Annotated in this window: 53 protein-coding genes and 1 pseudogene; 25 read left to right on the top strand and 29 right to left on the bottom strand. The window is 69.4% G+C overall.

Annotated elements, in window-relative coordinates:
- On the top strand, positions 1-258 hold a 258-nt coding region (locus tag LZ604_RS31030; protein ID WP_234519216.1), incomplete at its 5' end, for a zinc ribbon domain-containing protein.
- A 139-nt stretch (positions 259-397) separates the two neighbouring features.
- Here the strand turns inward: LZ604_RS31030 and LZ604_RS31025 are convergent.
- Both LZ604_RS31025 and LZ604_RS31020 read right to left on the bottom strand, forming a co-directional pair.
- Positions 398-697, bottom strand: coding sequence for a hypothetical protein (locus LZ604_RS31025; RefSeq protein ID WP_234519215.1), 300 nt, complete (start codon positions 695-697; stop codon positions 398-400).
- A 114-nt stretch (positions 698-811) separates the two neighbouring features.
- Positions 812-1,624 (bottom strand): TetR/AcrR family transcriptional regulator, encoded by an 813-nt coding sequence (locus tag LZ604_RS31020; protein WP_234519214.1) that lies wholly within the window; start codon positions 1,622-1,624, stop codon positions 812-814.
- Positions 1,625-1,713: 89 nt separating this feature from the next.
- Between LZ604_RS31020 and LZ604_RS31015 the strand changes: the two genes are divergently transcribed.
- Positions 1,714-2,103, top strand: a complete 390-nt coding sequence (locus LZ604_RS31015; protein WP_234519213.1) for a VOC family protein — start codon at positions 1,714-1,716, stop codon at positions 2,101-2,103.
- Positions 2,104-2,152: 49 nt separating this feature from the next.
- On the opposite strand, the gene LZ604_RS31010 is transcribed toward LZ604_RS31015, so the two are convergent.
- From LZ604_RS31010 to LZ604_RS31000, 3 genes are all read right to left on the bottom strand, one after another.
- Positions 2,153-3,643: a protein kinase domain-containing protein gene (locus tag LZ604_RS31010; protein WP_234519212.1), complete on the bottom strand. Its 1,491-nt coding sequence runs from the start codon at positions 3,641-3,643 to the stop codon at positions 2,153-2,155.
- 122 nt (positions 3,644-3,765) lie between these two features.
- Positions 3,766-4,599 carry a cytochrome c oxidase assembly protein gene (locus tag LZ604_RS31005; protein WP_234519211.1) on the bottom strand — a complete coding sequence of 278 codons (834 nt, stop codon included), beginning with the start codon at positions 4,597-4,599 and terminating at the stop codon, positions 3,766-3,768.
- Positions 4,596-5,168 (bottom strand): DUF2243 domain-containing protein, encoded by a 573-nt coding sequence (locus tag LZ604_RS31000; protein ID WP_234519209.1) that lies wholly within the window; start codon positions 5,166-5,168, stop codon positions 4,596-4,598. The genes LZ604_RS31005 and LZ604_RS31000 overlap by 4 nt, the downstream gene beginning before the upstream one ends.
- Before the next feature lie 341 nt (positions 5,169-5,509).
- On the opposite strand from LZ604_RS31000, the gene LZ604_RS30995 reads away from it, so the two are divergent.
- Positions 5,510-6,229: a DUF998 domain-containing protein gene (locus LZ604_RS30995; RefSeq protein ID WP_234519208.1), complete on the top strand. Its 720-nt coding sequence runs from the start codon at positions 5,510-5,512 to the stop codon at positions 6,227-6,229.
- A 97-nt stretch (positions 6,230-6,326) separates the two neighbouring features.
- Here the strand turns inward: LZ604_RS30995 and LZ604_RS30990 are convergent, their stop codons facing one another.
- Together LZ604_RS30990 and LZ604_RS30985 are read right to left on the bottom strand one after the other, a co-directional pair.
- Entirely contained in the window at positions 6,327-6,578 is a 252-nt protein-coding gene (locus LZ604_RS30990; RefSeq protein ID WP_234519207.1) for a WhiB family transcriptional regulator, read from the bottom strand.
- A gap of 154 nt (positions 6,579-6,732) precedes the next feature.
- Positions 6,733-7,131, bottom strand: coding sequence for a winged helix-turn-helix transcriptional regulator (locus LZ604_RS30985; RefSeq protein WP_234519205.1), 399 nt, complete (start codon positions 7,129-7,131; stop codon positions 6,733-6,735).
- A 140-nt stretch (positions 7,132-7,271) separates the two neighbouring features.
- On the opposite strand from LZ604_RS30985, the gene LZ604_RS30980 reads away from it, so the two are divergent.
- Entirely contained in the window at positions 7,272-8,117 is an 846-nt protein-coding gene (locus LZ604_RS30980; protein WP_234519203.1) for an SDR family oxidoreductase, read from the top strand.
- Positions 8,118-8,188: 71 nt separating this feature from the next.
- Here the strand turns inward: LZ604_RS30980 and LZ604_RS30975 are convergent.
- Positions 8,189-8,500, bottom strand: a pseudogene (locus tag LZ604_RS30975) (hypothetical protein); the annotation flags it as partial.
- A gap of 737 nt (positions 8,501-9,237) precedes the next feature.
- Here LZ604_RS30975 and LZ604_RS30965 point away from each other — a divergent pair.
- Together LZ604_RS30965 and LZ604_RS30960 are read left to right on the top strand one after the other, a co-directional pair.
- Positions 9,238-10,488, top strand: a complete 1,251-nt coding sequence (locus tag LZ604_RS30965) for a hypothetical protein (RefSeq protein WP_234377037.1) — start codon at positions 9,238-9,240, stop codon at positions 10,486-10,488.
- 155 nt (positions 10,489-10,643) lie between these two features.
- Positions 10,644-11,057 carry an NUDIX hydrolase gene (locus tag LZ604_RS30960; protein WP_234519201.1) on the top strand — a complete coding sequence of 138 codons (414 nt, stop codon included), beginning with the start codon at positions 10,644-10,646 and terminating at the stop codon, positions 11,055-11,057.
- Between the two features lie 241 nt (positions 11,058-11,298).
- On the opposite strand, the gene LZ604_RS30955 is transcribed toward LZ604_RS30960, so the two are convergent.
- Entirely contained in the window at positions 11,299-11,868 is a 570-nt protein-coding gene (locus LZ604_RS30955) for a nucleotidyltransferase domain-containing protein (protein WP_234519199.1), read from the bottom strand.
- Positions 11,869-11,996: 128 nt separating this feature from the next.
- Entirely contained in the window at positions 11,997-13,319 is a 1,323-nt protein-coding gene (gene aspS, locus LZ604_RS30950) for an aspartate--tRNA(Asn) ligase (RefSeq protein ID WP_234519196.1), read from the bottom strand.
- A gap of 521 nt (positions 13,320-13,840) precedes the next feature.
- On the opposite strand from aspS, the gene LZ604_RS30945 reads away from it, so the two are divergent.
- Positions 13,841-14,824: a phosphotransferase family protein gene (locus LZ604_RS30945; RefSeq protein ID WP_234519195.1), complete on the top strand. Its 984-nt coding sequence runs from the start codon at positions 13,841-13,843 to the stop codon at positions 14,822-14,824.
- Positions 14,825-14,868: 44 nt separating this feature from the next.
- On the opposite strand, the gene serS is transcribed toward LZ604_RS30945, so the two are convergent.
- Positions 14,869-16,155, bottom strand: coding sequence for a serine--tRNA ligase (gene serS / locus LZ604_RS30940; RefSeq protein WP_234519194.1), 1,287 nt, complete (start codon positions 16,153-16,155; stop codon positions 14,869-14,871).
- Positions 16,156-16,574: 419 nt separating this feature from the next.
- Here serS and LZ604_RS30935 point away from each other — a divergent pair, with 419 nt between their 5' ends.
- Entirely contained in the window at positions 16,575-17,144 is a 570-nt protein-coding gene (locus LZ604_RS30935) for an HD domain-containing protein (RefSeq protein ID WP_234519193.1), read from the top strand.
- A 10-nt stretch (positions 17,145-17,154) separates the two neighbouring features.
- Here LZ604_RS30935 and LZ604_RS30930 read toward each other — a convergent pair whose 3' ends face one another.
- Both LZ604_RS30930 and LZ604_RS30925 read right to left on the bottom strand, forming a co-directional pair.
- Positions 17,155-17,622: an NUDIX hydrolase gene (locus LZ604_RS30930; RefSeq protein WP_234519192.1), complete on the bottom strand. Its 468-nt coding sequence runs from the start codon at positions 17,620-17,622 to the stop codon at positions 17,155-17,157.
- A 7-nt stretch (positions 17,623-17,629) separates the two neighbouring features.
- On the bottom strand, positions 17,630-18,379 hold the full coding sequence (locus LZ604_RS30925) for a DUF5919 domain-containing protein (RefSeq protein ID WP_234519191.1): 750 nt from the start codon (positions 18,377-18,379) through the stop codon (positions 17,630-17,632).
- A 98-nt stretch (positions 18,380-18,477) separates the two neighbouring features.
- Here LZ604_RS30925 and LZ604_RS30920 point away from each other — a divergent pair, with 98 nt between their 5' ends.
- From LZ604_RS30920 to LZ604_RS30865, 12 genes are all read left to right on the top strand, one after another.
- Positions 18,478-19,176, top strand: coding sequence for an HAD family hydrolase (locus LZ604_RS30920; protein ID WP_234519190.1), 699 nt, complete (start codon positions 18,478-18,480; stop codon positions 19,174-19,176).
- Positions 19,177-19,375: 199 nt separating this feature from the next.
- Positions 19,376-20,419 carry a hypothetical protein gene (locus LZ604_RS30915; protein ID WP_234519189.1) on the top strand — a complete coding sequence of 348 codons (1,044 nt, stop codon included), beginning with the start codon at positions 19,376-19,378 and terminating at the stop codon, positions 20,417-20,419.
- Positions 20,416-22,464 (top strand): phosphoketolase family protein, encoded by a 2,049-nt coding sequence (locus tag LZ604_RS30910; RefSeq protein ID WP_234519188.1) that lies wholly within the window; start codon positions 20,416-20,418, stop codon positions 22,462-22,464. The genes LZ604_RS30915 and LZ604_RS30910 overlap by 4 nt, the downstream gene beginning before the upstream one ends.
- Positions 22,461-23,531, top strand: coding sequence for an enolase C-terminal domain-like protein (locus LZ604_RS30905; protein WP_234519187.1), 1,071 nt, complete (start codon positions 22,461-22,463; stop codon positions 23,529-23,531). Before LZ604_RS30910 ends, LZ604_RS30905 begins: the two co-directional genes overlap by 4 nt.
- On the top strand, positions 23,513-23,959 hold the full coding sequence (locus LZ604_RS30900) for a chalcone isomerase family protein (RefSeq protein ID WP_234519184.1): 447 nt from the start codon (positions 23,513-23,515) through the stop codon (positions 23,957-23,959). Before LZ604_RS30905 ends, LZ604_RS30900 begins: the two co-directional genes overlap by 19 nt.
- The gene (locus LZ604_RS36135; RefSeq protein WP_234519182.1) at positions 23,956-24,621 is read left to right on the top strand and encodes an HAD family hydrolase; all 666 of its coding nucleotides are present in this window, start codon (positions 23,956-23,958) and stop codon (positions 24,619-24,621) included. The genes LZ604_RS30900 and LZ604_RS36135 overlap by 4 nt, the downstream gene beginning before the upstream one ends.
- Positions 24,618-25,415 carry a class I SAM-dependent methyltransferase gene (locus tag LZ604_RS30890; protein ID WP_234519180.1) on the top strand — a complete coding sequence of 266 codons (798 nt, stop codon included), beginning with the start codon at positions 24,618-24,620 and terminating at the stop codon, positions 25,413-25,415. Before LZ604_RS36135 ends, LZ604_RS30890 begins: the two co-directional genes overlap by 4 nt.
- Complete coding sequence (locus tag LZ604_RS30885; RefSeq protein WP_234519178.1) at positions 25,412-26,251, top strand: creatininase family protein; 840 nt, start codon at positions 25,412-25,414, stop codon at positions 26,249-26,251. The genes LZ604_RS30890 and LZ604_RS30885 overlap by 4 nt, the downstream gene beginning before the upstream one ends.
- Positions 26,235-27,002, top strand: a complete 768-nt coding sequence (locus tag LZ604_RS30880) for a phytanoyl-CoA dioxygenase family protein (RefSeq protein WP_234519177.1) — start codon at positions 26,235-26,237, stop codon at positions 27,000-27,002. The genes LZ604_RS30885 and LZ604_RS30880 overlap by 17 nt, the downstream gene beginning before the upstream one ends.
- A 2-nt stretch (positions 27,003-27,004) precedes the next feature.
- Positions 27,005-27,655 (top strand): L-threonylcarbamoyladenylate synthase, encoded by a 651-nt coding sequence (locus LZ604_RS30875; protein WP_234519175.1) that lies wholly within the window; start codon positions 27,005-27,007, stop codon positions 27,653-27,655.
- 168 nt (positions 27,656-27,823) lie between these two features.
- A complete protein-coding gene (locus LZ604_RS30870) occupies positions 27,824-28,648 on the top strand; it encodes a hypothetical protein (protein ID WP_234519171.1) in 825 nt (274 codons plus the stop codon).
- Between the two features lie 41 nt (positions 28,649-28,689).
- Positions 28,690-30,216: an amino acid permease gene (locus LZ604_RS30865; protein ID WP_234519170.1), complete on the top strand. Its 1,527-nt coding sequence runs from the start codon at positions 28,690-28,692 to the stop codon at positions 30,214-30,216.
- Positions 30,217-30,621: 405 nt separating this feature from the next.
- Here LZ604_RS30865 and LZ604_RS30860 read toward each other — a convergent pair whose 3' ends face one another.
- Positions 30,622-31,401 (bottom strand): PIG-L deacetylase family protein, encoded by a 780-nt coding sequence (locus LZ604_RS30860; RefSeq protein WP_308283697.1) that lies wholly within the window; start codon positions 31,399-31,401, stop codon positions 30,622-30,624.
- Positions 31,402-31,935: 534 nt separating this feature from the next.
- Here LZ604_RS30860 and LZ604_RS30855 point away from each other — a divergent pair.
- Positions 31,936-33,522 carry an alpha/beta hydrolase gene (locus LZ604_RS30855; RefSeq protein WP_234519169.1) on the top strand — a complete coding sequence of 529 codons (1,587 nt, stop codon included), beginning with the start codon at positions 31,936-31,938 and terminating at the stop codon, positions 33,520-33,522.
- A gap of 150 nt (positions 33,523-33,672) precedes the next feature.
- On the opposite strand, the gene LZ604_RS30850 is transcribed toward LZ604_RS30855, so the two are convergent.
- From LZ604_RS30850 to LZ604_RS30825, 6 genes are all read right to left on the bottom strand, one after another.
- Entirely contained in the window at positions 33,673-34,197 is a 525-nt protein-coding gene (locus LZ604_RS30850; RefSeq protein ID WP_267972045.1) for a S26 family signal peptidase, read from the bottom strand.
- Between the two features lie 8 nt (positions 34,198-34,205).
- Positions 34,206-36,110, bottom strand: coding sequence for an ABC transporter ATP-binding protein (locus LZ604_RS30845; RefSeq protein ID WP_234519168.1), 1,905 nt, complete (start codon positions 36,108-36,110; stop codon positions 34,206-34,208).
- Complete coding sequence (locus LZ604_RS30840) at positions 36,107-36,658, bottom strand: TlpA family protein disulfide reductase (RefSeq protein ID WP_234519167.1); 552 nt, start codon at positions 36,656-36,658, stop codon at positions 36,107-36,109. The genes LZ604_RS30845 and LZ604_RS30840 overlap by 4 nt, the downstream gene beginning before the upstream one ends.
- Before the next feature lie 2 nt (positions 36,659-36,660).
- Positions 36,661-37,236, bottom strand: coding sequence for a MauE/DoxX family redox-associated membrane protein (locus LZ604_RS30835; RefSeq protein WP_234519166.1), 576 nt, complete (start codon positions 37,234-37,236; stop codon positions 36,661-36,663).
- A gap of 130 nt (positions 37,237-37,366) precedes the next feature.
- Positions 37,367-37,567, bottom strand: a complete 201-nt coding sequence (locus tag LZ604_RS30830; RefSeq protein WP_234519165.1) for a hypothetical protein — start codon at positions 37,565-37,567, stop codon at positions 37,367-37,369.
- A gap of 367 nt (positions 37,568-37,934) precedes the next feature.
- The gene (locus tag LZ604_RS30825; protein WP_234519164.1) at positions 37,935-38,900 is read right to left on the bottom strand and encodes a helix-turn-helix domain-containing protein; all 966 of its coding nucleotides are present in this window, start codon (positions 38,898-38,900) and stop codon (positions 37,935-37,937) included.
- A 263-nt stretch (positions 38,901-39,163) separates the two neighbouring features.
- On the opposite strand from LZ604_RS30825, the gene LZ604_RS30820 reads away from it, so the two are divergent.
- The 3 genes from LZ604_RS30820 to LZ604_RS30810 all read left to right on the top strand — a co-directional run bounded on the left by LZ604_RS30820 (position 39,164) and on the right by LZ604_RS30810 (position 42,209).
- Positions 39,164-39,892 carry a FadR/GntR family transcriptional regulator gene (locus LZ604_RS30820; RefSeq protein WP_234519163.1) on the top strand — a complete coding sequence of 243 codons (729 nt, stop codon included), beginning with the start codon at positions 39,164-39,166 and terminating at the stop codon, positions 39,890-39,892.
- Positions 39,893-40,227: 335 nt separating this feature from the next.
- Complete coding sequence (locus tag LZ604_RS30815; RefSeq protein WP_234519162.1) at positions 40,228-41,373, top strand: DUF3103 family protein; 1,146 nt, start codon at positions 40,228-40,230, stop codon at positions 41,371-41,373.
- A 272-nt stretch (positions 41,374-41,645) separates the two neighbouring features.
- Complete coding sequence (locus LZ604_RS30810; RefSeq protein WP_234519161.1) at positions 41,646-42,209, top strand: hypothetical protein; 564 nt, start codon at positions 41,646-41,648, stop codon at positions 42,207-42,209.
- On the opposite strand, the gene LZ604_RS30805 is transcribed toward LZ604_RS30810, so the two are convergent.
- The 8 genes from LZ604_RS30805 to LZ604_RS30770 form a co-directional block, all read right to left on the bottom strand.
- On the bottom strand, positions 42,185-47,083 hold the full coding sequence (locus tag LZ604_RS30805; RefSeq protein WP_234519159.1) for a trypsin-like peptidase domain-containing protein: 4,899 nt from the start codon (positions 47,081-47,083) through the stop codon (positions 42,185-42,187). The genes LZ604_RS30810 and LZ604_RS30805 overlap by 25 nt on opposite strands.
- 7 nt (positions 47,084-47,090) lie before the next feature.
- The gene (locus tag LZ604_RS30800) at positions 47,091-47,402 is read right to left on the bottom strand and encodes a trypco2 family protein (RefSeq protein ID WP_234519157.1); all 312 of its coding nucleotides are present in this window, start codon (positions 47,400-47,402) and stop codon (positions 47,091-47,093) included.
- 40 nt (positions 47,403-47,442) lie between these two features.
- Complete coding sequence (locus LZ604_RS30795; protein ID WP_234519156.1) at positions 47,443-48,597, bottom strand: NACHT domain-containing protein; 1,155 nt, start codon at positions 48,595-48,597, stop codon at positions 47,443-47,445.
- Positions 48,598-48,704: 107 nt separating this feature from the next.
- Positions 48,705-48,902, bottom strand: a complete 198-nt coding sequence (locus tag LZ604_RS30790) for a hypothetical protein (RefSeq protein ID WP_234519154.1) — start codon at positions 48,900-48,902, stop codon at positions 48,705-48,707.
- Positions 48,887-49,171 carry a hypothetical protein gene (locus LZ604_RS30785; protein WP_234519152.1) on the bottom strand — a complete coding sequence of 95 codons (285 nt, stop codon included), beginning with the start codon at positions 49,169-49,171 and terminating at the stop codon, positions 48,887-48,889. Before LZ604_RS30785 ends, LZ604_RS30790 begins: the two co-directional genes overlap by 16 nt.
- 256 nt (positions 49,172-49,427) lie before the next feature.
- Entirely contained in the window at positions 49,428-50,231 is an 804-nt protein-coding gene (locus tag LZ604_RS30780; protein ID WP_234519151.1) for a maleylpyruvate isomerase N-terminal domain-containing protein, read from the bottom strand.
- 290 nt (positions 50,232-50,521) lie between these two features.
- A complete protein-coding gene (locus tag LZ604_RS30775; protein WP_234519149.1) occupies positions 50,522-50,659 on the bottom strand; it encodes a hypothetical protein in 138 nt (45 codons plus the stop codon).
- A gap of 76 nt (positions 50,660-50,735) precedes the next feature.
- Positions 50,736-51,731 (bottom strand): ArsR/SmtB family transcription factor, encoded by a 996-nt coding sequence (locus LZ604_RS30770; protein ID WP_234519147.1) that lies wholly within the window; start codon positions 51,729-51,731, stop codon positions 50,736-50,738.
- Between the two features lie 67 nt (positions 51,732-51,798).
- On the opposite strand from LZ604_RS30770, the gene LZ604_RS30765 reads away from it, so the two are divergent.
- Entirely contained in the window at positions 51,799-52,707 is a 909-nt protein-coding gene (locus LZ604_RS30765; RefSeq protein ID WP_234519146.1) for an oxidoreductase, read from the top strand.
- 117 nt (positions 52,708-52,824) lie between these two features.
- On the opposite strand, the gene LZ604_RS30760 is transcribed toward LZ604_RS30765, so the two are convergent.
- A partial coding sequence (locus LZ604_RS30760) for a transposase (RefSeq protein WP_234515494.1) occupies positions 52,825-52,917 on the bottom strand: 93 nt, incomplete at its 5' end.

Here is a 52,917-nt window from a genome sequence, read left to right as displayed (position 1 = left end):
ATCTCTGATGCCGGATGGGGGGTGTTCCTGACGATCCTGCACGCCAAGGCTGAAAGCGCCGGACGGAAAGTGATCGCCGTGGACCCCCGCAACACCTCCCGGACCTGCCCTGAATGCGGGCATGTCTCAGCGGAGAACCGGCCCACCCAGGAGAAGTTCCACTGCGTTTCGTGCGGCCACCAGGCGCACGCGGACACGGTGGGCGCCCTGAACGTTCTACGGGCCGGGCTGGTCCGTCGCCACGCCGCACCGGCATAACGAGAAGCCCCCTCCTTCACGAGGGGGAGGAGTCACGTGCACATCGTGCTGGCACGGGTGCTCCCTGCCGCTGCGGTTTACAGCTGCGACGCTGCCGGCTCACCCCGGCCCGGACTCGGACGCCAAGCCGTTGCCCCGGCTACCGGGTGGCCGGTGCGAACTGGGCCAGATGATCGGCGATCCAGGGGTCCGGGGCCGGCCGCTGCGCAGCGGGGCCGAACAGCGCCAGTTGGTCCGCGATCCAGGGATCGATGGGCCGGTGCGCGGTGCGGTGCCCGGAGCAGTGGTGGCTGGCGTCGCCCATGGTGGCCCGGGCGGAGGTGTGTCCGGCCGTCTGAGGGGAGGCCGCCGTGGCGGATCCGCCGGCGGCGAGGAGGGCGCTTCCGGCGACTATGCAGGAAATGCCGGTGGTGGCGATGCGCAGCGTCAGCTTCTTCATGATCTCCTCCTTGCACTGGTTCACGGACGACAGATGTCCGGCCACCCGTTCCGTCGAACGGTTGGACGGTGCGCCTACCCCACGCGTCACGGCCCACACACGGGGCACCGCCCCTTACCGGGGACCGGCGCCGTCCCGGTGCGAAGGCCCGGATGTGTTCGTGTTTGGGCTTCGGCCGATGAGGGCGGCGAAGGCGTCGAGGACGCGTTGCAGGCCGAAGGCGTAGGCGTGGTCGGGGTCGTAGGCACTGCCGTGTGCGGCGCCTGCGGCCGCGCCGACGCGTACGGCCAGCGGGTAGGCGTTCTCGTCGAGGACCCGGGCGAGGAGCGGGGCGTTCACCGCCCACCACTGTTGGTCGTTCATGGCGCTGTCGTGCCGGGTGGCGCGGGCATCGGCGGTTGCGCGGGCGCATGCCTGTACGAAGGTGAGCAGATACGTCAGGCAGTCGTCCATTTCGACGTCGCTGAGGCCGAGGCCGTCGAGTGCGGACAGTTCGTGCTCGTACTTGGCCATCAGCCCCGGTCCGAGCGGAGGCCTGGCGGTGGAGACGGCCGCGGCCCAGGGGTGCCGTTCGAAGAGCGCCTTGTTCTCCTCGGCAACGGCGGAGACCCGTCGGTGCCACGGCTGTCCGGTGGTGTCCGTACGGGGCATACGGGCGTAGGCGGCGTCCAGCATGAGGTCGAGCAGCTCGGCCTTGCCCGGGACGTAGGTGTACAGCGTCATGGGCACGACACCAAGCTCCTGGGCCACTCGGCGCATGGTCAGCGAGTCCAGGCCTTCTGTGTCGGCGATGGCGGTGGCCGCCTCGATCACCGCGTCCACGCTCAGCCCTCGTCGCGGTCCTCTGCGGCGGTCAGCGCTGGAGTGGCGCCACAGCAGTTGCAGGGTACGGGCCGGGTCGCCCGCGCTCGTTCGTTCCGTCGGCACAGGGCAATCCTCTCGTACCAAATCTCTGTACGTTGTACTCTGTACGGCGTACAGAGAATCTGTGATGCCTCAGCCCTGAAGGAGTCTCCGTGAAGGTCACTTCCAGTGCCGTCTCGATCAACGTCGACGATGTCCCCGCCTCCACTGCCTTCCTCGTCGAGCACTTCGGCTTCCGCGAGGAGATGAGCGCCGAGGGGTTCGCGTCCCTGACCCGCGACGACGTCGGCATGAACGTCATCTTTCTGTGGCGAGGGCTGGGGACGCTCCCGGCGGACCAGCGTGAGGAGCACGCCGCCGGACTGATCCTCGCCTTCGTCGTCGACGACCTCGAAGGGGAGCTGGCACGCCTGCGCGCCGAGGGCGTGACGATCACCATGCCGTTGACCGAGGAGGAGTGGGGCGAACGCGCCTTCCAGGTCCGCGATCCCAACGGCGTCATCGTGCAACTGGTCGACTGGAACGCGAACCCCGCCCACTGAACCGGAACCGGGGCCGGGCACCGGCTACTTCGGATCCTGAGTGTGCCGGTCAGGCTGGTCGTGAGTTGCCGCCGGGCGGTGCCACGTCGACGGACGGCCCTTCCAGTGCCGCCCGACCGGCGTCGGTCCGGCGCCGCACGCGTGCGACGGCCTCCCACGCGATCGCGGCACCGGTCACCAGTGACAGGAGCAGGTAGAAGACGAACAGCTTGTGCAGGTCGTCGAGGAAGTACCAGATCGATGCGGTGGCGCTGAACCAGAAGGCGACCACCGAGCCGCCGCCGCGCTCCTGGCTGAGCGCCGCACCGACGAGGCAGCCGACGGCGGCCAGCGCGAGCAGGGCGGCGAAGCCCGCGTACGAGCTGTCCCAACCGTCGTAGGCGCGCCGCAGCTCGGAGTTGACCGCCACGGCTTCGGCAACGGGCCCCCAGCTCACCGCGCACGACAGGCGCGTCGACCACGGCAGCGTCACCGCGCCCAACAGGGCGGCCGCGACGGCCACGCGGCCGAAGTGATCGGTCTCCACCAGTTGGCCACGCGCGCACAGCAACGCCAGCAGGCAGCCGAGCAGGGCCAAGGCGCTGTCGACGGAGGGGCGCAACGATATCCGGAACCTGTCCCGGAGCGCGGTCCGACCACCGGAGCCTGCTGCCGGAGCGACGGCGACGGGGGCGGGGACCTGTGCCTCGGCCGTCGGCATGGCCGACTGCGCAAGGGCGTCGGCGAGGGCCGCACGCATCTGACCGGCATCGGCGAACCGTTCCGCCGGGTCCTTGCGCAGGGCGCGCTGAATCACCGCCTCCACCGCCGGCGGTACCTGTGGCCGGAGCCGGGAGACCGGCTCCGGTTCGGCGAACAAGTGCTGGTGCATGACTGCGAACGGCGATGCGCCACGGAACGGCGGCTGCCCGGTCAGCAGTTCGTGCAGCAGGCACCCCATCGCGTACAGATCGGCCCGGTGGTCGATCTCCGCCCCGCTGATCTGCTCGGGCGAAAGGTAGGCGGGAGTGCCTATGGCCGCACCGCTGCCGGTGATGCGGGTGGCGGCCTCGGTGAACGCCTTCGCAATGCCGAAGTCGAGGACCTTCACGGTGTCGGGCCCGGTGAGCATGATGTTGGAGGGCTTGATGTCCCTGTGCACGATTCCGCGCTCATGGCTGTGCCGCAGCGCGTCCAGCACCGCGCATGCCGTGTCGATCGCCTCGGCCACGGGCAGCGGCCCGCCCCGCAGGGCCTCGGCGAGGGTGGTGCCCTGCACGTACTCCATGACCAGATAGGGCCGTGGACCGTCCGGGTCCGGCTCCTCGCCGACGTCGTGGATGGTGGCCACGGCTGGGTGGTTCAGCGCGGCGGCCGCGTGTGCCTCACGCCGGAAACGGGCTCGCGACTGCGGATCGTGGGCCAGCGCGGAGGAGAGCAGCTTCACCGCCACGGTGCGTCGCAGCCGCTGGTCCACCCCACGATGGACCGTTCCCATGCCGCCCTGCCCGAGCCTCTCGATCAGCTCGTACCGGCCGCCGAGCACCATGTCCCGCCCCACTCGCGCCTCCCCGTGAATCTTGCACCCCGACGCAGCTTACGGTGTGTGTCGGGAGCGCCCGCGCACGCGCTGCGAGCGGCGCATCGGTCTGCCGGCGCCCGGCGCCGGCAGACCGATGAACGTCATGCCCGTGCAAGCGGGTGCGAGGGCGACACCTTCGTGGCGCGGCGGGGGCCGCGGTCGGGGCGCCAGGTGGCTACCAGGGCGCCCGCGAGAAGGAGTTCGGCGATGTCGCCGCCGTAGTACATGATCTCCGCAGCGCCCTGGACTTGCGGGATGGGGGCGCGGATGTCGACCCAGAAGCCGCCGTACATCAGCTGCGCGATGACGGCGTGCGCGGCGATGGCACAGCCGAGGTAGACCAGGCGGGTGCGGACGCCCGGCCGGGCGGGCGCCGGGTCCGGGCCGGCGATGACGTGGGCGAACAGGCAGCCCGACAGCAGGAAGTGGGCGTGCAGCAGCCAGTGTCCGGCCGGATGGGCCATGGCGGCGGTGTAGAGCGGGGTGAAATACAGGACGGCGAGGCTGCCCGTGGACAGCAGCAGGGCGATCGCCGGGTGGGCGAGCAGGCGGGCGGCGCGGCTGTGCAGGACCCCGGTGAGCAGGCGGGCGTGTGCTGCGGGCACGGCCCGCAGCAGGAGGGTCATGGGGGCGCCGAGCACCAGGGCGAGAGGGGCGTACATGCCGATGAGCATGTGCTGGGCCATGTGCCCCCGGAAGTCGTCGTGGGCGAGGGGCGCGACCGGCGGCAGGAGCGCCACGGCCAGCAGGGCCAGCCCGGTGATGAAGCCTGCCGTGCGCCAGGGACTCCAGGCCCGCACCGGATTGCGGCGCCGCGCCCGGTGAACGAGGAGGAGGTAGCCGACGGCGCACGCCGCCGTCGCGAGCGCGGGGAGCAGTGTCTCCAGCAGGCCACCGCCCTCACCCGGGTGCATGGGATGGGTGCCGTGGTTCATCGGCTCAATCCGGCGTCTCGTTCGGCCTGCCGGGCGGTGGGGGCGTCGGGATCGAAGGGCTGTCCGCTGCGCTGGAGAAGCCAGCCGCCTACGAGCAACAGCGCGCCGAAGACGAGGAAGCCGATGTCCCACCAGACCTGATAGGGGCCGCCGTGGACATGGTGGATGCCCAGGATGTGGTGGTCCAGGACGCCTTCGACGAGGTTGAAGAGGCCCCAGCCGGCCAGGGCCCAGCCCCACAGCACCCGGGAGGTCCACACCCGCCTGCGGTTGTGGGTGACGCGGGAGTACAGGATCGCGAGACCGGTGAGGACGGCGATCCAGCACACGGCGTGGAAGATGCCGTCCCACAAGGTGTTCATCTCCAGGCCGGAGACCGTGTGGGGGTTGTAGTACTTCACACCGATGCGGTCGTGGTTGGTGCTGCTGAGCATGTGGTGCCACTGCAGGAGCTGGTGCAGCAGAATGCCGTCGACGAACCCGCCCAGCCCCACCCCCAGCACGATGCCCGGCAGCTGGAGACTGGCCGGCGCCAGACCGGCCCTGGCCTCGCCCACGGTGGTTGCCATCACGCCGTCTCCCTCCATGTGGTCCCGGTGTCGGCTTCTCGAGTGCTCCTGCGGCTCTCCCCTCCGGGAGAGCTCAGTCATGCACAGCGCAGCCACCTACCCCTCAGGGAGTACCAGCTCTCAGGCGACAGCGCCGCCGCATCTTCGGCCGTTTGGCTCACTCGCGGCCGTGATTTCGGCGGCGAGGGAGCGTGCTTGGCCGGTTTCCCTTCGGCTGCTCGACAGAGGCGATGGAGCACCCCGTTCGGGGAACTCTGCCTTTCGGTAGGTGTGGCAGGGGAGGGGCGGGCGATATGCGCGCGATCGCGAACGGTGGTCGACGGAGCGGCAGGCTACGGCGGATGCTGGCGGCGACACTGCTCTCTGTGGCGGCGGTGACGTACAACGACTGGTTGCTGCAGTTCCTGCTGCCCACAGGGCTGGATCAGCGCGACTCCTACGTCAGTGAGGTCTTTGCCGCCGATCAGCCCTACCGGGTGCTGTTCAGCGGTGTCGAACTGGCCACGGCACTGCTGGTGGCGGCCGGCGCCTGCCTGGCCGTGGCCGGAACACCGCGCGGTTGGGCAGCTGTGGGCTGGGGCGCACTGGCGGCCTTCGGGAGCTCTTCCGTCGCGGACGTCCTGCTGCCGATGCGGTGCGCGCCCTCGCTGGAGACCGGCTGCCCCACCGACAACGTGTGGCACACCCTGACCAGCGGCGCGGTGCACTTCACTCTGTTCGCCTCGATGGCAGCCTTCGCCGTCGCCGCTCGCGAGCGCCCCGGACGCCCACAGCCCGCCGGGCACTGGGCGCCGAGGCTGCTGCCGGTGTCGATGGCCGCGGCGATCTGCTCCGCCGGACCCTATGTCGGCCATCCCGGCGGACAGGGCATTGCCCAACGGATCCACCTCGTGACCGTGGCGATGTGGTTCTGGCTGCTGGCAGCGCAGGTCTACCGGGACCGGGAGCACTTCGGCAGCCATGTGCCACGGCGCCCACTGCCGGAGCCCGTCGAACGATCGACGGGGCGGCTCAGGACGAGCGGCCCTGGGTGCCTCCCGGCAGGCGGGACGCGGCGTTGAGGAGGGGCGGGCCGAGGCGGACCGGCGGCAGGCCGAGAGAGGGCCGCTGCGCCGCACCGGCGCCCCGCCCCAACCCCCGCCGGGCGCACACGATGTCCTATTCCGTGCGGCGCCGGGCGCCCGCGCGCCGATTCAGCGCACGGCGTTCGGCCTCGTTCGTGCCGCCCCACACGCCGACGGTCTGCTCGGTGTCCAGTGCCCACTGCAGACACCGCTCCCGCACGGGGCAGCGCCGGCAGACCGTCTTGGCCTGCTGGGTCTGCAACAGCCCCGGTCCCGTGGTGCCGACCGGAAAGAAGAGGTCGGGGTCCTCCTGGCGGCACGCGGCGTGGTCTCGCCAGTCGTCCATGAAAGTCACCTGCGATCGAAAGTCCGTGCCTCGGAAAGGGTGTACTCGGCCCCGGGTCACCTGCCGATGCGTGGGTGAAACAGTTCCATGACCGTACGGGTCGGAGTTTCGCCAAATCGTCACAACACCAGTTCCCGGACGGCGCCGCAGCGTGCTACCGGGCGGAATCGGCGTCGTAGTCCTGCCGGGCCTGCTCGACCTTGCCCAGGTTCTCGAAAGCCCATTCGGTGAGGTGCGCGAAGAGTGGAGCGAGGCTGCGGCCCAGCTCGCTGATCTCGTACTCGACCCGAGGGGGAACCTCCGGGTGGTACGTGCGCACGATCAGACCGTCGCGCTCCAGTTGTCTCAGCCGCTGGGTCAGCACCTTCGGCGTGATCTTGGCGATGCGTCGTTCCAGCTCGACAAAGCGCTGGCGGCCGTAGGTATGCAGGCTCCACAAGATCGGAGTGGTCCACCGGCTGAACACGATGTCGACGACCGGGCCGATCGGGCAGGCGAGTTCCGGGTCCGTCGCGGCGGGTGCCGTCCGGGTCGCCTTGCCGGCCATGCGCATCCCTTCGGGATAGCCACTTTCCTCTAGGTACCTACTATATCGCCGGTGTTAGCGTCCCCGCATGGCCCGGAGCTCGGCTCTCCGCGCCGTCATCGCCCACTGAGGCATCGTCAAACACATTGCTAAGCAGGGGAGTCAACGTGATTGCAGTGACGGGAGCGACTGGCAACGTCGGCCGAAAGCTTGTGCAGGCCCTTGTGGCGGCCGGTGAGCAGGTGACCGCAACGTCGCGGGGCATCTCGGAAGCCGACGTGCCGGAGGGCGTCGAGTCGCGGCGGGCGGATCTGACCGATGCCGCGACCCTTCGCCCGGTGTTCGACGGCGCGGAGGCGTTGTTCCTCCACGACGGCGGCGCCGGCGCCCACCTGATGAACCCGCGGGACGTCCTGGACGCTGCCAAGGCCGGCGGAGCGGAACGGGTCGTGCTGCTGTCCTCGCAAGGAGTCGCGACCCGGCCGCAGTCGGCCTCCCATGGGGACACGGCACGTGCGATCGAGGACGCCGTCCGGGAGTCGGGCCTGGACTGGACGATCCTTCGGCCCGGCGGCTTCGACTCCAATGCGTATGCATGGTCAGAGTCGGTCCGCACCCGGCGAAGCGTCGCCGCGCCGTTCGGTGACGTGGGCCTGCCCACGATCGACCCGACCGACATCGCGGAGGTGGCCGCCGTGACACTGCGCGAGAAAGAACACGCCGGGCGGATCTACGAGCTGACCGGGCCCGCCCCCAGCACTCCCCGGCAGCGAGCCGAGGCGATCGGCGACGCCCTCGGTGAACCGGTCCGGTTCGTCGAGCAAACCAGAGAGGAGGCCCGCTCCCAGATGCTGCAGTTCATGCCCGAGCCCGTGGTCGAGACCACCCTCGCGATCCTCGGCCGGCCCACCCCCGCCGAGCAGCGCATCAGCCCCGACGTCGAGCTGGTCCTGGGCCGCGCGCCCCGCACGTTCGCCGACTGGGCACGGCGCCATATCGCCGCCTTCCGATAGCTCGGACTGCTGGCACGGATCGAGGCCAAGCCCGAGTACGCCGAGAAGGTCGAGGCCCTGCTGCGCGACGCGCTCCGCCACATCACCGGCTCGTCCCGCTCGCGCCACGCCAGCCCCGCGTACCACTTCGGCATAGACACTCCATGCAAGACCGCTGCGGCCTCGGTGCCGTTCCAGCCCCGTGTTCCGATCCGGTCGAAGCTGCGCCGCTCAACCCTCACCCACGTTCCACGGTCCGTCCGCGCCCCAACCGAGCGCCGCTTGCACACCACGGTGTCACGGAGCAACTGCATTTGAAGGGACCGCTCCACGTGTTCGAGAACGTCATCAACCGGCTCAACACGCAAGTCCACGGCCCGTGCACCAGGCGAAGAGAGCGTCATCTGGACTCCTTGGGCCCTCGCTGTGGGGTAGGGGCGACCTGCCGTCAGGTGAAAGCACCCGTAAGTTGATTAATGTAGTGGGTGATGTGCGGAATCCTGTGCGGCAGTTGATCGAGCGGGAAGAGGCGGAGCGCCTGGCATTCGCCAAGGACGAGATCGGTTGCGGCAACTTCCCCCCTCTACGGAGCGAGGAACAGCTGCGGCGGGATGATCTGCGGCGGGAGGGACCGCGACGGCCCGCGAGACGCTGGATTAGACGGGCGTGTGCTGTGCTGTACGGCGCGGTCTGGTTGAGCGGATCCATCCGGCGACGGGTGTCCACTGCGTGTACCTGGCAGGGGACGCAACGAACAATGATGCGGTTGAAGAGCGGCTTGGGTGGCGAAGAATGCGGCGGGCCTGTAGGTTCTCAATTTCAGTGTCAGGCGCCGACCCTGTGACCTGGATATTTCCCTTGAGTCTCACGTTGTGTCGGCAGGCGGCTGTCTCAGATCGGTGTCATTTCCTCAGGCTGTCCAGCAGGCTGCAACGCGGCCCGGAGCGTCACGAACCTGCATCGGCAACCATCCGTTCCACCCACTCACACACCTTCGTTGCACACGAACGTCCCGAGCGTCGTCGCTGACAAGCGCCTGCGGGACTACGGACGGGTTGATCAGCCCATAATTGGAGTCAGTGCCGAGCGACCCGGCGCATCGCACCCGCCCCGGGTGCACTCACCGCGATCGGAGAGCATCGTGAAGAACAGCGCGTTGTGGCGAGTGGTTGACAACGAGAGTGGTACCCAGTCCATCGTCAGCTCGCCCTCCGAGGCGGTGGCGTTCGTCAACAGCCGGTTCGACACCGATGACGACGACGAGCCGTTCAGCATCACCGAGGTCGGTCCTCTCCTTCCGAAGCCGCTCGGGGTCATCACTGCATGGGCTGCCGAGAAGGACGGCGAGCGAACCGACGGGCGTACTGCCCCGATCACCATCAGGCCGGTTGTGACGGACAACGCCAGCGAGTGCGATGACGTCGTGCTCTGGGGCGACGTGTACGTCTCCTGGGACCACGACATGTACACCGTCGAGGAGCCGGACAGCTCCGAGTACAGCGAGGCTTACAGCGCAGCCGAGTTGAGCGCGATCCTCGACGAGTACGCCGATGACTACGAGTACGCGCCTGAAGGGCCTGAAGGGCCCGACAGCCACAGGTGGCCGAAACCGGAAGAGTTGATCACCTACGGCGCCCAGGAGTGCGCCAAGCGGTTCGGGCACCTCGACGACGACGCCCTGCTGTGGCTCGCTGCCACCCGCATCACGCTCGCCGTGTGGCGCAACACACCCGTCGAGAACTGGCATGCCGGGAAGAGTCCGCTGCACGACGGCACAATGATGCGGATCAACGCGGCAACCACCCGACTCGTGCGCTCGATGCTGTCGTTCGACCATGTCGATTGGATCGGTCTCGGTCTCGCGATCGTCAACCCGTCCCGGGTTCTACCGACCGGACAGTCTGTGCTCGAGCTCGGGCTGGCCTGCCACAACCCTGACGACCCGGCACACGAGGATGATCCGCGCGTAGAACTCGCGGAGATGGCACAGGTCGCGATCTCATGGGGGCGAAGGTACTGCCTTAGCGAGAAGGAGTTCGGTCTGCGAACCCTGGTCGAATCCTTGTGCGCGTTCGACAACGGCTGGTTCGGAGCACCGAGTTGGGGGCGCATCGTCGATCGGTTCCTTACGGCTGTCGACGACCGGGAGAATGCGCACTGGCGCATACACCGGGACAAGCCTTGGTTCGACGAGTGGTTCACCAACCGGCCGGCCGACATTGCGGACACCACGGAATTTCGTCGGCTGCTCCTTGCCGGGCCCGACCTGCTGTCCGAGGAGGCCGCCGAATGGTGCGTGGATGGCGCCATCGGCTACGTCTGTCAGGACGACCACGCAAACGGCTGCCCGCTGTGCGGTATCCCGCTGGCAACGGAGTCCTCAAACGAGTGACGGCAGTGGCCAGCGATTCTCAATCCCGTGTCAGTTCGGCCAGTCACATGACATCGCGACTGAGAAAATGACACGGGATCTGAGAACCTACAGGGCCGCTTCATGTCCGTCGACACGATCTACCCGCCGATGCTGGCAGCACTGGAGGAAGACGTATGACCGAGCAAACGGCACAAGAGCGACCGGGCATCGCAGCCGCGATCGTGGTACAGGACGGCGCCGTGCTCATGGTTCGCCGCCGGGTCGCGGAAGGTCAACTGTCTTGGCAGTTCCCGGCGGGCGAGATCGAGGGGACGGAGACCCCTGAACAAGCAGCCGTGCGAGAGACGAGCGAAGAGGTCGGCGTGGAGGTGACCGCTCTCAAGGTCCTCGGAGAACGGGTTCACCCCAAGACTGGCCGGAAGATGACCTACGTGGCCTGTGTCGTAGAGTCCGGCGCTCCTTACGTGGCGGACGACGATGAACTGGCTGAGGTGGCATGGGTCCGGCATGCCCAGATTCCCGCGTACGTGCCATACGGCCTCTTCGACGCGGTGCAGGTATATCTCGACGCCGCACTGAGCCGGTAACACCTCGGTGCGTGCTGCGGACGGAGGACGAGGCAGCTTCGGGTAATCAGACCGCCCTCCCGACGAGCTAAGGAACTGGTCGTGGACACTGAAATCGGCCTGATCTGCCTGCGGTTGGTTAGCGTGGCTTCGCCATTGCCTCGTCGACCAAGTGTTCACTCATGGAGTGCCAGAGCTTCAGGTTGTATAACTCTCGTGCCACCTTCGTGTCTCCCGCGGACCGCGCTCGGCGGCCGACGTCTCATTTGTGTGCGTCCGGTGGCGTAAGACGCTGCCGCCATGGGTGGTCCGGCACGGTTACTGCGATGGCGTTCGCCAACCAAATGCGTTGAGGTTCGCCGAGCAGCGGCAGTACCGCTTCGAAGTCTGTCTCATCCTTCTCCCGTGTCGCCTTCGCCTTGTAGTAGAGCTGCACCTCGGGCGCCAGGTAGGGGATACCAGTCCCGCTTCGTCGTCCCAGCCGCTCGATCGGAAGCCGGATCCGTGGGGTACGCCGAGAGACCCAATGGGTGCCCTCCGCCTCGTCCAGCATGAGCTGCACGGACCAGGGCGCCTCAGGCGTGCGTCGGCACCAGATGTCGTGGAGGGGCGGCTGAAGAGTCTCCCCAGAACGCCACGGGCGCAGCCGCCCCATGCCAGGTGGGTCCGCCACGTACAGGTCCCAGTCGGTCAAGAGATCGCGCACGCGAGCTTGGTCCCGTCGGAGGACGAGGACATCGAGATCGCCGTGCGGGCGTAGCTCACGGCCGACGGCGAGTTCGATCGCGTACCCGCCAGCGATCCACCACGGGAAGTCGGCCGCAGCGAACATGACAGCTAGATCTTCGGGACGAGCCGGCACCCAGCGCCCCACTCCCTCAATACTCACCTGTCCATGCTCTCAGTGAACGCGGCCCCGGAAGGGAAATCCGACGTAGGCCAGCCATACACAGAGGCCAGCTATGGGGTGAGCCGGTTCGGTCCGCGGAAGAGGAAGGTGGCCTCGCGGATCGACTCCAGTCCGAGCAAGACCATGAGTACGCGGCCAAGGCCCATGCCCAGCCCGCCGTGCGGTGGGCACCCGTACCGGAACGCGTTCAGGTAGTCCTGCATCGGTTCCGGACTCATGCCCTTCTCGGCGGCTTGCTTCAGCAGCACGTCGTAGCGGTGCTCGCGCTGGGCGCCGGTGGTGATCTCCAGCCCCTTCCAGAGCAGGTCGAAGCTCAGGGTCACGCTCGGGTCGTCGGCCGGCCGCATGTGGTAGAAGGGCCGGATGCCCACGGGGTAGTGGGTGATGAACACGAACTCGTGGCCGGTGGCCTGCTGGATGTGGGCGCTGATGCTCCGCTCGCCCTCCGGGTCCAGGTCCTCCTTGGTTCCTTCCGAGTCCCATCCGCCCTTGTGCAGGATGTCGTGCACCGTGGCCATGGTGATGCGGGGGAAGGGCGTCGTGGGGACGGTGATCTCCACGCCGAACTGCTCCCGGACCGCATCGCCGTGTGCACCGGCGACCTTGGTGATGGCGTGGGCGAGCATCTGCTCCTCGAACGCCATAACGTCCTCGACGCCGTCAATCCAGGCCAGCTCGACGTCGACGCCGGTGAACTCGGTGGCGTGCCGGGAGGTGAACGACGGCTCTGCACGGAAGACGGGGCCGATCTCGAAGACCTTCTCGATTCCGGCCGAGATCGCCATCTGCTTGTAGAACTGCGGCGACTGGGCGAGATAGGCGCTGCGATCGAAGTAGCCGAGTTCGAAGACCTCGGCGCCAGACTCCGAGGCGGTGCCCATGAGCTTGGGGGTGTGCATTTCCGTGGCGCCCTGGGCATAGGCGTACTCGCGCATCCCCTGCTCCAGGGTGGTCTGCACGGCGAACATCAGCTGAGCGGCGGGACGGCGGCGTACGTCCAGGAACCGCCAGTCCAGGCGGTGCTCCAGGCTGGTGTGCTCGTCGATGGGCAGCGGTGTCGCGGCCCGGTTCAGGACCTCGACCCGCTCCGGGATGATCTCCAGGCTGTGGAGCTTCACGATCGGGTTCTCGACGACGCGGCCGGTGATCCGCACCGCGGACTCCGGCGTGAGCTGCTGCAGGGCGGCCTCGATGTCGTCGCCTGCGCCGCCGCGCCGGTGGGTGACCTGCACCATGCCTGTGTGGTCGCGTACGACGACGAACTGGACCTTACTCAGCAGGCGCAGAGTGTGCGCCCAGCCCGACACGGAAACGGTTCGACCCAAGTGCTCGCGCAGGTCGGATACCAGTACACGATCGGTCGTATGGATCATCGCAGCCCTCCAGGGCGTCATGGTGATCCCTTGGGGGCGCGGGCGAGAAGGGGACTCGCGGTTCCACCACGCCTTCACCACCACTCGACAGTGGCGGCCTCATTCGTGGCCGGTAACGGGGCCGGCCGGCGGGGCATTGGACCACATGGCCGTTCCTCCCCGCACTCAGGAGGGTCTTCGCCCTGGGGCGCGAGGCTGCCTTCCCAGCTGCCAGCAGCTCTCTCGGCTCGCGTGATCCCGGGCTACTCGTCTCCGTCATCGCGTTGCGACGGAGGATAGCGAGCGAGGGCCTCGAGACGACAGCGAGATTTCTGCGTAGATCGTGATCGTGCCAGTGGGCAGGTTCGGAAGCAGGTGCGGCCACCCGACGATCAACGGCGCCAGGAAGGAGGAGGTGTAGTCGCACTGATGATGACGCTACCCGGGGCGCAGCCTACGGGGCTCAGTCAGCGAATGGACGGACACGGATCCGCGTGACAATTTCGTGGCGCTGGGAAACATAGCTCCCCCATCCTGACGGAATGCCCGACATCATCACCTCGCGCCTTCAGTACAACGCCACAGCGGTACGCCCAGACTGGAAGGACCTCCCACAAGATGTTCGCCAGCTCATCACCCGACGCCTCGGAGGCTCGGTACATGCCGGGCGCAGCGCAGGGAGCGGATTTACCAGCGGCTTCGCCGCTGTACTCCGCGGGGCCTTCGGACCTCTGTTCGTCAAGGCGGTCAAGAGCCTGGACAACAGCATGGTGGCCGACTCCTACCGCAGGGAAGCGTTGATCAACCAGGCGCTCCCGGCAGAGATTCCGGCGCCACGCCTGCAGTGGATTGAGGAGCACGACGGATGGGTCGTTCTCGGCATCGACGCTGTCCCCGGTGGCCGCATGCCCACCACACCGTGGAAGTCTGATGAGCTAAGGGCCACTCTCGACGCGTACAGGATCACAGCAGAGGCACTCTCTACCCCACCCACAGCACTTCAGCATGTGGGCCTCAAGCCGGTGGGTGACGGCGGTGACTTCGCCGACTGGCGCAACCTCGCCCGAGGCGCCACGTCCACGAACGCCCTGCCTTCCTGGGTACCACTCGACCTACTGGACGTGCTGGCCAGCCTGGAAAGCGGATGGCGGGAGGCCGTCGCAGGCAATGCCGTCCTCCACCACGACCTACGACAGGACAACGTGCTGATCGATGCGTACGGCGCCGCGTGGATCTGCGACTGGAACTGGCCCCGCCTGGGTGCAAGCTGGTTCGACCTCGTCCTGCTCCTGGCCACCGCCTACGCCGACGGACACGACGCCACCGCCCTGTTCACCCAGCACCCCACCGCCCGCGGAGTCGCCGACGAACAACTCGATGCGGCGCTCGCCGCTCTCTCCGGTTTCTTCCTCACCTCCGGCGGACAGCCCGCAGCAGACTGGTCACCGCATCTTCGCCAGCACCAGACGTGGTGTGGAGAGGTCACGCTGCGATGGCTGGCTAACCGGCGTGGTTGGGCATTCTGACCTGGGGTCCACCCGTTCAGTGTTCGACAGACAGCCCGCTCAGCTCAGGCCGAGGGCGGTGCTGTCAGGACGCCGCTCGGGATCCACTTGCGCAACACGTCGGGTACCTCCACGGTGCCGTCGGCCCGCTGGTGCTGCTCCAGCAGCGCGGGCACAAGCCTGCTCGTGGCCAGACCTGAGCCGTTCAGCGTGTGGACGAACGTCGACTTCCCCTGTTGCGGCCGGTAGCGGATGTTGCCACGCCTCGCCTGGTAATCGCGGGCATTCGACACCGAGCTGACCTCGACGTACGCCTCGATGCTCGGCAGCCACACCTCGACGTCGTACGTCTTGGCCATCGCTGCGCTGGTGTCCCCGGCCGCGAGTCGCGTGATCCGATAGTGCAGGCCCAGTCCCTTTACCAAGTCCTCCGCTCTGCCGAGAAGCTCCTCGTGTGCGGCGTCCGAGGCGTCAGGGCGGGTGAACTGGAACAGCTCGACCTTGTTGAACTGGTGACCGCGCAGGGTCCCCCGCTCAGCCGTGCGATAGCCGCCGGCCTCCTTGCGGTAGCACGGCGTGTACGCGACGTACTTCCGAGGCAGCTCCGTCTCGGGCAGCGTCTCGTCCCGGTGCAGATTGACCAACGCTGTCTCCGCGGTCGGTAGCAGGAACCGCTCCGGACCGTGCTCCCCCTGCTCCAAGGCGAAGACCTCGTCCGCAAACTTGGGGAACTGGCCCGCCGTGTACCCGGCCGCGAAGGTCAGGATGTGCGGTGGCAACACGAACTCATAGCCGTCTCGCACATGGGCCTCCAGGAAGTGGTTCAGCAGCGCCCACTCTAGGAGCGCGCCGTCACCCCGGTAGATCCAGAAGCCGCTGCCGCCGAGCTTCGTGCCCCGCTCATAGTCGACCAAGCCCAGAGTCCGAGCGAGCTCCACATGGTCCCTGGGCGTGAAACCGAACTCCGGACGCTGGCCGGCTTCACGAATGACCTCGTTGTTCTCCTTGCCCCCGGCCAGCACGTCCGCGTCGGGTAGGTTCGGCAGCGGATCAAGGAAGGCCTGACGCGCCTGCTCCAGTTCAATGAGCCGCGCCTCGACGGCGGTCAGCTGCTCGCCCACGGCCGATGCTTCACCGTGCAGACTTGCCACGCCCTCGCCAACCCGCTGCCGTTTCGCGATCTCGCCCGAGATCCTCTTGCGCTCCCCACGGAGGCGTTCCATCTCAGCCCGCACCTGTCGGTAGTCGTCGTCCAGTCGAAGAAACTCGTCGAGGTCGACGTGGACCGCCCGCTTGGCTAGTGCCTGCTGGACATGGACTGGGTTCTGGCGAATCAAGGTGACATCGATCATCCTGCCGTGCTCCATTCGATCAGTCATCATGACGTGATCCCTTGAGAGCGCGGGCGAGAAGGGGCAACTCGCGGTGCCACCGCGCCTTCGCCACCAGCAGATGGTGGCCTCATTCACGACCCGGTCACGGGGGTCAACCGGCGGGGCATTGGACCTTCCCTGAGGCCGTTTCTCCCCGCACTCGGGAGGGGATTCACCTGGGGCGCGAGGCTGCCTTCCCAGCTGCCAGCAGCTCTCTCGGCTCGCGTGATCCCTGGCTACTCGTCTCCGTCAACGCGTTGCCCGGAAGAATAAGTACGCGGCGATCGGATCCGCAATCGAGAAACGCTTCAGCGGCTCCCGCAGCGTCCAGGCGTCCCCTTTGCGCACGGCCGCGGATGCCCAAGACATCCTCGCCGTTGCTGCCATATCCTCCCCAGGTGGCAACGACCAAGGTTGACTGGGCGTACGAACTGGCCGGTGAGCTGCTGAGTAGCAGCCTCCCGCGCAGGTGGGCACACTCGCAGGGCGTTGCCGCTTGCGCCCAGACGCTGGCGCCGCTGGCCGGTAACAGCGCCGAGGTGCTGGAAGCGGCTGCGGTGCTGCATGACATCGGCTACGCGCCCCCGCTCGTCTCTACGGGATTCCATCCGCTGGACGGAGCACGGTATCTCCGGGACGTGCACTGGGCGGAGGGACGGGTTGTCCGCCTGGTCGCGAACCACTCGAATGCGCTGCTCGAAGCCGAGGAGCGTGGCCTCCGGACTGAGCTGGCCGACGAGTTCCCCCTCCTGGATGATCCGCTCCTCGTGGACGCGCTGGTCTACTGCGACATGACCACGACGCCGGACGGCCGACGGACGACGCCCCATGAGCGGCTGCAGGAGATCTTGGGCCGCTACGGCGAGGACAGCGTGGTCGGGCGTTTCATCCGCCGGGCCGCCCCGCACATCCACGCGAGTGTGGATCGGGTGCGGGCGGCTGCGGTCGAGGCCGGCGTGGAGCTGTAAGTCCGAGCGGTCAGCCGAGGTAGGGGTAAGCCCCGGTCAGGTAGTGGCCGATCTGCTCGTGCATGCTCGGGTGGATGTCGAGCTTGTCGAGGTCGTCCGGGTGAACCCAGCGCACGCCGTCGGCCTCGTCATTGACGGTGGGCTTGCCCCCTACGGGGCGGCCGATGTACACGGCCTCGTACTGCTGCCGGATCTCGCCGTCGGTGTACTCGATGATGTGCTCCGGGTTGGAGTAGACGCCCAGGAAGCCGGTGACCTCCGCGACGATGCCGGTCTCCTCCTCGCACTCGCGGACGGCGCACTGCGCCGGGCTCTCGCCGATGTCCTGGGCTCCGCCGGGCAGGGCCCACTGGCCGGTGTCGCGGCGTCGCTGGAGAAGGATGGCGCCATCGTCGTTGACCACGAGCAGGTTGCTGGCGGGGATAAGGGTGTTGGCCTTGGGGGCCTTGGGGTCGTGGTAGTACTCGGTCCTGCCCACGGCAGTGCTACTCCTGTCTGTCGGGCGCCCAGGGGCGCGCGGATGCCCACACGGCCTCGAAGCTGTCGCCGTACCGCTGGAACCACTCCCCACCGTCTATGTTACGGAGCTGGAGTAGCGGGTTGGCGCTGGCCGGCTGGCCCCAGATGTGCGGGTTGACCATGAGGTGGTCGTCGTATCGGAAGATCGAGTTGTAGAGCGTCGTGTCGTGAAGGCGCACCTCACAGCCTGGGTAGCCGACGAGGTCGCGGTAGTACGTGAGGGAGGCCCTGATCTTGGCCGCGAGCGTGTCTCCGATGCCCTCCTCCCTGCCCCTGACACGGACTGCCTCCCCGTCCGGATCGCCAAAGCACAGTCGAACACGAACGCCAGCCTGCGCCCTTTCCTGGAGCATCCTCGCGATGTGCGGGTTCGTTTGCGCGAAGAAGGTCCCAGAAAAGACGAGCACGTCAACCTGCTTCATGGCGCCCAGAAGCAGGGAGAGCCACACATCGCGAGGGACACTCGCCCGATTGGGGTAGGTGTCGACGAGCTCCGAGCGGGACGACCCAAGCCGCGGAGGCCCCTGACCGTTGTCCGGCCACAGATACGTCTCGTCGACCCGCAGCAGGTTCGCGACCGTCCAACGGTGCCGGCGGTGGGGAACCCGGCCACCGACCCACCGGCTCGCGGTCTTGGGGTCCACGGAGCAGGCTTCAGCCAACTCCTCCACGGTCAGGCCGCGTTGTACAAGCGCAGAACGCAGTCGCTCATTCACTCAGGGAAGCCAACCGGACCGTGACAGCAGGCCGCAAGTGCGATGAGCCCGCCGGATGCGGTTGTGGCCAGAACTGTTCGTATGCCTACGCTGGCCTGGTGCCACTGATCGTGCTCTGGGACATCGACCACACCCTCATCGAGAACTCCGGCGTCAGCAAAGAGATCTACGCCGCCGCCTTCGAAGGCGTCGCTGGCCGTGCCGCAACCCGTCCGGCACGCACCGAGGGCCGGACCGACCGACTGATCCTCGCGGGGATGTTCCGGGACCACGGTATGGAGCCACCGGAGTGGGCGTTGATCCAGCCCGCCCTGGTGGCCGCCGGCGCGGCACGGGAGGCCGATCTCTCCCGCCGCGGCCGTGCGCTTCCCGGTGCCCGAAAGGCCCTTGCCGCGGTGGCGGCCGAGCCCGGCATGATCTCATCGGTCCTCACCGGAAACATCCAGGCGAACGCCCGGGTCAAACTCAGGGCCTTCGGGCTGGACGAGCTGGTCGATATCGAGTGTGGGGCGTACGGAGCGGACGCGACGGACCGAGCGGATTTGGTCGACGTCGCACGGCGCCGTGTCCGCGCCGTCTACGGCACCCCGGCCGAGACGCCTGTAGTCCTCGTTGGCGATACCCCCCGTGATGTTCAGGCCGCCCTCGACTCCGGCGCGCACGTGATTGCCGTGGCCTCTGGCGTCCACAGCGCAGACGAGTTGAGGGAGGCCGGAGCGAGCATCGTGCTTGCCGACCTCACGGACGTCGCCGCCCTGATGCGTCACCTGCGGGCGCTGGCTCACGCCGTCTGCTGAAAAACGTCCCGGGACGTCCTGCAAAAGTCCCTGCGCGTGGTTCGCCGTCCTGCCGTGCGACGGCACGCTTTTCGGAGCCGTCGGCGGAGCGTCCCCCGCGTTCCGCCGACGTGCCATCCCCCTCCCGCCTCATGGATGGAGCACACGCGTGACAGCTTTAGTCGGCGGACAGGCGGGCGTGGCGTCCACACTCGCGGACGTGGAGCAGCTCGCCCGGCGGTACCGGGTGCCGGTCGAGGACGCCCTGCTCATCGCGATCAATCTCCACGGTATCGACGGTGAAGCCTCGCGTCACCGCGCCCGCTTGCAGGTGCGGCTGGACAGCGCACGATCGGTGCCCTGGCAGCTCATCGTCCCGCTCAACGCGGCGGAGTCCCCGTTCCACCTGCTGGAGGACGGACAACTGCTGCTGGGTCAATCTCGGGTCGGCGTTGTGGAGCGTGTCGATGCCGATGAGGCGGTTGGTGGCTACTTCCGTGACGGCGGCACCGCGTTGACGCTCAACCCGAATGCCCGGAGTCGCTGCGTTGGTTGTGCCTTCTGTCCCAACACGCTTGAGGCCGCGGCAGACCCGCGATTGTCGGAGGAACGGGACCTCCGGGAACTCCTCGCCGCGCTGTGCGAGCAGCACCCGCGGCGGGACCTGACGGAAGTTCGAGAGGTCACTGTCTCCACCGGATGCTTCGAGCGGGAGCCCGCGGCCGTCGACCATCTACGGGCCTTGCGCTCCGTGCTCGTCGAGTATGGCGTCGAAGCCCGCCTTGGCTTCCTCACCTCAGTGCTGCTCTCCAGGCAGGCGTTCGACGACCTTGCCGATGTGGGCCCCTTCGTGCTCCGGCTCACTGCTGAATGTTTCACCCGACGGGATCTCCTGCTGAAGGCCAGCAAGGCGGTGCTGACGACCACCTTCATGCCGGAGGTGCTGAGGCGGGCGGTTGCTGCCGGTCACGGCACGTCGTTCACGTACATCGCGGGCCTGGACGACCTCGACGCGCTCCGCACCGGTGTCGAGGCCCTCGCGCCCTACGTGACCGAGTTCCCCAACTTCCAGGTCTACCAGGCCCACAACCGCATCATGGCCGGCCTGCGAGCCTCGGGGGCCCAGGAGCTCGAGTACTACCTCCTCGCCCGCGCCGAGATAGAGAAGATCATGAAGCCCTCCGGCCTGCGACCTGCGGCATGGGAATGCTATCGGCCCCTTTGGTACTTCACCTTCGCTGACGAGACCCTGGTCGGCGCATGATGGAGGCCAACGCCGTTCTGGCCGACGCACTGTGGAGAGCCATCTGTTACTCCTCGGTGTGCCAACTCCACCTCCAGGACAACGTGCTGCTCAGCCAGCCGCTGACCGCCGAACACGTGAAGAAGCGCCCCTCCGGCCACTGGGGAACCGTGCCGGGCACCGCCTGGGCCTTGACCCACCTGGCCCTCGCTGCCGGAGCTCTCGATGGGGAAGTCGGCCTCGTACCGCTGCTCGGAGCCGGGCACGCTGGCATCGTCCAGCTCTCAGCATCCTGGGTGACGGGCGAGCTCGGCAGGCTGCGCCCCGATTTCGGCGCAGACGCCGACGGGCTGCGGCGACTCTCCTTTTCGTTCCCCGACGTGGACGGGTTGGGAGCCGAAGTGATTCCGGCGCTCCCGGCTGGCGCATTCCTCGGCGGACGGCTCGGCGGCTGCCTGCCCTTCGCCCAAGGGGCCGCCCTGGGCGCTCCCGGCAGAATCGTCGTGCCTGTGATCGGCGACGGCGAGTGCGAGACCCCGACCACCGCAGCCGCCTGGCTCGCGCACGGCGACCTCACTGGGGCCACCGTCCTTCCCGTAGTGCACGTGAACGGCTTCCGCATGGGCGGTCCGTCACTGCTCGGACGGCTGGACGACGACCGCCTTCGCGCGTACTTCGCCGGCCTCGGCTGGAAAGCCGAGATCGTCCACATCACCACGGGATCACAGGCTGAGCACGCCGCCTTTCACGCCGCCCTATGGGACGCCATGGAGTCCACCTTGGAAGACCGTCCTACAGCTCTCGTCCTGCGCTGCATCAAGGGATGGACCGGCCCTGTCGCCCTCGGCAGCCAGACGCTCCTCGGCACGCCCGCCCTGCACAAGACTCCCCTCACAAACCCGCAGGCCGACGCAGAACAACTGGCGCAGCTCGATGACTGGTTGGCCTCCTACCGGCCTTCACAGCTTTTCGACACGTACGGACGCAGCCGAGGGCCGCTCGCGGAGGCCGTCGCCCAGGTTCGCTGGTGCGCCCTTCCCTCCGCACGATCGTCGACTCCGTCTGCCCCGGGTGAGGCCAATGCGGTCTCGTTCGCAAGCGCGGTTACTGGGATCGTCCGGCAGCATGCCGAACGAGGGGACTTCCTGCTTCTCAGTCCCGACGAACTGGCCTCCAACCGTCTCCCCGGTCTTGCGGGTGAGCAATGGGCTCACGAGCTGCTGGCGGAGGAGGTGCTGTTGGAGTGGCTCGCCGGCTGGACCGCCAGCGGGCGACGGGGCCTGTTCGTGTCGTACGAAAGCTTCGCTCCTCTGCTCACGAGCGGCCTGGTGGGGCACATCAAGCAGCGACGCCTCGACGGCGCTCGGGGCCTCCCCAGCCTGAATCTCCTTCTGACCTCATACGGCTGGCACAACGTCCACACGCACGGCGACCCGTCTCTCGCCACCGCCCTACTGGCCCTCGTCGCCCCCGGAGTGCGGGTGCTGACGCCGGCGGACCCGGCGCGGACGGCGGCGGTCCTGGACGAGGCGCTCGACTCGGTGGACCGAGTCAACCTGGTCATCACGGGCAAGCACACCCGCACTCGCCATCCGGAGGGTTATCTGGCCGAGGAGCAAAGCCGTGGTCTCGCGGTGTGGTCGCACCTCAGCGACGATGACGAGCCCGACCTGACGATCGTGACAGCAGGAGACATCCCCGCTGTCGTAGCCACGGAAGCCGTCGACCGCATTCGTGACCGTCACCGGTGCCGGGTCCGAGTCGTCAATCTGCTGGACCTTACAGTCCTCGGTGCGCCAAGCGTCTGGCCACGGGGCCTGAACGGCCGCGAGGTCGAACACTACCTCGGTGCTCATGCGCCCGTTCTCGTCCTCACTCTCGGCCATCCGGCAGCTGTGTGGGGCCTATTGGCGAGAAGGCTCCGCCGCCCTGTCGACGTCATCGGCTGGCAGGAGCCCGCCGGCCCGCTGCCGCAGCGCGATCTCGCTCGCACCATGGGCATGGACGTGGCGGGCGTCGAGCGGGCTGCCGACCTCCTCCTGGCCTCCCGGGAGGTGGTCCGATGACCTCGTGGACCATCCAGGACCTCCACGTGGTCCAGACGAGGCAGCCCGCGGCAGCCGGTGACGACACCTTCTTCATCGCGGTCCGCGCTGGGAACGCGGTCGGCTGGTACGGCCCAGTCGGGGAACGCGTGGGACGCTACGTGAACGACGTACTTGCCCCCGAGACGAAGGACGCGCTGGTCACCGACCACGTTCGCCTGCTCGACGAACTGCGGACCGCGGCCCGCAGGCAGCCGTCCGAGGCAGCCTCGTGGGCTGTCGGCACGGTCGACTGCGCCGTCTGGGACCTCCACGGCCGACTCGCCGAGTGCATCGTGGCCGAACTCCTCACGACCGCAGCCCCGCAGCCGCTCATCCCGGCGTATGCCTCCTGGCTCACCCAGGACCTCAGCAGTATCAACAGCCGGAACGTGCTGACCGGCGTCATGGCCGGCGGCTGGAACTTCACCAAGTGGGGACTGCGCCGCGACCCGGCCTACCCGCCCGCAGAAGCCGCCGTACGCATGGCCCAAGCAGTTGAACGCTGCTCTCACGCTCTCGGCGCGCCGCTCGCCGTCGACGCGGTCGGCACCTGGACACCTGCACTGGCTCTTGCCTTCGCGCAGGCCGCCGACCCCGCCTGCCTCCGGTGGCTGGAGGACCCGCTCCCGCATCATGACGCCGACGTCTACGAACTCCTCGCGGCGACCCCGCTGCCGCTCGCAGTCGGCGAACGCGCTCACTGCGACGAGGACCCGGCCGGACTGATCCAGTACATACGCCCCAGCGCCCTCACCCTCGACGCCGTCGGATGCGGCGGCCTGACCCGAGCGGCACAGATCATCCCAGTCGCTCAGGCCCAGGGTCTCCCCGTATACCCACACGGCCGCTCGCTCCTGCCCGGCCTCCACCTCGCCGCCGCCTACCCCGACGCCGTCCCGGCCGTCGAATACCGGCTGCGATGGGAGCCCGGCCGTCAACGCCTCTACGAGATGCCGCTCCGCCCCGAAAACGGCCATATCCGCTTGCCAGACACCCCTGGTCTCGGCACCACGCCAAGGAGCACAGCGTGCCCAGCGCCCCACTGAACGTTCCCGTCGAAGGCACGGTCGCCCACAGCCCGGAAGGGCCCCTGCTCCGCCTGTCGCGACGAATCGACGGCCACGACACCTTCCTCACCGGAAGCCTCGACATCGCGGACTCGTCCGTCCCGGTGCGCATCCTGACCCTGGACGACGTCACTGTCCTGCGGCCCACGACCGGCTTTCCGGCATCGGTTGACGGCGAGCGTTGGCACGGCCGACTCCACCTGCCGCACGGATTGCGCCCCCGCAGCGTCCCACCGGACCTGAACGCCGCCGCCGATCAGGAAAGGCGGTCAGTCGACGCGCTCGACGAAGCGGAGCTGCGGTACGTCCTCACGTTCCTCTCCGAAGCCACCACCCCGGACATCCGGCAGGCCCGTATCGAAGCCGTCGTCTCCGCGCTCCCGGCCACCGCGGGGAGGGCCCAGTGACGTCACGGCCTGAACTGCTGGTCTCGGTGGACGTCGGGGGCACCCTGGGCATGGCCGATGGCCCCGGTCTGACGATGCGGCTGGTCGAGGCGTCACCGCTTCCTCCCACGCGTACCCGCGAGATCCTTCGGTCCAGTCTCCACACCCGCCCGGCCCTGACCGACTCGCTGGTGCACGAGGTCTGCGAAGCCATCCAGGTGCCGGCGGAGACTTTCCCACGCGATGTGGCGCCGGCCCCATTCCACCTCTATCCCGGTACCGCAGATGCCCTGCGCCGGATCAGTGCCGTAGCGACCGTCGTCACCCTCTCCAACGTGACCTGCGTCGACGCCGACACCGACGGAATGCGCAGGCTCCTCTCCCCGTGGGTGAGCGACTTCTTCCCGTCCTGCCGCATCGGTTACACCAAGCCCGACCGCCGCGCCTTCCAGGCCGTGACCGACCACTTCGGCGCGGAGCCAAGTGGCCTGATCCACGTCGGTGACGACTGGTCGTGCGACATCGTGGGTGCCATCGAAGCAGAGGCGCGCGCCGTGTGGATCTCGCGCGGAAGGCAGGTCCCCGACGAGTCCCTGCTCGTTGACCACGGTGTGCTCGTCGCCGACGACTTGGCGGCAGCCACCGCCCACATCCAGCACCTCGCACCACGGAGCGCCACATGAGCCTGTTCACCGGAACCGCCAGCTACTACCGCCAGTTCCGCCCCGGTATCCCCGAAGACGTCGCCGAGGCCCTGGACCAGGCCGCTCCGACCCGGACCGGCGGTCCGCGACGCCTGCTCGACGTCGGCACCGGCACCGGACTGGTCGCCGAGGCGCTGCTCGGCCGGTTCAACGACACCATCGCCATCGACAACGACGCCGACATGCTCGCCGCGGCGGAGTCGGCGCTGCGCCCGAAGCTGCCCGAGGGCACGCGCCTGTCGCTCGTCGAGAGCACCGCCGAGGACTTCGTGCCGCCCGCCGGCTGGAAGGCCGACCTGGTCACGATCTGCCGCGCGTTCCACTGGCTCGACCAGGCAGCCGTCCTGTCCCGCCTGGACGACCAGATCGCACCCGATGGTGTCGTGGCCATCTTCGGCGACAGCAGCTTCTGGACCGCGACCAGCCCCTGGAAGGAGGCCGTCCGGGACGTCATCAAGTCGTTCCTCGGCGAGGAACGCCGCGCCGGCTCCGGCACCTTCCAGCACCACAACCGCCCCTACAGCGAGATCATGGAGGAGTCGCCCTTCGACCAGGTCGAGGAGGCACGGATCCCTGTCCACCGCACCTGGACCACCGAAAGCATCCTCGGCTACCTCTACTCCACCTCCTTCGCCGCACCCCACCTCTTCGGCGTCCGGCTGCCCGAATTCGAGACCGCGGTCAAGGAGCGGCTCACGGACTTCAGCAAGGACGACACCTTCCCGGAGGAGAACGAGTTCCTGATCCGGTTCGGGCGGCGGAGCAGGAGGTGACGACCCCCAGCAACAGACGGGCGTTCGCCGCGCTCACCGCCCCTCGTGTGGCGGCCGAGCTCGGCGAGCGGTCCGTCCTCTGCCTGCCGCTCGGATCGGTCGAACAACACGGTCCCCACTTGCCGTTGGACACCGACACCGTTATCGCCGAGCAATTCGCGCACCGCCTGGCCACATACGTGGCGGGCCGACACGACCTCTGGGTAGGGCCGGCCGTCCCCTACGGCCTCTCGCCCGAACACGCTCGCACGCCAGGGACCATCACCCTGGACCTCCACCTGTACGCGACGCTGATCATCACGCTCGTCACCGAGTACATCCGGTCCACGCGTGTCCAGTCCCTGCTCCTCATCAACGGCCACGGCGGCAATCGCGGCGTCCTGGAGGCGGTCGTCAACCAGCTCCGTCACTCCCACGGCGTTACCACCTGCGTACTGCACCCCGCGGCACTCGCCGCCGGCCGCGTTCCGATCGACAGCGAGTTGCCCGAGGTACACGCCGGAGTGTTGGAGACCGCCCTCATGCTCGCCCTCGACCCGGACCGGGTCCGACTGGACCTCCTGCCCAGCGAGACCGTCCCCGACCCCGGCCAGCGCCAGGCAGTCGGACGCCTCGTATTGGACCGCGGCGTCACCTGGCCCTGGACGTCCGACGACCCTGCTCTCTCCACCGGGGGCGTCATCGGCGGGGACCCCCGCAAAGCCACCCCGGAGCTCGGTCAGAAGCTCCTCACCGCGGCTCTCGACGGGAGCGTGTACGCCCTGAACCGCATCGACACGGACTCGTCCCGTGGGACACCAGAAACCTTACGGAGGCACCATGCCCCTCACGCCTGAGGAGAAGGACACTTTCAAGCGGGACGGCGCGCTCGTACGCCGCGGCCTGGTCGCCCCCGAACTGGCTGGTCGCGCCGCATCGTTGATAGAGGCTTGGTACCGCGATCACCTGAAGGCCGACGACATCCCCGCGTACAGCCAGCGCACCTTCGCCCCGGAACTCGGGAGCCATCCCGACATCCTCGCCTTGTGCGCGGATACGGGCGCAGCCGAACTCGCCACCGACCTCCTCGGGGACACCCTCACCGTCACCACCGCACAGATCCAGATCCGCGTACCCGAGTCGGAGTTCCCCGATGTGCAGCCGGAGAAGCCGATGCACGTGGACGGGGTCTCCTGCCCTCACCTCGATCCGCGAGAACTGCGTACCTTCTCGCTCCTCGTCGGAGTCGTCCTGTCCGATGTGAGCAGCGCGCAGGACGGCGCGCTGCACTACCAGCCGGGCGGTCACCACACGATGGCGGACTGGTTCCGGACTCAGTGGTCGCTCGGCATGACGGAGCAGGTGCCCCCGGAGGTCGACCAGGAGCGGGGTATGGCGCTACTCGGCGCCCCCGGCGACGTCCTGCTCATGCACCATCTCGTCCCGCACTCAGTAGGACGGAACCTCACCCTGTTCCCCAGGGTGATGGCCTACTTCCGCGTTTCCCACCCGGACCACCCGCGCCGCCGCCTCGAAGCCCTGCGCGACCCGTGGCTCGACTACCCGTCTCTCGCCGCGGCTCCTCAGCCCACAGTCGACAAGGAGTAGCTATGCGTGTCATCGGTCCCGAAGACCTCGAAGCCGCAGTACAGGCGATCGAAGGCGGAGGACTCGTCGTCGTCCCGACCCGGCGCTGGTACATGGTCTGCGCCGACGCGAGCAACGCGCGGGCGTGCGACGACATCATCACGGGCAAGCGGCGCCCGAGCGGTAAGCCCCTTGCCTACGTAGCCGCCTCAACCGCCTCCTGCGAGGAATGCTTCGTCCTCAGCCCGGAGGCCAGGCGACTCGCGGCAGCCTTCTGGCCCGGCGATCTCGCGCTGCTACTGCCGTGGAAGAACGCGGAAGACGCCGCCCAGCATGCGGCCGTCGGATCACCTGCCCTGGTCACGATCGCCCCCGGCATCCTCGGGGACCTCGCGTCGGCAGTGAAAGTTCCGCTCGCGGCCACCACAGCGAACATTTCCGGAGACGCCGGTCCGGACGACCCGGGCCCGGCTATCACCATCAACCAGGTCCACGCCTTCCTGGCCGCCTCTGGCCTGGAGCCCGACGTCATCGTCAACGGCGGAGTGTGCCCGGCGGCGAACCACATGACCATCGTTGACTGCTTCACCCCCGAGGCCAGGCTGGTGCGCACAGGACTCGTCCACCAGCGGGCCATCTCGGTGGCGCTCGGCACCGAGATCCGGACCGCCTGACGACCTCGCCTCCTCCTGCTGAGCAGGCAGGAGATGGCTACCGGAGCGAACATGATGCCTACGACTGGAGGTCAGCCATCTCTTGACATGCGCCCGGCAAGAGATGATGACGCGCTGAGACGGGTCCTGGAAGACGCCTCAATGGGGCGATGGGAGGGCCCGCGGGACTTGCTGGCCTCAACCGGTGCCGACTGGGATCGCAGGATCTTCCGCCTGCAGGTTCTCGCCGAAGCGGGGGCGCGGTTGCGGTTCGCCGACACCTGGGCGAAGGCAGAGCCGCACTCGCCACACGCACTGGCCCTCCTCGCGAACGTGCAGGCGCTGCGCGCGATGATCGCCGGGCGTAAATCCGGCTGGTCACTGATGGAAGAGTCGTGGGCTACCTGTCGTTCCGCGCTGGAGGTGTGGCCGCACGACGTGGCGCCCCTGGTGGTGATGCTCGCGCTGTTGCGGACGCACGCTCCGGACCGGGCGACCCTGCGGCAAGTGTGGGCGGAGGTCAAGCAGCGTGATCCCTGGAACCGCGAGGCACACCACGAGGCCGTCACCTACCTGTTCCCGCGCTACCACGGCCAACCGGGGGAAGCCATGTGGTGGGCCGAAGAGCAGGCGTCCATTGCCCCACGGGGACTGCCAATCGCGGTCCTGCCGCTGGTCGTGGTCGCCGAGGCCCACCGCTCACGACAGGAGCTGGACCAAACGGCGTACGGGCTGACCATCCACCCCTGGATCGACTGCCCGCAGATCGATCACGTGTTGGAACGCTGGTGGCGCTACCGCGCGCCTCGTCCGCACGCCTGCTTCGCGGACGACGCCAACTACCTCGCGCACGCCCTGTCTTTCGCCAACCGCCATAGCGAGGCCGCGGAGGTCTTCGACGCGATCGGCCCCTACGCCACTCAGGTCCCCTGGTCCTACTGCGGCCAGGCCGACCAACTGTTCCTGCGGCACCGCGCCTGGGCCTACAGCCCGCCGCGGAGCCGGCACCACTGAACACCGAGACCACCCATCAACGTACGAAGGGCGGCATTCCTATGCCTCTTGACGTCTCGCGCGTGTCCGACGAGGAACGCCTGAAGCAACTCGGCTACCAGCAGACGCTAGCCCGTTCCATGTCTGGCCGGGCCAACTTCGGAGTCAGCTTCACGATCATCTCGATCCTGTCCGGCTGCATGACCCTTTACGGCTACGGCATGAACACCGGTGGCCCGGCCGTGATCATGTGGGGCTGGCTGTTCGTCGGGCTGATGACCTTGTTCGTCGGCCTGTCGATGGCCGAGGTCTGCTCCTCCTACCCGACCAGCGCCGGCCTGTACTTCTGGGCACACCGCATGGCCCTCGCGAGAACGGCCGCGGCCTGGGCATGGTTCACCGGCTGGTTCAACGCCCTGGGCCAGATAGCGGTGACCGCGGGCGTCGACTTCGGCGCCGCCAGCTTCCTCAACGCCCTGCTCGACCTTCAGTTCGGCTTCACCGCCACGCCCGGCCACACCATCACGCTGTTCGGGATCATCCTTGCCCTGCACGGTGTGCTGAACACCTTCGGTGTCCGCATCGTCGCCTTCCTCAACGAGGTCTCCATTTGGTGGCACATCCTCGGCGTCGTCGTCATCTGCGGCGCCCTCGTGCTCGTGCCCAACCACCACCAGTCGACCGGCTTCGTCTTCGGTGAGTTCGTCAACAACACCGGCTTCTCATCCAGCACCTACGTGGTGCTGATCGGACTGCTGATGGCGCAGTACACCTTCACCGGCTACGACGCCTCCGCCCACATGACCGAGGAGACCATCGACGCCTCCACCGCCGGTCCCAAGGGCATCGTCCGCTCGATCCTCGTCTCCCTCGCCGCCGGATTCCTCCTCCTCTTCGGCTTCACCTACGCCATCCAGTCCTACGCCGGCGCACTTGGATCGGGGACCGGGGTACCCCCGGCGCAGATCCTCATGGATGCCCTCGGCACTGCGGCCGGCAAGTGGATGTTGCTGGTCGTCATCGTCGCCCAGCTCTTCTGCGGCATGGCGTCCGTCACCGCCAACTCCCGCATGATCTACGCCTTCTCCCGCGACGGCGCCCTGCCCTTCTCCAAGGTGTGGCACAAGCTGAACCCAGCCACGCGCATGCCCACCAACGCCGTCTGGCTTGCCACGGGCGGCGCCTTCGCCCTCGGCCTGCCCTACCTGTGGAACACCACCGCGTACGCGGCCGTCACCTCGATCGCGACCATCGGCCTGTACATCGCCTACGTCATCCCGACCTACCTCCGGCTCCGCCAGGGCGACCGGTTCGAGCGCGGCCCCTGGCACCTCGGCTCCTGGTCCCCCATCGTTGGCACGATCGCCGTCGCCTGGGTGCTGGTGATCACCGTGCTGTTCATGCTGCCGCAGACCTCGCCCGTCACCGCGCACACGTTCAACTACGCGCCCATCGCGGTCGGCGTCGTCATCGCCTTCTGCGGCACCTGGTGGCTCGTCTCCGCCCGCAATTGGTTCCTCAACCCTGCACAGCGACGTCACTCATCCCTCCACCGAGATGCGGCCGCAGAGGCTCCCACTGGCCAGTAGGCCGTACCCGTAAGGCAGTGCGCGTGCCGCATCGCAGGGCAGTCGGCACGCGCACTGGATGCTGAGAACGAGACGTTAGGGCACCGGTCCGGCGCTGCGGCCCCCGCGCCCGGCCACCGTGAACGCTGCTGCAGCTCGCGCAGCAGGAGGACCACACCGTCAGCTGGTTCGCGTTCCGGCTGAGCGCCACCACCTTCGGTGTCTTCGACACCTTCCATGACGAGCAGGGGCGACAGGGCCATCTGCGGGGCCGGATCGCCGCCGCGCTGATGGAGGCGGCCCAGACCATGCTCAGCGAGGCACCCGACATCCGGCCCGTCGACCTCCTCGCGGTCAAACTTCCCTGACCGGGACGACGCAGTACCCCACAGGGGTGCCACCCCGATTCCCGGGGCGGCACCCCCGTCAGGCCGTCAGCTGCCGCAGGCCACCCCGCGTGGGTGCGGTCTCCAGACGCGTGTAGTACTCGGTGCAAAGGAGCCTTCGCCGATCTGCGGCGGTCAGACGAGACAGCATGCCGGGCAGCGAGCGCTCACGCTCCACTTCGCTGCGGTGCGCGAGGATGGCGGACCACTTCTGCTCCAGCCACGCACTCACGTCGACCGTCGCGGTGACCCGCTCGTCCGGCACGCTGAGCACCGACTTGCCGACGCCGGTCAGGAGGCTGCCCAGCTGTGCAACGCCCGAGTGCGGATGCGTGGCCAAGTACAGCGCGCCGGGCTGCCACGGTTCCCCGGCCTCGACGTACAGGCGCTCAAGTCCGGCAGCCTGTACGGCGAGCAGGGTCACGCGGTGGGTGTGCACGTGGTCCGGGTGACCGGTGAGACCGCCGTAGGCGTCGTGGGTGACGACGATGTCCGGGCGGACCTCACGCAGGTGCCGGACGAGCCGTTCGACGGCCTGGTCGAGCGGAGCGTCGCAGAACCGCACTTGCCCGGGCGCGGACTCGGGTACGCGGGCGTCCGCATAACCGAGCATGCGCGGCTCCCCGGCTCCCAGGTTTCCTAGCGCGTCGGCGAGTTCGGTCGCCCGATGGCTGTCCGGGGCCCAGGTCGCGGTGACGACGGCGGTGCGTGCTCCGCCGGCGGCGTGCTGGGCGAGAACACCGCCCGCCATCAGGGACTCGTCGTCCGGGTGCGCGAAGACCGCGAGCAGACTCGGCAGGGGAGAGGGGGATGTGAACACAGGGGCGGAGTCCTTCTCATGGCGTCGGGGGTGGCGCGGGGGCCGGAGGTCAGGAATCGGTCAGGACCCTGTAACGGCGTCCTCCCCTCGGCCAGGAAGGCGTCGAGCAACTCGAAGAGCACCCTGAGGACTTGCTCTTCTTGCTCCGGGGCCAGGCCGGGCCCGCCCTCCCGGCCCGGCAGGGCGATCTGCCGGATCTGCGCCTCCCGGATGAGGTTGCTGCCGGCGGAGTGCGCATTGGGCGAAGTACGCGCGCTCGCTCACGTCGATCAGATTCGTCACCCCGGCATCCTGCTGCCCCGGCCCCTCCTTGTCGAAGTCAGCCCATCGGCCTCCGCTCTGCGACTCGCGGCCCAGGCCCGTCCGTGAACTGTCCGAAAGCACACACCACCCCGTACGACCTCAGGACCATCCGTCCCGTGACTCGTCCACCTACAGTCGGACACGTCCCCGTCTCGTCGGTGGATTTCCCCAACTGCCCCGCACGAAAGGGTTGGTGCGTCCCATACGCACCGATCCGAAGGACCGCCCCACGTGCGAAGCAGACGAATAGCAGCACCCCTTCTCGCGGCGAGCGTTGTCGCCACCCTCGTTCCCGCGCTCGCTCCCGCCACGGCTTCCGCCGCCGAAAACCCTCTGGCGCAGTACCTTCGGCAGAAGCCCCGCTGGCACCGCTGCGACCGCGACACGCCCGCCACCTTCCAGTGCGCCGACATCAAGGTGCCGCTCGACTACGGCCGCCCCAACGGCAAGAAGATCGGACTTGCGATCTCACGGATCCGGACGAGCGCCGCCGGTCAGCGTCGCGGCGTTCTGCTGCTCAACCCCGGAGGCCCCGGCGGCGAGGGCCTCAGCATGCCGCTGTGGATGGAATCCGAACTGCCCAAGTCCGTGCAGAAGCACTACGACCTCGTCGGCTTCGATCCGCGGGGCGTCGGGCAGAGCTCGCCCGTGAGCTGCGGCCTGACCGGCGCGGAGCAGAACTGGCTGCGCCCGTACAAGGCCGGTACGTTCACGAAGGACGTGAAGTGGGCGCGCACCGTCGCCGAGAAGTGCCGCGCCAAGACAGGCGACAAGCTGCGGCACATCACCACCCGCAACACCGCCCGGGACATGGATGTGATCCGCGCCGTGCTGGGGGAGAAGAAGATCTCCTATCTGGGGTACTCCTACGGCACCTATCTCGGCGCTGTCTACACGCAGATGTTCCCGGCGCGCGCCGACCGATTCGTGCTGGACAGCGCTGTCGACCCCCAGCGGGTCTGGCGCGGCATGATCCAGGTGTGGGCGGAGGGCACAGAGCCCGCGTTCACGAGGTGGACCAAGTGGACGGCCCAGCGTGCCGCGCAGTACAAGGTGGGTGACACCCCCGACCAGGTCCGCAAGACCTTCTGGGACCTGGTCGCCCAGGCCGACCGCAAGCCGATCGACTTCAACGGGGAGCGCCTGACCGGCGACGACATCCGCGCCGGACGTGCCATGTTCTTCAGTGTGCGAGACGCCGCCCGGATGGTCGTCGAGCTGAAGAAGGCCGCCGCCGGCGGGCACCCGGCCGCCACCCGTGAGCCTCGGTCGGCTTCCCGCCCCACCACGCCGTCCTTCGGTACGTCGTTCGGGCGTTCCGTGCCCTCGGACAACGGCGACGCGAGCTTCTGGTCCGTCGTGTGTGCCGACTCGGGGTCGTGGCCGCGTGATCCCGAGCAGTACCGGCGCGACGCGATCCGCGACAAGGCCAGGTATCCGCTGTACGGCGACTTCGCGTCCAGCATCAAGCCGTGCGCGTTCTGGAAGAACGGCACGGAGCCGGCCACCAAGGTGAACAACAAGGTCGGCGTGCTCATGTTGCAGAACGAATGGGATCCCCAGACGCCGCTGCCCAGCGGCATCGGGATGCACCGGGCACTCAAGGGCTCGCGGATGGTCATGGTCGCCGGCGGCGAGGGACACGGGGTCTACGGTTCCAAGTCCTGCGCCGACAAGACGGTCGATGCCTACCTGACCACCGGCAGGCTCCCGGCGAGGGACGTGACCTGCCAGGCCACCGCCGGGCGGGAGCGGAACGGACTGACGCTTCCGCTGCCCACCCCTTCCGGCATCCCCGGGACACCCGGGCGTTTCTGACGCCGGCACCGTGCGGCGAACAACGTGGGGCTCTCCGCCTGCGGGGAGCCCCATGGCCCGTTCGCGGCGGCGGGACATGCCGGGCGACCCGGGCGGGTCTGCGGGCGGCGGCTTCAAGCTCGGCCGTGGTGCCTGCGGCGGTGAAGGTGGTCACCGGCGGGGCCCGAGCCTGCGGATGACCACTCCGAGGATGTCGCCGCGTTCGAGGTAGCCGATGTGGCGGGAGTCATGGCTGTGAGCGGCGTTGTCGCCCAGGACCACGAACCGGTCCCGGGGCGCGGGCCTACCGGCCTCGGCGGCGAGGGCGGGTCCCAGGCCTTCGGGAACCGGATCGCCGGGGCACGCCACAACGCGCTTGATCATCCAGCTCCGGGCACCGAGCGGCTCACCCGGCGTCCGACGAGGACCGCCGTGTGTCACCGCGGGCCCTTCCGGCGGGGCACCGGAGGGTGGCCGCCATGCTGCGACGACGACCCCGCCGTTCTCGATCCCGGCACCCCCGCGTCGGCCGAGTCTCCGCAGCAGAACCCGGTCGCCGCTTCGATAGGCGGGTTCCATGCTGGCTCCGGCAACGGTGATCACGGCAAGGCGACGTCGTGCCAGCAGTACGCTCAGCAGCGGCGTCCCGACCGCGGCGACGGCGAACGGGGACAGACGGCGGCCGGTCGGCCACATGGAGCACCTCATCGGGGGTCGGGGGAGTCGGAAGCCACCGGTGCCGTCACCGGCTCCGTCACCGCCGAAGTCACCGGTGTTCCGCGCCGGTAACCGCCGGCCTGCAGGGCGAACAGCCGGGCGTAGGACCCGCCGGCCCGTATCAGCTGCTCGTGTGTGCCCTGTTCGGTGATCCGGCCGTTCTCCAACACCACGAGGAGATCCGCGCCCCGGAGCGCGCCGAGCCGGTGCGAGATCAGCAGGCTGGTGTGGCCTGCCCGGTGGTCGCGCAGACGCAGATGGATCTCGTGCTCGGCCTCGGCGTCAAGGCCGGAGCTGGGCTCGTCGAGAATCAGCAGGTCGGCGTGGTCGCGGAGGAACGACCGGGCCAGTGCGAGGCGCTGCCACTGCCCGCCGGACAGGACGACGCCGGTGCCCGGGTCGTCTCTCTCTTCCTCGGAGAGAAACGTACGGCTCAGCATGGTGCGGTAGCCGTCGGGCAGGTGGGCCAGGGAGTCGTGCATACCGGACAGGCGCGCGGCGCGTTCGATTCTGTCCTGCTCGGTCAGTCGCTCCAGGTCACCGAGCCCGATGTTCTCGCCGGCGGTGAGGTCGTACTCCATGTAGTCCTGAAAGGTGGCCCCGATCCGCCTGCGCAACTCGGCGGGATGGAACGCCCGCAGGTCGGTCCCGTCCCACAGCACCCGGCCTCGCTCGGGATCGTAGAGGCGGCACAGGAGCTTGATCAGTGTCGACTTCCCCGCTCCGTTGAGACCCACCAGGCCGACGCAGCTGCCCGCTGGAATCGTGAGGGTCACCCCGCGCAGCACCCAGGGGTGTTCCGGGCCGTAGCGGAACCAGACATCCCGCAGCTCGACGCCCTTCCGAAGGCGGGGCACGGGGCGGGGGCGGGCGCTGACCGGCAAGTCGTCCTTGATCTCCCGGACCGCGACATAGTGGTCGAAGAGCAGGAGCGACTGGTGTCCGTTGGCGATCTCGTTGGCCAGTCCGGCGAGTGCCGTCTGCACGGCGGGCACCGCGGCCGCGAGCAACGAGACTCCGCCGATGCTGATACGGCCCTGCCCGGCGGCCCGGACCGCCCACAGCACACCGAGGCCGGCGACCACGGCCGAAAGCACCCCGAGCCCGAGCTGGACCGCCAGCTCCTGACGGTCCACTGCCTGCCTGGCCGCGTCGGCTTTGCGGCGTGCGGCGAGCATCCGTCCGCGCAGGAATCCGCCGATGCCGAAGAGGCGGATCTCCTTTGCGGCCTGCGTGCTGGTCAGCAACTGGAAGTAGAACAACTCGCGGCGTTCAGCGGGGCCGATGTTCCAGAGCATCGCGGCCCGTCGCCGGCTGACCGCCAGTTCACCGAGCAGCACCGGCACACCGGAGAGCAGTACGGCGGCGGCCAGGAGCGGATTCAGCACGATGAGCGAGCCGAGAAACCCGCCGAGGGTGAGCGTCCCGTGGAGCACTCCCAGTGCGCTGTTGACCGCCCGCGTCGGCGTCATGCCCCCGGCCTGCTGGGCGAGTCGCAGCCGGTCGAGGAACCGAGGATCCTCGAATTTGCCGAGGCCGGTCAGGGCGTCCACGGCCCGGTGGAGGGATTCCTGGGCGCAGAGCCCCGCCGCGCGTTGTGTCTGGGCTTGGACGTACTGGGCGAGGTGCGGCACTGTGGCGGCCGCGACTCCCACCGTGGCCAGCAGCCCGGCGGGCTCGAGAAGCGCTCCGAGCCGGCCGCCCGCGGCCAGCCCGTCCAGCAGCGCCCGCACCGTCCACGCGGAGGCGATGGGCAGCAATGCGCCGAGGACGGTGAGGAGCGTGAGCGCCGCGAGCTGCCGGGGCGCCGCCCTGAGGGCGAGTCCGGTCGCGGCACGGAAGACGACGGCCAGCCTCCGCAGCCCCGGTGACGACGCCACCGCCGTGCTCACGGCGCAGCGGGGACGGGGGCAGGCAGAACGTGCTCGCCCACCGCCTCCACCACGAGTTCGTCGCCGATGGCGCGGGCGCGGCACATGACGGGGAAGGCGCGGACGCCGAACGCCTCGCTCATGGGGCCTGTGCCGCTCTCATGGACGACCCTGGCGACCGGGGCCAGCTCCTTGACCATTTGTTCGGTATCCGGGTCCCCGCCGGCCCCGCCCACGACGACGGCGACGGCACCGTCCGGCGGAACCGCTGTCAACGCGGCCGCTACTCGCGGCAGTTCTTCGTGGCACGGAGGACAGCCGGGAGAGAGGAACACCACGACGGTCCCGGAGCCGAGATCGCGGCTGAGCAGAGGCCGGCCGTCGACGGTCCGGGTCTCGAAGCTCCCGACCACCCCGCCTACGGGGAGCATCCCCTCGAAAGAGGACTCGTCTGCGGATGCGTGTGAGACTCGTTGCGTGCGCAGCCTTCGTACCAGTCCCACCGTCAGCAGGAGGTCGAACAGAGACAGTGCGCCGACGAGCACGACGGCCGCGATGAGATACGGCATGATCACCTTTGACCCTTCCGTGCGGCGACGGGGAAGGCGTCGCGCAGCAATTCGGATATGTCGTCGAGGTTGGTCACCACGACACCGAGGACGAGGCCGGTGCCGCAGGCCACCGCGAGGCCACCCGGTGTTTGCGGCAGCCCGTGGAACGTCCCGGCGGCGCCGCCGGCCGCCACGGCCATCAGAAAGCCGTTGCGGACGAGCTGGAGGGGGCCCGTACTCCGCGTGGAGGCCCCGAAACAGCGGCACGGCACCCGCATGCCGCGCCGGAGCGACGCCGCCACCGCAAGAGTGAACGCCCCGAGCATGCACCCGACCAGCGCGAACCCGATGATCGCCACCCGCGTCGGCGGCACCAGTAACACAACCCCGGCCACCTCCGCCCCGGCGACCAAGCGGGCGACGGCGCGACTGCGGCGCGACGACAGCGACGCGAGACCCTGGACAGAGCGCACAAACGCTTCGAAGGCCTCGGCACTGCGGAGTTTGCCCACCACCGCGACCGCGAAGACGACCACGAGCAGGGTCCGGCAGCACATGGCGGCGAACTCCATGGCGAACTCCATGGCGAGGTCCATGACGAGGGACACCCTTCTGTCATGCCAAGGGAAGTACGGGGCCGGGGACTCCGGCGGACCCGCACAGGAGTCCGCCGACGCCCCCTTTACCGCTCCGGTGAAGACCGAAAGCCCAGCCGGACTGCCGGTATCAGCAGCCGCAGTGGGCGAACGTGTAGTAGTAGCTGCCGTCGTCGCAGTTCATCCGGTACTGGGTGTACTTGCTCTGGCCCGCGCAGCTGCCATGGATGCACTTCGATCCGGCCTTCCAGCACCTGACCGCATGAGCCGTACCCCCGGGTACCAGCTTTTCCAGCAGGCGGTCGGTGATTGTCTGCAGGAGCTTGGTCATCTGTGACTCCTTCCACTGATGTCGTGTCGCCGATGGGCGACGCGGTGCGAACCGAGTGCGCTGTGCACGGCCCGGGAGGGCCACGGCCGAGCCTGCTGGCGGAAGCCAGGCGGACACAACAGCGTGGGACTGTCCCGGACAGCCCAAGGGCTGTCCGGCCTGGTCAGAGCCGGTGTCCGGAGTGCTGTCCGGGATGCTGTCCGGGCAGGGCACATCGACGGACCGATCGACGGACCGATCAACCGGCCGATCGAGGGGCTGGCATCCGTCCCTGGGACGCTGCGCGGAGGTGGTCTCGCGCGGAGGTGGTCTCGCGCGGAGGTGGTCTCGCGCGGAGGTGGTCTCGCGCGGAGGTGGTCTCGCGGCCTCAGGATCGCACGGGATCCTTGCGTATCTGGCGTCCTCCGGCGCTGGGCTCGGAGGTGGGGTAAGGCCTGACCCGTGTCATGCCGTCGCTGCCCGTGCATGCCTCCAACTCCCGGTAGGCGACGCAGACCTCGGCATGCCGGGGGGTGTCCTCGGAGGGGAGCATGGGCGTGCGGACCATGGTGCCCTGGGATGACGCGGTGCCATGAAGACGGTCGCGGCCCACGGTCAGCGCGACACCGCTGTCGGACTTCAAGTACACGGAAACCAGGCTCGGGTCGTTGGAGACCTCGGCCCACAGCGCCTGGCACGCGGAACTGTGGAAGAGATCGACGAGGCCGAGCTGTGTCTTGACGCCGCTCACGTGACGGCCGTCGTAGAGACAGCCGCGGAGTTCGGGGTCCTCGTCGCGGCAGGCCGCGCCCCGGCACGATGCGGCGGAGTGCGGCGCCCGGCCGCTGTCCGTAACGGCGGGAGGCCGCGCCCCGTCCTCGCCGCCCGGCTGGAAAGCCAGCAAGCCGGCCACCCCGAGAACGACGGCAAGAGCCCCTGCCACCGCCAGAATCCGGTGACGTTCACGGAAGAGCGGGGCCGGAGGGCGCGGTGCGGGCGCCTCGTCCGGCCCGGGCCCGTGCTCTTCGGGCGGCCACCCGACCGCTTCGTCACCGGCGGGCGACACTGCGGCCTCGCAGATGCGGGTGCGAACCGACAGCCACACGGCGACCTCGTCCCGGTCGCAACCGCATGCGCGCACGAACGCGCCGAGCACCTCTGCGCGTGGCATCGTCGAGCGTGTCAGAGTGTCGGCCAGCGTGCTGGACGGCAGCACGTCCCCGGCGCGCTCCGAGCGGGCGGAGAGCTGACGGTAGGTCAGTCCTGACCACTCTTTCAACTGCCGCATACAGGCGACCAGTTCCCGGGCGCTTCGCGCCCGCAGCGGATCCGGCCGCTCGGCACGGTCCCCCATGCCCGGCTCCTCCTCGCACGTTCCCCACCAGGTGTCGCAAGCACATGCTCCCGCACCCGTCCGGCCGGCCGCAGCGGCGGTTCCGGACAGTGATCCGCGGGGGACCCGCGGTTTCCGCCTCCAGGCCTCACACACAACTCCCCCTTGCAAGTGGAGGATTGACGAGATCGTCGTGAGGCTGCTTCACTGAAGCCGTGGCTGAGCCACTGAACCAGTGAACCGCTGAGTCGCTGAACTGCTGACCGTAGCTCTGGAGACCCTCCGTGGCAGTCGAAGGCATTCCTCGCCAGTCCCTGGTCGACCTGCTTGAAGTCCGGCTGCGCGATGACATCCTGAGCGGCACGCACGAGCCCGGCTCCCTGCTGCCTCCCGAGCGGGAGCTGGCGGCCGGGTACGGTGTGACACGCACGACCTTGAAGCACGCTTTGACCAGGTTGGAGAAGGCGGGGCTGCTGAGCACCCGGCACGGCATCGGCACCTGCGTACTGGACTACCTACGGTTCGGCGGTGCCGAACTGCTCCCGATGCTGGCCGCGCAGGACTCCGCGTGGCTGAGGGAGATCTTCGAGGTACGACGGCACATCGGTACGCTGGTCGCCGGCCGGGCGGCCGTCCGCCGCACGGCACGGCAGGCCCGGCGCCTCGAAGAGCTGCTGCAACAGGTGGCCGAGGCCCCGGACGCCGACGCCACCCAGCTCGCCGACGTGGAGGTGCACCGGGAGCTGGCACGGGCCACCGGCAATCGGGTCTATCTGCTCCTCACCAACACGCTGTTCAACGCCTACCTCCCGGTACGGCGCGCCCTGCGGGCGCCGTTCGAGGACGCGGCCAAGGCGGCGGCCCGGCTCGCGCCGGTGGTGCACGCCGTGTCCGAGGGCAGGGAGGAGGAGGCGCAGCGCGCGGCCGAAGCGTATCTGCGCAGCACCGAGAAGGTCATGCTGAGTTCACTGAGCCGTGCCCGGGAGCGGTCGGTGGACGTCCGCTCCGCGTAGCGGAGCACGGATTCTGCCGCGTCGACCGGCTTCGGGCGCGGGTACGGCAGTGCCCGAATCGGGGCCGCCGACGGGGCGAGCTCCCAACGGCATGCGAGCGACATGTGGTCGGCGTGTTCCCATGCCGCGACCGGACTGTTCCTGCCCGGTCTCCCGACCGTTCGCATGGTTGTCATGAACCGGTCAGAAGTGACCGGGTCCCTCATCGGTCGCTCACCAGGGAGCGAGATGCGGAGCCCGGATCACGCAAGGCGCCCGAGAGGACTCGGGCCCACCAACCTCTGCGGCACCCAGTTCATCGAGGCGCCGCAGCGACCAACAAGAGGAGGAGCACGGTGAGCAGAGCAAGAAAGAGGCGCAGCGCCCTGATCGGCGCGATGCTTTCCGTCGTCGTCGGCGCGGCCCAGCCCGCGGTCGCCGCGGCGACCGCGAACACTGCAGGGCAGCAGGCCACCGCCGTCCGGCAGTCCCCCGTCCACGATGTCGAGGAGGAGGTCGCGCGGTCGCTGTCCTCCTCACTCGTGAATCCGGAGTGGAGGGCGCAGGTGCGCGCGGCCGCGCTCGCCACGCCGGAGTCGGACCTGCAAGCGCTGGCCGGCAGGGCCTCCGGCGCGGCGGGGCGGCAGCTGCAGGCCTCGGTCTCCGCCGCGGACCGGCGCATCGCAGCCCTCAAGGGCCTTCCCACGTCCACCGGGTCGCTGTTGCGTATACGCCCGGGTGCGCCCTCCATGCGCGCCCACCTGAGCGCCGACGCCACCCCGTGGATCGCCGTCGCGGCGGCCGACGACCACGCCAAGACCATCACGGCCTACGACAGCCAGGGCCGTAGTCATGCCGTGGACGTCACCCGGGTACCCGAGCGCCCCCTCTACATCCTGGACATCGACGTCTCCAAGGCCCACCGGGCCGGACTGGCCGTGCTGCGGAAGGAGCTCGCCGACAAGGGGCTCAACGCGCAACCGGCCAAGCGCGCGAGCGCCTCCGCCGCGGCGGGCTGGTGGGCCACGAAGGTCACGGCCGTCGAGGTGAAGGACGACGAGGAACCCTGGTTCAAGGGCGGAGCCGAGATGTTCTCCCTGGTGACCGGTTTCGGGCTGGACGGCAAGGCGCGCGTCGACTCGGTCGACATGCCGTATCTGGACTACGACAACACCGTCTACTACCCGAACCAGATCCTGGTCAACTGGTCGAACTACAAGTACAACCTCGCCGATGTCGTCATGATGGAGGACGACGACGGCACCAACTACAAGGCGCTGGCCCAGGCGCTCACCACGGCCCTGCTCACCATCACCGACCAGGGTGCCTACACCCCGTTGGTGAACGCGGTGCTGAGCGCGATGCCCGACTCCTGGTTCACCGACGACCCCGACTACGTGGAGTCCTGGTACACGCTGTCCAAGAACTCCTCGGGTCGGCTGAACGGTGCTTCGGGCAACGGCTGGATGACTGTCGAGCCGTACTTCGTCGAGCAGTTCTGATCCCCCAGGCCCGGCGGTGTGCTGTCACGGCGCTTCGGCACGGCAAGTCGACAGCACACCGCCGGCTCAGTCCGGGTGGTTGTCTGACGTCAGGGTGGGTCAGCCAGGTTCATCGCCGTGGACCTCGGCGGTCGGGCCCGCCCCGCATCGGTGAAGCAGCCGAGTTCGTCCGGGACCATGCGGTGAAGTGCCGCGCACACCCCCGAATCCTCCGATGCATCTCGGCTAGTCTGGAACCACGGCAGCTGATGTGTCATCAAACGGGGGTACTGATGACGGACGGGGCACAGCAGAGCGGTCAGCCCAGCAGCGCGGGCTCCCACGGCGACGGAACGTGGCGCTATGTCGTGGCTCCCGCCCTGGTGTCCGTCCTCACCGGACTGTTCTACCAACTGCACGGTTGCGGCTCGGACTCGCCGGGTCCGACTCCGACGTCCACGGTGACCGAGACGATGTCCGACGACACGCAGGAGTCCGACAGCGCCGTCCCGTCGACGCCGAGCGTGTCCGCGGACATCACCCGCATCGTGTATCGCGGCGCGGACTCCGGGAACGCGGCTTACGCGGACATCGAGGTGGACACGGACATCTCCGGGCTGCGGGGCCAGGAGTGCGTCATCAAGTGGTCCACGTACTACCCGTACGCGAATGGGGAGCAGGGTGGAACCAACACGGGCTACAGCGGTCAGCGCTCGACGGGGCTGCTTGCCTACGACGACACCGTGAGCTCCGCGACGCTGGCCGTGCGGGCGCAGCAATCCGGCTGGAGAGTGCACATCTTCGTCTACGGCCCCGACGGCACGCTGCTGGATCAGCAGGACGGCCCCACCGGGTGAACGCCCGCCGGCCCGCGGCGGCTCGGGTCCGGCGTCGGCCGATCGGCGACGATGCCGAGCGTCAGGGCGCAGGCCTCGGCAACGGCGTCGGGGTGGTCGGCTGCCACCAGGGGGAGCACCGCGGTCCACCGGTCGCCCGCCAACGCCTGGCGCAGAGCCCAGTCGGCGGCCTCCCGGACCACATGGTCGGCTTCGTCCCGGCCGGCTTCGTCGGCCAGGGTCTGCGCGAGCCGTGCCCAGGCGAGGTCCTGCTGCCAGGGCAGGCGCACGTGCTGCAACAGGGTTCCGGCGGCAGGCCGGTCGTCCAGAGCCGCGAGGGCTCTGGCGGTCGTGGTCAGGCAGTCGAGCACGGGCTCGGTGAGGACGAACTCCCGTGGTTCCAGGGCTGGATGGGATCCCAGTCGGCCTCGGTACTCCCTCAACAGGTCGGCCGCCTCATCGGCTTGAGCCGCCGCCCAGTCGGGGGCGGCGGAGACGGCTCCGGCGGCCGCTCCGGCGAGCAGCACCGGCAGGACGTCGCCCCGGCCGTCCGGGACCCGGGACCCGGGCGCCCTGAGCGCACTCGACAGATCGCCGACGCGGCACAACACGGCGGTGGCCCCGGCGACGGCGGATGCCGGGGCCTCGCCGGGCGTCACGGGGTCGAGGGCTGCCGCTGCCTCCAGTGCCCTCGTGGCGAAGCGGGCGGCGGCCTCCCGGTCGAGGGCCTCCAGGGCCACGGCGGCACTCGCGGCGAGCGGGAGCACACGGCCGGGCGTCAGCCCCAACGCGAGAGCGTCGGACAGGCCGCGGACCGCCGCCGAAACGGTCGTGCCGTCCTGGGCCGGGCAGTGACGCAGCACTCCCAAGAGGCACTCGACCCTGTCCTCCACACCGAGCGCCGTCGAGGCGGCCCACCGTACGGCCTCTCGCCGTAGCTCGTCGGCCGCGTCGGAGCCGTGGAAACCGGCCGCCGCGATCAGGGCGACGCACTCGGGGACCGCGGCCGTGTCCGGAGAGCGAAGCGCATCCGTCGCGAGGCGTCGGGCCTGGTCCTGTCGCCCGGACGTGACCGCGGCGGCGACCAGGGCCACCCGTGTCCGGCACCGCCACCGGCGGTCGCCGACCTCCTGCAGCGCGGCCACCGCCGCGTCCTCGTCGCCGGCGCGGGCCAGCACCACCGCGCGGCGTCCCCGCGTGTCCTCGCTGCCGGAGAGGGCCGAGGCCGCGCGGGCGGCTCGTACCGCGTCTTGCGGCCGACTGCAGACGAGGGCCTCGGCGAAGCCGATCAGGGTCCGCTCCCTGTCGGCGGCGGGCCCGTAGGCGCCGAGCTGCGTGACCAGGGTGCGCTCGGCCTCGTCCGCCAGGGCGGCGGCGTGCCGTGGTTCCCGCTCGGCGAGGGCGGCGGCCACCCGGGTCAGCGCCGTCCGCCGGGACAGGGGGTCCGCGATGCCTCTGGCCATCGAGGCCGCCAGACGCCAGATCCCCTGCCGGGCACATGCCGGGGCCAGGGCCGCGCGCCAGGCGTCGGAGCCGAAGACGGGGCAGAGCGCTTCCAGCGCCTCCGCCACCCGCTCGTACCGCCTGTCCGGTTCCTCGGCGATCGCCTGGGCCAAGGCGGCGGCGCTGCCATGGTCCAGTGACAGCCGCCGCAGCGGTTCCGAGGAGGCGGAATAGTGGGTGGCCAGCGCCTGCCAGTGACCGGCTCGGGCGAGTACGTCGGTCGCCAGCGACTCCAGCCGCGACTGTTCCCGCGTGCTCAACGGGCCCGGTGGCATGGCCAGCAGGTCCTCCGCAAGCCGCGCTGCCTCCGGCTGACCGGCGTGGAATCCCGTGTACATCAGGGAGACCGCAGCCCGGACCCAGTGCTCCGGCTCCTCCTCGGCCCGGTAGCGTGCCAGCAGTTCCTGCGCCTGCTGCCAGCGGCCGTGCAGGGCCAGCGCGGTGAGGGCCTGACGGCGTACCTCCTGACGGAATGCGGCGGGATGCGGCAGAGCGGCCACGGCGAGCGCCTCGTCCCAGCGGTCCAGGGTGCCCAGCGCCCGTACGCGCAGCGCTGCGCATGCCCCTGCGCACGGCCAGTCGGCCGGGGGCGCGGCATTGTTGTGGCCGTGAGGGCACGCCTCCTCGATCAGACGCAGCCCCTGCCGAGCGTTCGGCGCACGCGCCACCAGGTCCAGCAGCGCCCGCCGACGGGTCTCAGGCCCGGTGACCGTGCGTGCGGCACGTACGGCCTGTGCGAACTCCCCGGCCTCTCCGAAGGCCTCACCCATCGCAACGAGCACCGCATCCCGGTCTCCCGGCGGCACATCATCCACGTCCTCCACGGCGTGCCAGGCTTCCTCGACCGCGCCCGCCGCCGCGAGAGCGGTGGGCCACACGGCACGTAAGGCGGCCGGCCAGTCGGGCGCCTCCGGGGACTCGTCCGACAGCCGCTCCGCGACGGAGCGGTGGCCGTGGCGCGCGAGGGCGGTGAGGGCGCGCGTCAGGATCACGTGCCGCCCGCCCGTGTGGCCGCCGGCTGACCACACGGCACGCACCCCGTCCAGGTCGGCGGCCGCGCCGAAGGACTCGGCCGCCGAAACGATCACCTCGTCGGTCCACCGGATGACTTCGCCGTCCTGGGTCCCGCCCTGCCGGGCGGCACGTTCGGCCGCAACCATCGAGAGCGCCGTGTGCAGGGCGTGTGCGCCTTCGCCGCTGCCCAACCGCATCAGCAGGCCGCCCACGCGGACCGCGGCGAGGGCCGGTGCCGACCGGTACGAGGACGGCGGCGCGTCGTGCAGGAGCGCCACCGCGGTCCTCGCCATGCAGAGCGCGCGTCGTGGCTCGGTCTCTGCGAGGAAGTCCGCCAGGCGGATGAGGGCGAAGCACTTGTCCCCGCCGTCCGGCATCGCCTCGGCGAGCGCCTGCGCGTGATCGGACTGCCCCAGCCGGGCACGCAGCAGCGCCGGCTCGCTGTCGTCCACGTCCCGGTTGCGGGCGGTCAGGCGATCGTGTGCCGCCGCCAGAAGCACCGCGGCCCGCAGCCCGTCCTCGGTGCCGTTCTGCGCGACCGTGTCCCGGGCGGCTCGCAGTTCCGCCAGCGCGGGGCCGTCACCGAGCAGCCGGGACGCCATGCGGTCGTGCCGTGCGGGGTCGGCGGCCACCCGCGCGAGGCGCCCCGGTTCAGCCGAGGCCAGGGCCATACGCCCGTACCCGCTGAGCAGGAAGTGCGGAGTGTCCTGCGGCCAGCCGCGCTCCCACATGATGTCGGCCCAGCCGTGAAGACGCTCCCGGAAGGCGGGCAGTTCGTCCCCGAGCAGTTTCAGGGCGGTGGCGAGCAGGGTGTCGTGCGCGAAGACGAGCGCGGTGCGGACGTCCGCGGTGCCGTCGCGGAAGACGGGGAATCTGCGCCGGGCCAGACTGCGGCCGAGGCTGCCGCCCGTCAGCATGTCGAGACGGGCGGCCGGCATGCCGGTCAGCGCACACAGCTCCTCGCGGCTGAGCCCCTCGCCTGCCGCGGCGAGCAGCCCGATCACCTGCCGCTCGGCCGAGTCACCGGCGAGCAGCCCCCGAAGTTCGTACTCTGCCTCGTACCGCAGCCGGGTGGCGTGCGCGGAGGCGGCGAGTGTGTACGGCTCGCAGTCCCGCAACGGGTGATCGCCCGGTAGATCGCCGGGCAGTCCCGGCCCCGGACGGCTGGTGACCAGGACGGTCACCCCCTCCGGGAGGAGGCGTGGCAACAGCGAGGCGATGCTGGGCCGAGCAGGAGAGGCGGCCTGCGACATGTCCTCGTCCAGACCGTCCACGATCACCAGCAGGGGCCCGCGCTGCCGCTGCCGACGGGCGGCTGCCGTCAGCAGCCGGTGCCACTCCCGTACCTGCACGCCGGGCTCGGTTCCGTGCACGGTGCTCTCCCCGGCGACGGCGGCCAGTTGGACGGTCATGGCCTGAGCGAAGGCGTCGCTGTCGCACTGGCTCGCGTCCCGCCGCGTGACGAAGAACGCGGCCACCGCCACGCCGGGGGGTGGATGGGCGGCCAGCCAGGCGCTGAACGCGGTCTTGCCGTGCCATGGGGGCGCCTGCCACCACTGGTAGCCGCCCGGCCCCGCGCACACTCGCAGCACTTCCTCCACCTCCCGCTCGCGGCCGAGCAGTTCCGGTGGGGCGATGGAGCGGGCCTGGGCCCGGAAGCCCTCGGTCATCCGGACGTCGCCGGACGAGGGGCCGACCCGCTCGAAAGGCGCCTCGAGCCCCGCACGCCGCAGCAGTTCGTCGCCGGGGCCGTCGGCCGTACCCGCCCAGCCGTCGGCGCGGCTGACCGTGAGGGTGCCGGTTCCCTCCTGGTGATGATGTTCCACGACGATGCCGATGACGTGGCCTTCGCTCCACACGGCCGCGCCCGACATGCCCTCCCAAGGCGAGCCCACCGCCGTACGCTCGGGAGGCGGAACCCTGAACTCCAGTGTGTTGCTGCGGCGGTTGGACAACACCGGCACGTGTCCCCACGCGTGGCAGGCGTCGCGCGCTCGCGATCCGTCGGGCCGCTGACGCATCTTGAACCGCGGGAATCCCACAGCGCTGCATGTCAGTACGGCGTTGTCGTCTCCCGGCGCCCCGAAGGGCACCGGGTCGACCCGAGGGGGAGAGGACTCCGGCGGCGAGCCGGGCCCGAGCGTGAGCAGAGCGGCATCCGTCACGCCGGGGCCGAACCAGCCCACCCGGGCCGGCGCACTCCACTCGTCCGCCCGGTCCGGGTTGAAGCGGACGGTGACCGTCTTCGCCTCCCTCACCACGTGAGCGGCCGTGAGCACCAGGCCGGTCGCCACGAGATAGCCGGAGCCCCGCAGCCGCGTTCCGTCGGGACGGGTGGAGATCACTTCGGCGGCACGGTCCGCCCGCAGATCCGCCATCGGCGTATCAGTCTTCCCTGACGTCGCTCACGCCGGAGATCCACACCTCCGGCCGCGCGGCGCCGTCCACAGCGGCCCGGCGGGGCTCCAGCGTCAGCCGGACCGTTTGCGTGTCGTATCTGCCGACCTTGGCGTCCGCGCCCAGCTCCATGACCCAGAATTTCACCTTGCCGTGCCCCGTCGCATCCCGTTGCACGCTGACGGACAGCTCCAACTCCACCGGGCCCAGCGCGAATCGAAGGTCCTCGCCCTCACCGTCGGCCATCGCCCTGGCCAGCTCGGCACGCAACTGGCCAATCATCTCGGACAACTCGATCACAGCTGCACCTCCGTACGGCGCCACCCAGCCCCCTGCAACGCTACCCCGCCCGTCCGCGGACCCGGGCCCTCACACCCAACCGAGCTTCGCCGCCTTCACGCCCAGTTCCAGGCGGCTGGGCGCCCCCAGACGGGCAGTGATGTCGGCGACCATGCGGCGCTCGGTGCGCACCGAGATCCCCAGAGCGCGGGCCACCGTCTCGTCCTTGTCCCCCCGCGGGGGTTTGTGCGCCGCCGGCATCGCGTCGCAGGTAGTCAGCGGCGTCCTCGGCCTTCAGAGGCAGGAGCTGGATGGCGGCGGCGCCGTTGAGGCGGACGCTGGTGCCCGGCCGGTTCAGGGCCGTGCGATAGGGGTCGGTGCGGCTGGTCAGGACCAGGGACTGCCATGCGGGGAGCGCGCGGTTGAGCCTGTCCAGTGCGGCGGCGTGCCGGGGAGGTGGCAGTTCGTCGAAGCCGTCGAGCAGGGGCAGGACGCGGCCTGCGTTGAGCAGGTACAAGGCCAGATCAGTGGGCCCGGACTCGGTGGCTTCGGTGACGGCGACCGAGAGCGGAGCCGCCTTGGCCAGGCCGGGACGGGTGCGGCGCAGCTGGTCGGCCATCCATGTTTTCAGCGGCTGGTGAGGGTCCCAGGAAACGAGGGAGAACAGTACCGGCACCGGGTCTCCGGCGGCGCGACGTGCGATGAGGTCCTGCAGCAGTCGCATCATCAGCACGCTTTTGCCGGCGCCTGGTTCGCCCAGGATCACCAGGCGCTCGGTGGGCACCCGCTCGCAGAACACCTGCCCGATGTCCGCATCCTGGCCCGCCAGCCCGGCGGCATCCGTCGACCACAGGGCAGGGTCCCCCGGGGGCCCGCCGGGCCAGGCGCGGGCCAGATCGGTCAGCCGCGGCCAGTCCTCGGCCAGGTCGCCGCTGACGGCTTCCCAGCCGACCGGCAACGGGTAGGGGTCGTTGATCCGGCGCACGGCCGCCTCGTTGTCCCACTGGGTCCTGACCGCCACCGCCAACTGCTCCAGGACCTTGTCCACGTCCACGGGTTCGGCCTCGCGGCGATCGGCATGGAAAGCCGCCCATGCAAGGTAGCCCGGCGCCAGGGTGGGAAGCGCGGCCGCAGCGGTTTGGGCCACTCCGAGATCGAAGCACTGGGCCAGAACAAGCCCTGCCGTCAATGCGGCCACCGACAACAGCAGGTACATCCACCCCACATGCCGCTGTCCTCGGCCGAGCCCCCCATGTCTCATAACAGGACATCATCGCCTGACTCCTGCTGGACAGGTTGCCTTTTTGTCGAGCCCGCGTCGTCTCAGGGGACGAGGACGACGATCTCCCGTCCGTGTGAGCGGGACGCCGCGGCGAGGGCCGCTGCGGGGTCGTCGAGCCCGACGACCCTGACATCGAGCACCGAGAGGTCGATGACGCCGTTGCGGACCATGGACCACAGCTCCAGTACGGTCGTGTCGCGGTACATCCACGACCCCCGCAGCGTCAGCCGACGGTGCATGAAGTCGCCGTACGGAATGGGCAGATCGTGCCGTACGCCGCCGACGAGGACCCGGCCCCGTCCGGGCGAATCGCGTCGAATCCGGCCATCGTCGATTCCGGGCTGGGCACCGCACCGAGTGTGTCCACGACCGCATCGACCGGTCCGGCTGCCGCCCTGATCGCCGGCCCGTCGACTGCACGGTCGCCGGTGAGCGGTGCGGGCACCACCCGCGGGTCGATGGCCGCGAGCGAGTCCAGCGAGCCACGGTTCCGGCCGACCGCGACCACTGCCGCGGCGCCACACCCTGCGCCCGCTGCGCGACCCGGACGCGGCCGGACTCGATGACGACGAGGACGGCGCTGAGAACTGACGGCGTCAGGTGCCGACCAGGCCCACCGATCAGCTTGTGAGCCGCCGCCTTGGTCAGCCGCTTCGCAGCCGTGACGGTCTGCTCCCCCCGCCGCCCCGAGGCCACCACGGCGTGGTTGCAGCCGTTCGCGGGAGGCATGCCCCGGGGCGTACGAGGTGGCGCATCGTCACGTCCTACTCATCCGGGTCCCAGGCACTGAGCTGCTCGAAGACACGTCGGTCGCCGTCGAGCTTCAGGGAGTCGACCGGGATACGGTCGTACAGGCTGAGGACCAGCTCGCCGGCCGTGCCCCGAGCGGAGAGGAAGACGGCGGCCGCGTCCGGGTCCTGGCCAGCAGCAGTGGCCGGCATGGTGCCGGGCCCGGGGAGGCGGGCAGTCCGTGCACCGTCGGCGGAGAGCGAGAGGCGCCAGGAGCGGCCCTCGGAGGCGTGGAAGTCGATGACAGCGGGCTTGTGCGGCCAGGCACTTGTCGTTGCGACGCAGGTGGACAGGAACTCGTCGACACCGTCGAGCGCCACCTCGTCGGGCAGCGGCTGCGGGGCACCTACGGTGATCTGGGCGTCGTACGTGTGCACCGCCATCTGCTGGAGCTGATGCCGAGCCACGGCACCGGAGGTGTGCGGCGACTGCAACGTCTCCCACCACGACCAGCAACCGCGATCCGGGCCGGCCTTCCGCAATGCATCCAGCAGTAGCTCCGTGGACTCCGCCAACCAGGCCAGCAGGGCCTCACGCTCCCGAGGCGCAGCCGGGGCGCCCTCCGCTGCGGACTTGGCCGGAGCAGGCCCTGCGGCGACGGTGGCGGCCCAGTCGCGGCGCCCCTCGCCGATGTGCTGCGCCAGATCGAACAGCGTCCACTCGGGGCAGGTCGGCACCTGTACGTCGAGGCTGGGCGCGGAGGCGACCGCGGCGCGGAAGGCAGTCGACCGTTCGTCGATCAGTCGCAGCAGAGCGGGGAACTCGAGTGTCGTTCTCACCCTGAATCTCTATCACTGCGTTCCGACAATCGGACAGCGATTTTCACAGCCGCCATCACGGGCGGACCCTCACCACCGCGGAGAAAAGAACGCCGACAGCGCATCGGAGGCCTGCTGCGGTACCACCGCCCGCTGCACCCCGGACGAGGAAGCCCTCGGCCCGGCCCAGAGCCCGGCCGAGGCGAAGGCCGCCACCGGCTGCGCGTGCGGCAGCTGAGGCACAGACCGGACGGGAGGCCGGTGAGCACGGCGACGACGCCGGGCCGTGGTGCTGACCGGCGCACCGGTCCCTAGCGGCCCAGCACGTTCAGGTTGGCGCGCCGCAGCGGGGAGAGCCGGGCCACGTCCTCGTCCAGCACCCGGTGCTCGCGCTGGTCGGCGGGCAGGGCCCGCGGCTCCAGGTCCGGCAGGTCGATCCGGGGCAGCATCGCCGCGGTCGTCCGGCGCAGCCAGTGCAGCGACTTGGTGGTCGACGCCGGAAGTCCTTCGGGGGTTGACGTGAGGTCAGGTGGAGGCGGCTTGGAGGAGGGTTTCGGCTGCGGTGGTGCGGGCGTAGAGGACGGAGCGGCCGGCGCGGTGGGCGCTGACCAGGCCCGCTTTGCGTAGTGCGGTGAGGCATTGCGATACCCCGGCGGGGGAGAGCCCGGTGCGGTGGGCCAGTTGTGTGGTGGAGGCCGGGATCTCCAACTCGGTCAGGAGCAGAGCCCGCGAGCGGCCCAGTACGGCGGATAGGGTGTCGACTCGTGTAACGGGCCGTGCCGTCCATAGGGAGCCGACGCCGCGTGCCGGATAGGCGAGTTGCGGTGGACCCGGCAGCGTTGTTCGGGTGCGCAGTCCCGGTCCGGTGAAGGCCGAAGGGATCAGGAGTAGTCCCGCACCTGCCGTCGTGCGGGTCATCGGCTGCTTACGGCGGGCCATCCGCAGCGTGTTGTCGTCCCAGCTGACGGACGTGTGCAGGTCGTTGAGGAGGTGGCCCGCGCCGTGCTCGGCGGCCAGGCGGGCCCGGTAGAAGATGTCTGTGTCCAACACTGCCCGGATTCGTGCCCAGTAGGGGGCGAGTGCCAGTTCCCAGTACGTTTCGATTTCTTCTGTCACTTTGGCCAGGAGGCTCTGCGGGTGGTTGTGCAGGGCTCGCAGCCGGGGACCGAGGTCTCCCTGGTGGCGGGCCAGGTGGTCGAGGTCCTGGCGCACCCGATCGGCGGGCGAGAGGAGGATCGCGTCCCACTCTGCCGCCGGGGTGGGGGCCGGTCCGGCGGGGGCCGGGTTGAGGAAGTCGGGGACGTAGCCGGTGGGCGGGATCAGCTCAGAGAGCCAGCCCCGGTCCAGCCCGGCGGCCATCATGCGTGGGCGTACCTGGTCGGCCCAGGGGCGGTGGATCGGATGCGCGGTGGCAGACCTCAGCAGCCGGAAGCTGGGCGCGACCTCCCACATGGGTGAGACGGCGAACCGCACCTGTGCCAGATCGCCCGCCGAGAACGCCAGCTCTGCCAGGACAACCACCCCTCGATGGATTCAGACATGCATGAATCAATGGCGGGCCAGCCTACCGTGCGCAGATCATCCCGCTATGACCTCACAGACGATCACCGCGGCGGCATCGGGCACCTGGAAGCTCGGCGACCGCACGGTTAACCGGATCGGTTTCGGCGCGATGCGCCTCACCCAGCACGGCGAGGCGTTCGCACCCGATGCCGTCCCACGCGACCGCGACCAGGCGATCAGTGTGCTGCGCCGCGCAGTCGAGCTCGGCGTGAACCACATCGACACCGCCGCCTTCTACTTCTCGCCGCTGCGATCGGCCAACGAGCTGATCAACCAGGCGCTGGCCCCCTACCCGGCCGACCTTGTCATCACCACCAAGGTCGGACCGGGCCGCGACCCTGCGGGCCAGTGGCTGGCGCACGCCACCCCCGAGCAGCTGCGCGGCCAGGTCGAGGAGAACCTGCGCCAGCTCGGGCGCGACCACCTCGACGTGGTGAACCTGCGCATCGTCGGCACCGATTCCATCGCCGAACGCTTCGGCGCACTCGCCGAACTGCGTGAGGCCGGACTCATCCGTCACCTGGGCCTGTCCAACGTCCACCCCCACCACCTCGCCGAGGCCCAGGCCATCGCACCCGTGGTCTGCGTCCAGAACATGTACGGCATCGGCGCATCCCCCGAGCAGAAGGAGCTTCTGGACCTCTGCGGTGAACAATGCATCGCGTTCGTGCCGTTCTACTCGATCGCCGGCACCAGACGCACCGCCGGCGCGACCACCGACCACAGCCGGGAGGTGCACACCATCGCCCGCGCCCACGGCGTGAGCCCCGCCCAGATCCGGCTCGCGTGGACACTGCACCAGGGCCCCCACGTCCTGGCCATCCCCGGCACCGGCGACCCCGGCCACCTCGCCCAGAACGTCGCCGTCGGCGCCCTGCGCCTGTCGGAGGAAGAACTCACCGCCCTGGACCCCGTCCACCACGAGACGGCATGAGCAAGAGCCCCATCCCTGATCTTGGGTGGGTATCCCCGGCTTCAGCCGGGGAGGGAAAACGCGTCCTCGGGTCGGAGGCGCGCAGCGCCGGAGTTCGCTGCGCCTCCTCGGTGAGGGTCAGGTGGGCCGCTTCTGGCCTTCGATGTACTGGCGGACGATGCTGAGCGGTGCGCCGCCGCACGAGCCGGCGAAGTAGGAGCGGGACCAGAA

It is taken from the genome of Streptomyces glomeratus, from assembly GCF_021462825.1.
GTDB classification, from domain to species: domain Bacteria; phylum Actinomycetota; class Actinomycetes; order Streptomycetales; family Streptomycetaceae; genus Streptomyces; species Streptomyces glomeratus.
Note: the sequence above shows the minus strand (reverse complement) of the source record. Positions and strands in the feature narration are given on the sequence as shown.

What these genes read in the sequence shown, in the direction of transcription:
- LZ604_RS30795 (WP_234519156.1), bottom strand. Translation starts at nt 48,597, where the DNA reads ATGTACCTGCTGTTGTCGGTGGCCGCATTGACGGCAGGGCTTGTTCTG.
- LZ604_RS30905 (WP_234519187.1), top strand. Translation starts at nt 22,461, where the DNA reads ATGACCTCGTGGACCATCCAGGACCTCCACGTGGTCCAGACGAGGCAG.
- LZ604_RS30995 (WP_234519208.1), top strand. Translation starts at nt 5,510, where the DNA reads ATGCTGGCGGCGACACTGCTCTCTGTGGCGGCGGTGACGTACAACGAC.
- serS (WP_234519194.1), bottom strand. Translation starts at nt 16,155, where the DNA reads ATGATCGATGTCACCTTGATTCGCCAGAACCCAGTCCATGTCCAGCAG.
- LZ604_RS30810 (WP_234519161.1), top strand. Translation starts at nt 41,646, where the DNA reads ATGACGGACGGGGCACAGCAGAGCGGTCAGCCCAGCAGCGCGGGCTCC.
- LZ604_RS30945 (WP_234519195.1), top strand. Translation starts at nt 13,841, where the DNA reads ATGCCCGACATCATCACCTCGCGCCTTCAGTACAACGCCACAGCGGTA.
- LZ604_RS30835 (WP_234519166.1), bottom strand. Translation starts at nt 37,236, where the DNA reads ATGGACCTCGCCATGGAGTTCGCCATGGAGTTCGCCGCCATGTGCTGC.
- LZ604_RS30840 (WP_234519167.1), bottom strand. Translation starts at nt 36,658, where the DNA reads ATGCCGTATCTCATCGCGGCCGTCGTGCTCGTCGGCGCACTGTCTCTG.
- LZ604_RS30865 (WP_234519170.1), top strand. Translation starts at nt 28,690, where the DNA reads ATGCCTCTTGACGTCTCGCGCGTGTCCGACGAGGAACGCCTGAAGCAA.
- LZ604_RS31005 (WP_234519211.1), bottom strand. Translation starts at nt 4,599, where the DNA reads ATGAACCACGGCACCCATCCCATGCACCCGGGTGAGGGCGGTGGCCTG.
- LZ604_RS30825 (WP_234519164.1), bottom strand. Translation starts at nt 38,900, where the DNA reads ATGGGGGACCGTGCCGAGCGGCCGGATCCGCTGCGGGCGCGAAGCGCC.
- LZ604_RS30985 (WP_234519205.1), bottom strand. Translation starts at nt 7,131, where the DNA reads ATGCGCATGGCCGGCAAGGCGACCCGGACGGCACCCGCCGCGACGGAC.
- LZ604_RS31000 (WP_234519209.1), bottom strand. Translation starts at nt 5,168, where the DNA reads ATGGCAACCACCGTGGGCGAGGCCAGGGCCGGTCTGGCGCCGGCCAGT.
- LZ604_RS30990 (WP_234519207.1), bottom strand. Translation starts at nt 6,578, where the DNA reads ATGGACGACTGGCGAGACCACGCCGCGTGCCGCCAGGAGGACCCCGAC.
- LZ604_RS30775 (WP_234519149.1), bottom strand. Translation starts at nt 50,659, where the DNA reads ATGCTGCCCCGGATCGACCTGCCGGACCTGGAGCCGCGGGCCCTGCCC.
- LZ604_RS30765 (WP_234519146.1), top strand. Translation starts at nt 51,799, where the DNA reads ATGACCTCACAGACGATCACCGCGGCGGCATCGGGCACCTGGAAGCTC.
- LZ604_RS30830 (WP_234519165.1), bottom strand. Translation starts at nt 37,567, where the DNA reads ATGACCAAGCTCCTGCAGACAATCACCGACCGCCTGCTGGAAAAGCTG.
- aspS (WP_234519196.1), bottom strand. Translation starts at nt 13,319, where the DNA reads ATGATCCATACGACCGATCGTGTACTGGTATCCGACCTGCGCGAGCAC.
- LZ604_RS31025 (WP_234519215.1), bottom strand. Translation starts at nt 697, where the DNA reads ATGAAGAAGCTGACGCTGCGCATCGCCACCACCGGCATTTCCTGCATA.
- LZ604_RS30910 (WP_234519188.1), top strand. Translation starts at nt 20,416, where the DNA reads ATGATGGAGGCCAACGCCGTTCTGGCCGACGCACTGTGGAGAGCCATC.
- LZ604_RS30790 (WP_234519154.1), bottom strand. Translation starts at nt 48,902, where the DNA reads ATGCACCGTCGGCTGACGCTGCGGGGGTCGTGGATGTACCGCGACACG.
- LZ604_RS30875 (WP_234519175.1), top strand. Translation starts at nt 27,005, where the DNA reads ATGCGTGTCATCGGTCCCGAAGACCTCGAAGCCGCAGTACAGGCGATC.
- LZ604_RS30880 (WP_234519177.1), top strand. Translation starts at nt 26,235, where the DNA reads ATGCCCCTCACGCCTGAGGAGAAGGACACTTTCAAGCGGGACGGCGCG.
- LZ604_RS30955 (WP_234519199.1), bottom strand. Translation starts at nt 11,868, where the DNA reads ATGTTCGCTGCGGCCGACTTCCCGTGGTGGATCGCTGGCGGGTACGCG.
- LZ604_RS30890 (WP_234519180.1), top strand. Translation starts at nt 24,618, where the DNA reads ATGAGCCTGTTCACCGGAACCGCCAGCTACTACCGCCAGTTCCGCCCC.
- LZ604_RS30960 (WP_234519201.1), top strand. Translation starts at nt 10,644, where the DNA reads ATGACCGAGCAAACGGCACAAGAGCGACCGGGCATCGCAGCCGCGATC.
- LZ604_RS30850 (WP_267972045.1), bottom strand. Translation starts at nt 34,197, where the DNA reads ATGTGGCCGACCGGCCGCCGTCTGTCCCCGTTCGCCGTCGCCGCGGTC.
- LZ604_RS30805 (WP_234519159.1), bottom strand. Translation starts at nt 47,083, where the DNA reads ATGGCGGATCTGCGGGCGGACCGTGCCGCCGAAGTGATCTCCACCCGT.